44 protein-coding genes and 1 tRNA gene are annotated in these 57,671 nt (G+C 73.2%); 23 read left to right on the top strand and 22 right to left on the bottom strand.

Annotated elements, in window-relative coordinates; genetic code table 11:
• Positions 1-109 precede the first annotated feature (109 nt).
• From WMF43_RS24775 to WMF43_RS24790, 4 genes are all read left to right on the top strand, one after another.
• Entirely contained in the window at positions 110-763 is a 654-nt protein-coding gene (locus WMF43_RS24775; RefSeq protein ID WP_437683675.1) for a hypothetical protein, read from the top strand.
• On the top strand, positions 750-1,703 hold the full coding sequence (locus WMF43_RS24780; RefSeq protein ID WP_437683676.1) for a matrixin family metalloprotease: 954 nt from the start codon (positions 750-752) through the stop codon (positions 1,701-1,703). The genes WMF43_RS24775 and WMF43_RS24780 overlap by 14 nt, the downstream gene beginning before the upstream one ends.
• Positions 1,704-1,720: 17 nt before the next feature.
• Positions 1,721-2,911, top strand: coding sequence for an HRDC domain-containing protein (locus tag WMF43_RS24785; RefSeq protein WP_437684075.1), 1,191 nt, complete (start codon positions 1,721-1,723; stop codon positions 2,909-2,911).
• Between the two features lie 327 nt (positions 2,912-3,238).
• Positions 3,239-4,858 carry a mechanosensitive ion channel family protein gene (locus WMF43_RS24790; protein ID WP_437683678.1) on the top strand — a complete coding sequence of 540 codons (1,620 nt, stop codon included), beginning with the start codon at positions 3,239-3,241 and terminating at the stop codon, positions 4,856-4,858.
• A gap of 37 nt (positions 4,859-4,895) precedes the next feature.
• On the opposite strand, the gene bioB is transcribed toward WMF43_RS24790, so the two are convergent.
• From bioB to WMF43_RS24830, 8 genes are all read right to left on the bottom strand, one after another.
• The gene (gene bioB / locus WMF43_RS24795; protein WP_437683680.1) at positions 4,896-5,933 is read right to left on the bottom strand and encodes a biotin synthase BioB; all 1,038 of its coding nucleotides are present in this window, start codon (positions 5,931-5,933) and stop codon (positions 4,896-4,898) included.
• A gap of 240 nt (positions 5,934-6,173) precedes the next feature.
• Positions 6,174-7,226 (bottom strand): type IV pilus twitching motility protein PilT, encoded by a 1,053-nt coding sequence (locus WMF43_RS24800; RefSeq protein WP_437683682.1) that lies wholly within the window; start codon positions 7,224-7,226, stop codon positions 6,174-6,176.
• Between the two features lie 106 nt (positions 7,227-7,332).
• Entirely contained in the window at positions 7,333-8,049 is a 717-nt protein-coding gene (locus WMF43_RS24805; protein ID WP_437683684.1) for a thiamine biosynthesis protein, read from the bottom strand.
• Positions 8,046-9,431 (bottom strand): phosphomethylpyrimidine synthase ThiC, encoded by a 1,386-nt coding sequence (gene thiC, locus WMF43_RS24810; RefSeq protein WP_437684077.1) that lies wholly within the window; start codon positions 9,429-9,431, stop codon positions 8,046-8,048. Before thiC ends, WMF43_RS24805 begins: the two co-directional genes overlap by 4 nt.
• 138 nt (positions 9,432-9,569) lie before the next feature.
• On the bottom strand, positions 9,570-10,022 hold the full coding sequence (locus tag WMF43_RS24815; protein WP_437683686.1) for an ExbD/TolR family protein: 453 nt from the start codon (positions 10,020-10,022) through the stop codon (positions 9,570-9,572).
• A 5-nt stretch (positions 10,023-10,027) separates the two neighbouring features.
• The gene (locus WMF43_RS24820; RefSeq protein ID WP_104982412.1) at positions 10,028-10,444 is read right to left on the bottom strand and encodes an ExbD/TolR family protein; all 417 of its coding nucleotides are present in this window, start codon (positions 10,442-10,444) and stop codon (positions 10,028-10,030) included.
• A 90-nt stretch (positions 10,445-10,534) separates the two neighbouring features.
• A complete protein-coding gene (locus tag WMF43_RS24825) occupies positions 10,535-11,251 on the bottom strand; it encodes a MotA/TolQ/ExbB proton channel family protein (RefSeq protein WP_437683688.1) in 717 nt (238 codons plus the stop codon).
• Positions 11,252-11,422: 171 nt separating this feature from the next.
• On the bottom strand, positions 11,423-12,196 hold the full coding sequence (locus WMF43_RS24830; protein WP_437684079.1) for an energy transducer TonB: 774 nt from the start codon (positions 12,194-12,196) through the stop codon (positions 11,423-11,425).
• 244 nt (positions 12,197-12,440) lie between these two features.
• Between WMF43_RS24830 and WMF43_RS24835 the strand changes: the two genes are divergently transcribed.
• Together WMF43_RS24835 and WMF43_RS24840 are read left to right on the top strand one after the other, a co-directional pair.
• Positions 12,441-15,698 carry a TonB-dependent receptor gene (locus WMF43_RS24835; protein WP_437683689.1) on the top strand — a complete coding sequence of 1,086 codons (3,258 nt, stop codon included), beginning with the start codon at positions 12,441-12,443 and terminating at the stop codon, positions 15,696-15,698.
• Between the two features lie 31 nt (positions 15,699-15,729).
• Positions 15,730-16,716, top strand: a complete 987-nt coding sequence (locus WMF43_RS24840; RefSeq protein WP_437683691.1) for a hypothetical protein — start codon at positions 15,730-15,732, stop codon at positions 16,714-16,716.
• A 394-nt stretch (positions 16,717-17,110) separates the two neighbouring features.
• Here WMF43_RS24840 and WMF43_RS24845 read toward each other — a convergent pair whose 3' ends face one another.
• From WMF43_RS24845 to WMF43_RS24855, 3 genes are read right to left on the bottom strand one after another with little or no spacing between them, the layout of a single operon-like run.
• Entirely contained in the window at positions 17,111-18,412 is a 1,302-nt protein-coding gene (locus WMF43_RS24845; protein ID WP_437683693.1) for a hypothetical protein, read from the bottom strand.
• A 59-nt stretch (positions 18,413-18,471) separates the two neighbouring features.
• On the bottom strand, positions 18,472-19,137 hold the full coding sequence (locus WMF43_RS24850; protein WP_437683694.1) for a class I SAM-dependent methyltransferase: 666 nt from the start codon (positions 19,135-19,137) through the stop codon (positions 18,472-18,474).
• Between the two features lie 10 nt (positions 19,138-19,147).
• Positions 19,148-20,125: an NAD-dependent epimerase/dehydratase family protein gene (locus tag WMF43_RS24855; protein ID WP_437684081.1), complete on the bottom strand. Its 978-nt coding sequence runs from the start codon at positions 20,123-20,125 to the stop codon at positions 19,148-19,150.
• 86 nt (positions 20,126-20,211) lie between these two features.
• Between WMF43_RS24855 and WMF43_RS24860 the strand changes: the two genes are divergently transcribed.
• Positions 20,212-21,138: a lysophospholipid acyltransferase family protein gene (locus WMF43_RS24860; RefSeq protein WP_437683696.1), complete on the top strand. Its 927-nt coding sequence runs from the start codon at positions 20,212-20,214 to the stop codon at positions 21,136-21,138.
• A 28-nt stretch (positions 21,139-21,166) separates the two neighbouring features.
• Here the strand turns inward: WMF43_RS24860 and WMF43_RS24865 are convergent, their stop codons facing one another.
• The 9 genes from WMF43_RS24865 to WMF43_RS24905 all read right to left on the bottom strand — a co-directional run bounded on the left by WMF43_RS24865 (position 21,167) and on the right by WMF43_RS24905 (position 34,719).
• The gene (locus WMF43_RS24865; RefSeq protein ID WP_437683698.1) at positions 21,167-22,090 is read right to left on the bottom strand and encodes a S66 peptidase family protein; all 924 of its coding nucleotides are present in this window, start codon (positions 22,088-22,090) and stop codon (positions 21,167-21,169) included.
• Between the two features lie 207 nt (positions 22,091-22,297).
• A complete protein-coding gene (locus WMF43_RS24870) occupies positions 22,298-27,535 on the bottom strand; it encodes a hypothetical protein (RefSeq protein WP_437683700.1) in 5,238 nt (1,745 codons plus the stop codon).
• Between the two features lie 174 nt (positions 27,536-27,709).
• Positions 27,710-29,521, bottom strand: coding sequence for a serine/threonine-protein kinase (locus WMF43_RS24875; protein ID WP_437683701.1), 1,812 nt, complete (start codon positions 29,519-29,521; stop codon positions 27,710-27,712).
• A 20-nt stretch (positions 29,522-29,541) separates the two neighbouring features.
• A complete protein-coding gene (locus WMF43_RS24880; RefSeq protein ID WP_437683703.1) occupies positions 29,542-30,636 on the bottom strand; it encodes a hypothetical protein in 1,095 nt (364 codons plus the stop codon).
• Complete coding sequence (locus WMF43_RS24885; protein WP_437683705.1) at positions 30,636-31,691, bottom strand: tetratricopeptide repeat protein; 1,056 nt, start codon at positions 31,689-31,691, stop codon at positions 30,636-30,638. The genes WMF43_RS24880 and WMF43_RS24885 overlap by 1 nt, the downstream gene beginning before the upstream one ends.
• A gap of 117 nt (positions 31,692-31,808) precedes the next feature.
• Positions 31,809-32,114, bottom strand: a complete 306-nt coding sequence (locus WMF43_RS24890) for a hypothetical protein (protein WP_437683706.1) — start codon at positions 32,112-32,114, stop codon at positions 31,809-31,811.
• Positions 32,115-32,174: 60 nt separating this feature from the next.
• Entirely contained in the window at positions 32,175-33,206 is a 1,032-nt protein-coding gene (locus WMF43_RS24895; protein ID WP_437683707.1) for a DUF4190 domain-containing protein, read from the bottom strand.
• 65 nt (positions 33,207-33,271) lie between these two features.
• Entirely contained in the window at positions 33,272-34,354 is a 1,083-nt protein-coding gene (locus WMF43_RS24900) for a hypothetical protein (RefSeq protein ID WP_437683709.1), read from the bottom strand.
• A 278-nt stretch (positions 34,355-34,632) separates the two neighbouring features.
• Positions 34,633-34,719, bottom strand: a tRNA-Leu gene (locus WMF43_RS24905).
• A gap of 156 nt (positions 34,720-34,875) precedes the next feature.
• Between WMF43_RS24905 and WMF43_RS24910 the strand changes: the two genes are divergently transcribed.
• The 9 genes from WMF43_RS24910 (at position 34,876) to WMF43_RS24950 (ending at position 43,646) form a co-directional block, all read left to right on the top strand.
• The gene (locus WMF43_RS24910) at positions 34,876-36,207 is read left to right on the top strand and encodes a dihydroorotase (RefSeq protein WP_437683711.1); all 1,332 of its coding nucleotides are present in this window, start codon (positions 34,876-34,878) and stop codon (positions 36,205-36,207) included.
• Positions 36,204-37,685 carry a 30S ribosomal protein S12 methylthiotransferase RimO gene (gene rimO / locus WMF43_RS24915; RefSeq protein WP_437683713.1) on the top strand — a complete coding sequence of 494 codons (1,482 nt, stop codon included), beginning with the start codon at positions 36,204-36,206 and terminating at the stop codon, positions 37,683-37,685. Before WMF43_RS24910 ends, rimO begins: the two co-directional genes overlap by 4 nt.
• A gap of 82 nt (positions 37,686-37,767) precedes the next feature.
• Positions 37,768-38,187, top strand: a complete 420-nt coding sequence (locus WMF43_RS24920; protein ID WP_437683715.1) for a hypothetical protein — start codon at positions 37,768-37,770, stop codon at positions 38,185-38,187.
• 192 nt (positions 38,188-38,379) lie between these two features.
• Positions 38,380-39,855 carry a sigma-54-dependent transcriptional regulator gene (locus WMF43_RS24925; protein ID WP_437683717.1) on the top strand — a complete coding sequence of 492 codons (1,476 nt, stop codon included), beginning with the start codon at positions 38,380-38,382 and terminating at the stop codon, positions 39,853-39,855.
• A 161-nt stretch (positions 39,856-40,016) separates the two neighbouring features.
• Positions 40,017-40,595 (top strand): type IV pilin protein, encoded by a 579-nt coding sequence (locus WMF43_RS24930; RefSeq protein ID WP_437683719.1) that lies wholly within the window; start codon positions 40,017-40,019, stop codon positions 40,593-40,595.
• A 145-nt stretch (positions 40,596-40,740) separates the two neighbouring features.
• Positions 40,741-41,352, top strand: a complete 612-nt coding sequence (locus WMF43_RS24935; RefSeq protein ID WP_437683721.1) for a pilin — start codon at positions 40,741-40,743, stop codon at positions 41,350-41,352.
• A 78-nt stretch (positions 41,353-41,430) separates the two neighbouring features.
• Positions 41,431-42,045, top strand: coding sequence for a type IV pilin protein (locus WMF43_RS24940; protein ID WP_437683722.1), 615 nt, complete (start codon positions 41,431-41,433; stop codon positions 42,043-42,045).
• A gap of 60 nt (positions 42,046-42,105) precedes the next feature.
• Positions 42,106-42,603, top strand: coding sequence for a hypothetical protein (locus tag WMF43_RS24945; RefSeq protein ID WP_104982459.1), 498 nt, complete (start codon positions 42,106-42,108; stop codon positions 42,601-42,603).
• Positions 42,600-43,646, top strand: coding sequence for a hypothetical protein (locus tag WMF43_RS24950; protein ID WP_437683725.1), 1,047 nt, complete (start codon positions 42,600-42,602; stop codon positions 43,644-43,646). The genes WMF43_RS24945 and WMF43_RS24950 overlap by 4 nt, the downstream gene beginning before the upstream one ends.
• Before the next feature lie 163 nt (positions 43,647-43,809).
• On the opposite strand, the gene WMF43_RS24955 is transcribed toward WMF43_RS24950, so the two are convergent.
• Together WMF43_RS24955 and WMF43_RS24960 are read right to left on the bottom strand one after the other, a co-directional pair.
• A complete protein-coding gene (locus WMF43_RS24955) occupies positions 43,810-45,801 on the bottom strand; it encodes a PEGA domain-containing protein (RefSeq protein WP_437683726.1) in 1,992 nt (663 codons plus the stop codon).
• A 735-nt stretch (positions 45,802-46,536) separates the two neighbouring features.
• Positions 46,537-49,326, bottom strand: a complete 2,790-nt coding sequence (locus WMF43_RS24960; protein ID WP_437683728.1) for a hypothetical protein — start codon at positions 49,324-49,326, stop codon at positions 46,537-46,539.
• 334 nt (positions 49,327-49,660) lie between these two features.
• Here WMF43_RS24960 and gatC point away from each other — a divergent pair, with 334 nt between their 5' ends.
• The 7 genes from gatC to WMF43_RS24995 all read left to right on the top strand — a co-directional run bounded on the left by gatC (position 49,661) and on the right by WMF43_RS24995 (position 57,547).
• Entirely contained in the window at positions 49,661-49,972 is a 312-nt protein-coding gene (gene gatC, locus WMF43_RS24965) for an Asp-tRNA(Asn)/Glu-tRNA(Gln) amidotransferase subunit GatC (protein ID WP_437683729.1), read from the top strand.
• A 5-nt stretch (positions 49,973-49,977) separates the two neighbouring features.
• Positions 49,978-51,522, top strand: a complete 1,545-nt coding sequence (gene gatA, locus WMF43_RS24970) for an Asp-tRNA(Asn)/Glu-tRNA(Gln) amidotransferase subunit GatA (protein WP_437683731.1) — start codon at positions 49,978-49,980, stop codon at positions 51,520-51,522.
• A 21-nt stretch (positions 51,523-51,543) separates the two neighbouring features.
• Entirely contained in the window at positions 51,544-52,131 is a 588-nt protein-coding gene (locus WMF43_RS24975; RefSeq protein ID WP_437683733.1) for a GNAT family N-acetyltransferase, read from the top strand.
• Positions 52,132-52,202: 71 nt separating this feature from the next.
• Positions 52,203-53,408: an NAD-dependent epimerase/dehydratase family protein gene (locus WMF43_RS24980; RefSeq protein ID WP_437683735.1), complete on the top strand. Its 1,206-nt coding sequence runs from the start codon at positions 52,203-52,205 to the stop codon at positions 53,406-53,408.
• A gap of 32 nt (positions 53,409-53,440) precedes the next feature.
• A complete protein-coding gene (locus WMF43_RS24985) occupies positions 53,441-54,745 on the top strand; it encodes a lysophospholipid acyltransferase family protein (RefSeq protein WP_437683737.1) in 1,305 nt (434 codons plus the stop codon).
• Positions 54,742-56,034 carry a tRNA pseudouridine synthase B gene (locus WMF43_RS24990; RefSeq protein ID WP_437683739.1) on the top strand — a complete coding sequence of 431 codons (1,293 nt, stop codon included), beginning with the start codon at positions 54,742-54,744 and terminating at the stop codon, positions 56,032-56,034. Before WMF43_RS24985 ends, WMF43_RS24990 begins: the two co-directional genes overlap by 4 nt.
• Before the next feature lie 220 nt (positions 56,035-56,254).
• Positions 56,255-57,547 (top strand): hemolysin family protein, encoded by a 1,293-nt coding sequence (locus tag WMF43_RS24995; RefSeq protein WP_437683740.1) that lies wholly within the window; start codon positions 56,255-56,257, stop codon positions 57,545-57,547.
• Positions 57,548-57,671: the final 124 nt, after the last annotated feature.

Raw genomic sequence — 57,671 nt, forward strand, 5'->3', positions numbered from 1 at the left:
ACGTTCGCCCGTGTCGGTAATGTGCCCGCGCCGGCGCTCGCCCGTGTTGCCGGCTCGCGTCGCGCGGCAGCGTGGTATCTTTGTGGCGATGTCTCCCAGAGCTTTCGTCATGGCCCTGCTCTTGGCGCTGCCGCCCGCGCTCACCCTCACGCCTGGAGGCGCCGCTGCCCCGGCGGCCCAGGCGAGCTCCAGCGCGCTCCTGCGCGTGTCCGGGCCGCGCGAGGCGCAGGCGGCCGTGTCCGTCCAGCTCTCCCTCGATGAGCTCGTCTCGGTCGCCGCGTACGTCGTCGTCGCGACGGCGACCGAGCAGCGCAGCCAGTGGGAGGAGCTCGGCGGATCCAAGCGGATCGTCACCTATACCCGCCTGTCGATCGAGCGGACCGTCGCCGGACAGCCCGACGGCGAGGTCTGGGTGAGGACGCTCGGGGGCGTCGTCGGGGACGTCGGCCAGCACGTGTCGGGCGACGCGCACCTCAAGGTCGGCGCGCAGGCGATGCTCTTCCTGGCCAAGACGCGCTCCGCGGTGGTCGTCGCCGGCATGGCGCAGGGCCACTACCCCCTCGTGAGCGGCGAGGAGCCGCGCCGGGTGGAGGGCGCGCCGCGCGTCGCGGTGCGGCGGCTCGCCGCGAGCCCCGACGGCGGGACCGTCCTGGCCCGGCCGGGCCCGGCGGTCTCGGCGCGCGAGCTGCTCGTCGGCGCCACCCTCGACACGGCGATCGACGCGGTGAGCCGCGCCTGGAAGGCGAAGCATGCGCAAAAGTGATCTCGCGGCCGCGGCCTCCGCCGCGATCGCCGTCGCGACGGCCGTCGTCCTCCCCTCGCCCGCCCTGGCCTACTGCCGCACCAGCGTCTGTCCGGCGACGGCGACGAGGCCGGCCGAGACCGCGGCCGTCTGCACGCCGGCGCAGCTGAACGACTGCGGCATCCCCCTGGCCTGGCCCACGCCGTGCGTCGGCTACTCCATCCAGGAAGACGCGTCCTTCCAGGTCTCGCTCGCGGACACGGAGGCGATCTTCGAGCAGGCGTTCGCGGCCTGGACGCAGGCCGACTGCGGCGACGGGCGGTCCCCGCGCATCGAGGTCACCTACATGGGCCCGGTCGCGTGCGACGCGCACGAGTACAACCAGAAGAAGGGGAACGCGAACATCATCACGTTCCGGGACGACGGGTGGCCGTACGAGCGCGGCGAGAGCACCCTCGCGCTCACGACCGTCACCTACAACCTGAAGACCGGCGACATCTACGACGCCGACATGGAGGTCAACTCGTTCCACGTGGCCGACCTCTCGCTCGGCGACGACGACGTGGCGTCCGACCTGCTCAGCATCGCCACCCACGAGGCCGGCCACTTCCTCGGGCTGTCGCACTCGGCCGACCGGCACGCGACCATGTACGCGGACTACGAGCCCGGGAGCGTCGAGCTCCGCGACCTCGAGGACGACGACCGCGCCGCGATCTGCGCGGTGTACCCGCCCGGCGCGTCGCTCAAGGCGTGCGACCCGACGCCGCGCCACGGCTTCTCCGCCCTGTGCGCCGCGGACCAGCCCGACGTGGAGGCGTCGGGCGGCTGCGCCGCTTCCCCTGGCGCGGGCGGGCGCGGCGCCGGGCTCCTGCTCGCCGCGCTCGCGCTGGTGGGCGTCTCCGCGCGGGCGCGGCGCGACGCGGCCGCGCGGCGGGGGCTGGGCAGGACGAGGACCCGCTGAGCCATCCCCCGGTCGTCCTGGTCGAGCGCGACGCCGATCTCGCCCGCCTGATCGAGCGCGCCGGGCGCGCCGACGCGCTCGCGGTCGACGTGGAGGCGAACGGGCTGTTCGTCTACCGCCCGCGGCTCTGCACGGTCCAGCTCGCCTTCCGCGAGGGGGACGCCATCGCGGTCGGGATCGTCGACGCGCTCCGCGTGCGCGTCGCGCCGCTCGCGCCGCTGCTCGGGGCCGCGGGGCCGCCCAAGGTGCTGCACGACCTCACCTTCGACGCGCGCATGCTCGCCGAGGCGGGGGCGCCGCTCGGCGCCGCGCGCGACACGTCGGTCGCCGCGCGCATGCTGGGGTGCGCGGCGACCGGGCTCGCCGCGCTGCTCGCGTCGGAGCTCGGCGTGGCGATCGACAAGCAGCTCCAGCAGCACGACTGGGGGCGCAGGCCGCTCGGGAGCGCCGAGCTGCGCTACCTCGCGAGCGACGTGCTCCACCTCCTCCCGCTCGACGCGCGGCTCGCGGAGCGCAGCCGGGCGCTCGACATCGAGGACGAGATCGCCGAGGAGTGCGCCTACAAGCTCGCGACGGCGCTCGGCCCGCCGCGGGATCCGCGGCCCGCCTACGTGCGCATCAAGGGGGCGCAGGCGCTCGATCCGGCGGGGCGAGCGATCCTGCGGCGCCTCGTCGCGGCGCGCGAGGCCGCCGCCGAGGAGGGCGACCTGCCCTCCTTCAAGATCGTCGCCAGCGAGGTGCTGCTCGAGCTCGCCCAGCGCAAGCCGGCCCGGATCGAGGACGTGCGCGCGGTCCGCGGGGCCGTCGCGGGCCGGGCGGCGCCCCTCGCGGCGGCGTGGCTGCGCGCGGTGGAGCAGGGGCGCAGCGACGGCGACGTGCCGGAGGAGGAGCGCGCCCTCTTCCAGCCAGCCCGCCCGACACGCAAGGAGCTCGCCGCCCGGCGCGCGGTGGAGAGCCGGATCTCGGCGTGGCGCAAGGCCGAGGCGAAGGCGCGGAACGTCGACGAGCAGGTCGTGCTGCCGGGGCACTGCGCGCAGGAGCTGCTGGAGATCGCGCTCGCGGGCGACCACGCCGGGGACGCGGCGATCGCCGCCGCGGTCGCGCGCATCCCCGGGCTCGGCGCGCGCCGGCTCGCGCGCTACGGCGGCGCGCTCGCGGCGCTCGCGGCCGCTCCGCTCCCGAGCGAGCCGCCCGCCGCAGCGACGTAGCCGCGGCGACGGCTACGCGCTCCGCCGCCACGCGCGCCGCACCGCCACGCGCGCCGCGCACGCCGCACCGCCACACACGCCGCGCACGCCGCGCACGCCGCGCACGCCGCGCCATGCGCGCCGCGCACGTCGCGCACGCCGCACCGCCACGCGTGTTACGCGCGCCACACGGGCTACGCACGCGATGCATGTCGGGGAGGTCACGCCGTGGGCGCGCGGTCGACAGACCCACCGCGCGATGGAATAGGAGGGCCCATGCCCCGGACAGAACCTGAAGCGCCGCAACGACTCCGCTTTTTACCGAGGGCGACGTGGTGGATCCGCGCCGTGCTCGCCTTCGCGCTCGCCTTCGGATGTGTCCTGCTGGCGGCGAGCGCCGGGGAGCTGGCGCCTCCCCCTCCCCCCTCGGCGCCGCCCCCGGCGGCCGCCGTCGACGGCGTCGACCCCGAGGCGGTCCCGGTCGCACCCGACTCGCCGCGCGCCTCCGTGCGCCAGTACTTCGAGCTCTGCCGCGCGGGCGACTACGAGGAGGCCGCGCGTTTCCTCGACGTGCCGCCGAAGGCGTCCGGCGCGGAGCTCGCGCAGAAGCTGAAGGCGGTGCTCGATCGGCACCTCTGGCTCGACCCGGAGACGCTCTCGCCGAACCCGCTCGGCGACACCCAGGACAACCTCGGGGGCGGCGTCGAGCAGCTCGGCAGGATCCCGACCCGCACCGGGCTCCAGCCGGTGCGCCTCGTCCGGCGCACGACGGCGGACGGCGCGCGCTGGATCTTCTCGCGCGCCACCGTGGAGCGCGTCCCCGAGTGGTACGCGCGGCTCGAGGATCGCTGGCTCCGCGACAACCTGCCGCCCGTGCTGCTGCGCCCGGGCCCGCGCGAGCTGCTCCTGTGGCAGTGGCTCGCGCTGCCGGTCCTCTCGCTCATCGGGTGGCTCGCCGGCGCGGTGCTGAGCTTCCTGCTCCGCGCCGCGCTCCGCCGGATCGTCGTCAGGACGAACTCCACGCTCGACGACGTGCTCGTCGGGTGCACGAACGGCCCGCTCACGTTCGCGGGGGCGCTCCTCGCCATCGAGGCCGCGCTCCCGTGGCTCGGGCTCTACGTGCCGGCCGAGCAGTTCCTCGACCAGGTCCTGCGCGCCGGCCTCTTCGTCGCCGTCTTCTGGTTCGCCCTCCGCTCGATCGACGCCATCGGCGGCCGCCTGCTCAACGCCCCGGCGACGCGCGACAACCCGGCGGCGCGCTCGCTCGTGCCGCTCATGGGCCGGATCGCGAAGGTCTCGATCCTGATCATCGGCGTGATCGCCGTGCTGTCGGAGCTCGGCTACCCGGTCGCGAGCCTCATCGCCGGCCTCGGCATCGGCGGCGTCGCCCTCGCCCTCGCCGCGCAGAAGACCGTGGAGAACCTGTTCGGCTCGGTCGCGATCGGCATCGACCGGCCGCTCCAGGTCGGCGACTTCGTGAAGATCGACGCCGTCCTCGGCACCGTCGAGACCATCGGGCTCCGATCGACGCGGATCCGCACGCTCGACCGGACCGTGGTCACGATCCCGAACGGCAAGCTCGCCGATCTCCAGATCGAGTCGTACACCGCGCGCGACCGGATGCGCCTCGCCTGGGTGCTGAGCCTCGTGCTCGAGACGACGCCCGAGCAGCTCCGCGCCGTCACCGAGGGCTGCGAGCGCGCGCTGCGCGCGCACCCGCTGATCTGGCCCGACGATGTGGTCGTGCGCCTCAGCGGCCCCGGCGTGTCGTCGCTCGACCTCGAGGTGATGGCCTGGTTCCAGACGCGCGACTTCGGCGAGTTCCGGACGATCCGGCACGAGATGCTGATCGCGCTCCTGGAGGCCGTCGCGGCGGGCGGGTCGCGCCTCGCGTACCCGACCCGGACGGTGCACGTCGCGCCGCGCGGCGAGGAGCGCCCGCGGGCCGAGTCCGCCCAGCTGAGCTAGCGCCGGGACAGCGCGCGCAGGCGGCGCGCGCGGCGCGCTACCGCGCGGCCGGCGCCATCGGCTGGAGCCCCGCCTTCTCGATGAGCGCGCGATCCTCGTCCGGGCCCGGGTTCGGGGTCGTGAGCAGCTTATCCCCGTAGAAGATCGAGTTCGCCCCGGCGTACATGCAGAGCAGCTGCGCCTCGCGGGTGAGCTCGGTCCGGCCCGCGGAGAGGCGCACCATCGCGCGGGGCATCATGAGCCGGGCGACCGCGATCATCCGGACGAACTCGATCGGGTCCACCGGCGGCAGGCTCTCGAGCGGCGTGCCCGCGGCGCGCACGAGGGCGTTGATCGGCACGCTCTCCGGGTGGGGATCGAGGCGCGCGAGCTCGACGAGCATCTCGCAGCGGTCGGCGATCGACTCGCCCATGCCGATGATCCCGCCCGAGCAGACCGTGATCCCCGCCCGCCGTACGTTGCGGAGCGTGATCAGCCGCTCGTCGTACGTGCGCGTCGAGATGATGGACCGGTAGGCCTTCCGCGACGTGTCGAGGTTGTGGTTGTACGCGTCGAGGCCGGCCTCCTTGAGGCGGCGGGCCTGGTCCTCGGTGAGCATGCCGAGCGTGCAGCACGCCTCGAGGCCGAGCTCCTTCACGCCGCGCACCATGTCGAGCACGCGCTCGAAGGCGGGTCCGTCCTTCACCTCGCGCCACGCGGCGCCCATGCAGAACCTCGTCGAGCCGCCCTCGCGCGCGCGCTCCGCGGCCGCGAGGACCGCGCCGACGTCGAGCATCCGCTCCGGGCCGACCTCGGTCTCGTAGTGGCTCGACTGCGGGCAGTAGGCGCAGTCCTCGGGGCAGCCGCCGGTCTTGACGCTGAGCAGGGTGCAGAGCTGCACCTCGTGCTCGCCGTGGAACTGGCGGTGGACCGAGCGGGCGCGGTCGATCAGCTCGAAGAGCGGGAGATCGTGCAGCGCGAGCGCCTGCGCGACGGTCCAGTCGTGACGTACCGCGCCCGGCGCCGGGGCGCGCCCGCTTGGCTCACTGCGCCCACCGTTGTGCTCCACCGCTTCTCGTTCGATCCCTTCGAGCATGGGGTCGCTCTCATAGCCAGGCTTGAGGCGCCGCCGCAAGCGACCCGCGCGGGCGCCCCCACGCCGGCGCTCGAGGGAGAGGTTCGGGGAGTCGAGCCTCGTGGCGGGGTGGGAGCAGGTGTGTGCGCGCCGGGGAGACTCCGCCGCCGAGGTGCGCCGCTTTTGTTGGGCCCGCTCGTCGTCTCCCGTCTCCCCTTTTCGTGCTTCGTCCTTCGTCTTTCGGCTTTCGGCATTGATTCGCTACAGCGCCGTCACTGCCTTCGCCGTCTCCTTGGCGATGACGCCCTGCGCGACGAGCTGCCGCAGGTGGACCTCGAACGTCTGCATCCCATACGGCGTGATCCCCTTCTCCATCAGCTCGCGCAGCGACGGGCTCCCCTCCGGCCGCCGGATCGCCTCTCGCACCGCGGCCGTCGCGACGAGCACCTCCGACGCCAGCACCTCCGCCGCGCCGTCGCGGCGCGGAAGCAGGCGCTGCGCGACGACCCCTTGCAGGCTGTCGGCCAGCCGGTCGCGCGCCTCGCTCGGGCTCTTCCCGAGCGCGATCAGCCGGCCGATCGTGCGCGCGACGTCCGGCGTGTGCACCGCGGCGAGCACGAGGTGGCCGGTCTCGGCGGCGTGCAGGGCAAGCTCGAACGATTCGCTGTCGCGGAGCGAGCTGATCAGCACGACGTCGGGGTCCTGGCGCAGCGCGGCGCGCAGCGCAGTCGGAAAATCCGCGGTGTCGACGCCGATCTCGCGCTGGCTCACGCTGGAGCGGCCGTCCTCGTGCACGTGCTCCACCGGGTCCTCGAGCGTGATGATGTGCCGCGGCAGGGTCGCGTTGATCTGCCCGACGAACGCCGCGAGCGTGGTGCTCTTGCCGCTGCCCGCGGTGCCGGCGACCAGGACGAGGCCGTGGTCGTGCTCCACCATCGCCCGCACCGCGGACGGGACGCCGAGCTCGTCGAACGTCGGCACCTTGAGCGGGATGCTCCGCAGGATGATCGCGAGCGAGCCGCGCTGGCGGTAGATGTTGACCCGGAACCGGCCGAGGCCCGGGACGACGTACGACGTGTCGTACTCCTGGAGGGTCGCAAGCAGCTCGCGCGCCGGCCGGCCGGCGAGCAGCACGCGCGCCGCCGCCTCGCTGTCCTCGGGGCGGATCCGGTCGACCCGGAAATAGACCATGTCGCCGCGCACACGCGCGCCCGGTGGCTGGCCGACCTTGAGGTGGATGTCGCTCGCGTGGGCGGCAAGCGCTTTGCCGAGGAGCTGGTGGAGGAAGGCCTCCGAGGTGTACGGCGTCGTCACGGGGGGGAAGGTATCAAAATGGAACCCGGCGGGCCTAAAGCGCGGCGGCGGCCAGGCAGGCCGGGGCGCCGCGCGGCGTCTCGCGCGGCCGCCGCGGCGCGCGCCGTCAAGGCCGCGGCGTGTCGCCGCCGGCTGCGCCAGCGCTGGGCATCTCGGGATCCAGATCCGACGGGATGCCGCCCGGGTCCAGCAGCCCCTTGTCGGCCAGCGCGCGCGACGCCGAAATCGCGACGGCGCGCAGCTCGGGGGGGAGGTCGCGCCTGTTCGACAGCTCCAGGACGATCGCCGCCGCGGCGCGGGTCCCGTCCGGGTCGAGCGGCTCGCGGGGGCGCGGCGGACGCCCGGTGATCCCGAGGAGCGCGTCGAGCAGGGGCGGGAGCGACGCCGCGGGCGCGCCGCGGGCGCGCTCGGCGAGGGGCGCGAGCGCCAGGTCGGCATCGTCGGCGTACGGCAGCGCGCGCAGGGCCGCGAGCGCGATCTCGCCGCCGTCGTCCAGCGCGGCGAGCAGGCCGGAGGCGCCCTCCGCCTCGGCGAGCCGGGCGTGCTCCAGCGGGTCATCCCCGGCGGCGCGGCGCCAGCGAGGATCGGTGAGGCGTGGGCTCGGCGGGCGCGGCGCCGCGGAGAGCGCAGGGACCGCCGACGGAAGGGACGACGAGGCGCCCGTGGCGCTCTCCCGACGGCACGCGAGGGGCGCGACGAGGACGAACGACGCGACGAGGGCGAGGCGCCCCGCGAGGGCGAGGCGCCCCGCGAGGGCCGCGGCCCGCGGCGCGCCCTCGCGCCCCCGTCGCCGCGCGCCCTCGCGCGCCCGCCGCCGCCTCACGCCGGATCGACGAGCGCGAGCGAGCGCTTCGTGGGCGCGTTCTCCGTCTCCTGCCGCGCGTTGTACTCGTCGACCACGCGGTTGATGTGCATCGAGCAGAACTTCGGGCCGCACATCGAGCAGAACTCCGCCGTCTTGAAGTACTCCTGGGGGAGCGTCTCGTCGTGCATCGCCTGCGCCGTCTCCGGGTCGAGCGCGAGCGCGAACTGCTGCTTCCAGTCGAAGGCGTAGCGGGCCTTGCTCAGCGCGTCGTCGCGATCCCGCGCGCCCGGGCGCTTGCGCGCCACGTCCGCGGCGTGGGCCGCGATCTTGTAGGCGATGAGCCCCTGCTTCACGTCGTCCGCGTTCGGCAGGCCGAGGTGCTCCTTCGGCGTCACGTAGCAGAGCATCGCGGCGCCGGCGAAGCCGGCCATCGTGGCGCCGATGCAGCTCGTGATGTGGTCGTAGCCGGGCGCGAAATCGGTGACGAGCGGGCCGAGCACGTAGAACGGCGCCTCGTGGCAGAGCTCCATCTCCTTCTGGACGTTCATGGCGATCTGATCGAACGGCACGTGCCCGGGGCCCTCGATCATCACCTGCACGTCCTTCTCCCACGCGCGCTTCGTGAGCTCGCCGAGCGTCTTCAGCTCGGCGAACTGGGCCGCGTCGCTCGCGTCGTGCAGGCTGCCGGGCCGGAGGCCGTCGCCCGCCGAGATCGTGACGTCGTACTTCGCGCAGATCTCGAGCACCTTGTCCCAGTGCGTGTAGAACGGGTTCTGCTTGTGGTGCTCGATCATCCACTGCGCCATGATCGAGCCGCCGCGCGACACGATGCCGGTGAGCCGGCCCTTCACGAGCGGGAGGTGCTCGAGCAGCACGCCCGCGTGGATCGTGAAGTAATCGACCCCCTGCTTCGCCTGGTGCTCGAGCATGTCGATGAGATCGGCGGCGCTCATCTTCTCCGTGCCCTTGCAGACCTCCAGCGCCTGGTAGATCGGCACCGTCCCGATCGGCACGGGGGAGTGCTCGATGATCGCGCGGCGAATGCCGTCGATGTCGCCGCCCGTCGACAGGTCCATCACCGTGTCGGCGCCGTACTTGATCGCGTACCGCAGCTTCTCGAGCTCGCCGCTCACGTCGCTCGTCGTCTGGCTGCTGCCGATGTTCGCGTTCACCTTGCAGAGCGACGCGATGCCGATGCACATCGGCTCGAGGTTCAGGTGGTTCTTGTTGGCGGGGATGATCATCCGCCCGCGCGCGACCTCGCTGCGGACGAGCTCGGGCGCGAGCTTCTCACGGCGGGCGACGTACTCCATCTCCTCCGTGATGATGCCCTTCCTCGCGAAGTGCATCTGGGTCTGGTTCGGGCTCCCGGCGCGCTTCTCCACCCATTCGGTCCGCAACATCAACGACCTCGCTTTCGAGGTGGGCGATGTAGGTCGCGCCCGCGCGCGACGCAAGCATGTCGCGCGCGGGCTACCCGCGCCGCGGCGCCCGGAGAAGCCCGCTCACCGCGCGGCAGGCCCGGCGCAGCGCCGCGCTCACCTGGGCGCCGCGTCGGGGAGCTCGGTCATCATGCCGAGCGTGTGCGCGCCGGCCGCCCGCGCGCTGTCGAGCACCTCGACGACCGTGCCGTAGACGGCGGCGTCGTCGGCCACCACGAAGACGATCTTGTCCTGAGGCCTGCTCTGGCGATCGAGGATCGGCCGGAGCCTGGCGATGAGGTCGGCCCGCTCGACCTTCTCGTCGTTCACCTGGAGCTCGCCCTGCGCGCTCACCCGGACCACGAGCTGGTCGGGGGGCGGCGGCGTGTCCTCCTTGACTTGCTCCGTGTCGGGGATGCGCACGCCGATGTCCTTCTCGAGCAGCGGCGTGACGACCATGAAGATGATGAGGAGCACCAGCACGACGTCGACGAGCGGCGTCACGTTGATGTCGGAGTTCAGCGGCACCGCCGGCTTGACGAGGAATTTCTTGTTCGTGCGCGCGCTCATCGCCGCTACCTCCCCTTCAGCTCCTCGACCGCCAGGGACACGCTCTTCGCGCCCGACTTGCGCGCCGTCTCCATGACCTTGCGCACGTCGCCGAACGAGAGGCGCTGGTCGCCCTTGACCAGCACCTTGCGCCCCGGCTGCGCCGCGAACTCGCGCGTGAGGCGCTCGGCGAGGCCGGCGTCGTCATACTGGTCGCTCTCGACCCACACCGTCTTCTCCAGCGTGACGGAGAGGATCAGCGGGTCCACATCCTTCTTCTCCTCGTCCACCTTCGCGGCCTGCGGCAGCTTCACGTCCTTGCCGCGCTGGAGCATCGGCGTGACGACCATGAAGATGATGAGCAGGACGAGGACGACGTCGACGAGCGGCGTGACGTTGATCTCGCTCTTGGGGCCCTTCTGCGGGCCGACGGCCATTCCCATGAGGGGCGCTCGCTTCCGGCTTGGGCGCGGCGCGGCGCCCCCCCGCCGCGAGGCGCGGCCGGGGAGGCGCGGCGCGGCGCGGGCTCTCTGCTAGGCGGCCTCTTCCGAGGCCGACGAGAGGCGGCCGTCGAGCCGCCTCGCCACGATGTCGAGGAACTCGTTCGACGACTCCGAGATATCGATCGCCCGGGCGTCGATCCAGCCCTGGAGATAGTTGTAGCCCATGACCGCGGGGATCGCGACGAGCAGGCCGAAGGCGGTTGTGATGAGCGCCTCGGCGATACCCGCCGAGACGGTGCCGAGGCCGCCGGAGCCGGACGCCGCCATCTGCTGAAAGGCGGTCACGATGCCCATGACCGTCCCGAGCAGGCCGACGAACGGCGCCGTGGAGCCGACCGTGGCGAGCAGGCCGTAGCCGCGCTTCAGGCTGAGCACCTCGCGCTGCGCCTGCCGCTCCAGGGCACGGGAGACGGACTCGACCACACCGTCGCGCTCATGCCCGTTCGCGGGCAGCCGGGACGGAGCCGTCGACGCATACGCGGCGAGCCCGGCGCCGATCACGCGCCCGAGGTAGCCGATCTCGTCTTTGGGTTTGGCGGCGGTCCGGGCGCCGTCGAACTCGCCCCTGGCGAGCATCGGACCCACCTTCTGCGCGAACGCGCGGGAGGCGGCGCGGGACTTCAAGGACACGATGAGGCGCTCGCCGAAGATGATCAGGGAGGACACGGACATGAGCGCCAGCGCGAACACAATCAGTTTCGCGAAGACCCCCATGTGGCCCCAAAGCTCAGTCAAGGTGAATTGCATCGTCTCGCTCGCGCCTCCCCGGCGCTCCATGGTGTCGTGGTGGTTTTCAACTGTGCTGTTCAGCGCCTCTGGCGCTGCAGCGAACTCGACTGTGCCGCAGAGCGGACCTACCCCGTGCCCTTCTCTACTACGTGCCCCGCCCGTGCAACAACACCCCCGCGCATCCGGTGGTCACGGGAGCTTGAGGCGGATGTTGAACACGTAGTCCACCGAGACGGGCCGCCCCTGGTACATCACCGGCGTGTAGCGGCGGCCCGAGAGCGCATCGAGGATCGCGCGATCCATGTGGGGCAGCGACTTGACCATCCGGCAATTGGTCAACGAGCCGTCCACCTTGATGACGCACTTGACAATCGCGAGCCCCTCGACGCGCGCCGCGAGCGCCTCGCGCGTGTACTGCGGATCTCGCCCCGAGATCATCGTCGGCCGGTTCATCCCCGCGCCGAACGGCAGCACCACGTTCTGCGGCGGCGCCGTGCTGCCCACCTGCCCTCCCAACGTCCCACCGAGGGTCCCGCCGATCTGTCCCCCGACCTGCCCGCCCACGGTCCCGCCCACCTGGCCGCCTTCCTGTCCACCCTCCTGGCCGCCCTCCTGCGCCGGCGCCTCTTCCTTGGGCGGCTCCGGCTCAGGCGCCTTGGCCTTGGGCTTCTCCGGCATGTCGTAGATGGTGTCAGGGGTCTTGACAGGCTTCGGCTGCTCGATGCGCTCCACCTTCGGCTTCGCCGCGCCGCCCGCGGGAGGGGGCGGCGGAGGCGGAGGCGGCGGGGGCGGCGGCGCGGCGAAGAACGTGACCTCGACGTCCTTCGGCTTCTCGACCCGAGGCTGCGTGGCCTGCCAGATAAGGACAGCCGCGATCCCCGTATGGGCGACGATCGAGAGCACAGCGCCCGTCCCGAGGCGCCCCTGAGTGGCCGTGGCCCGACCTAGTACCGAGTCGAACATGAGGGGTTGCAACTCCTGAAGCTCGAGGTGTTCGGCGTGGAGGCGCCGCCGCGTGTCGGCGCGCTCCGGCTCGCCGCGCCTACCCGGAGTGTACCGGGGACCAAGTACTACAAAAAAGTCTATTGTCTCGCGCGATTCCTGTCTAGGGTGAGGCGGAACTCGAGGGCCCTACACTTCTGGAGGGAATTCCGTGAAGTTTCTCGAAAAGAGGATGAAACACGGAGCGCGCTCACTACGTGCCCCGTTGCGATTGTGGGCGGCGCTGCTGCTGCTCGCCATGACGTTGTTGACCGCCGTCCCTGCGCTCGCCCAGACGGGCAACAGCGTTCTCCTTGGACGGGTAACCGACGCCTCGAGCAAGGCGCCGGTGGCGGATGTGGTCGTAACAGCGACCTCACCGGCGCTGCAGGGGGAGCAGCTCGTCGTTACCGACGCCTCCGGCCAGTACCGTATCCCGAACCTGCCGCCGGGCGACTATACTCTGCGCCTCGAAAAAGAGGCCTTCAAGCCGTACGGGCGCGGGGGAATCACGATCCGCGCCGGCACGACCATCCGCGTCAACGTCGAGCTCCTCCCGGAGGCGCTCAAGGCGGAAGAGATCGTCGTGGTCGGCCGCGCGCCGACGGTCGACGTCGGGTCGAGCTCGGTGGGGCAGAACATTACAGGCGACTTCACGCGCCGCATCGCCGTTGCGCCCCCCGGGGGGAAAGGCACGGCGGTCCGCTCGTTCGAGTCGGTCGCCGCCGTCACCCCCGGGGCGAAGAGCGACGAGTTCGGCACGTCGATCGCCGGTACGTCGTCGCCTGAAAACCAGTACGTCATTGACGGGCTCTCGGTCAACGATCCGGCGTACGGCATCATCGGCACGCCCCTGACGATGGAGTTCATCAAAGAGGTCAACGTGGTGGCCGGCGGGTACATGCCCGAGTACGGCCGCTCGACCGGCGGCGTGCTCGACGTCGTCACGAAGGGCGGCAGCAACGAGTTCCACGGCTCGTTCTTCTTCAACATCGTCCCTGGGATCCTCGAGGCCGAGAGCACGAAGGTCCGGCGCCAGGGCGAGACCATCTCGACCGACGATCGCGTCGCGGCCATCCGCGACTATGGCTTCGAGGTCGGCGGCCCCATCCTCAAGGACAAGCTCTGGTTCTTCGCGGGCGCGGACCTCGCGCTGTCGAGCCTGACGCGCGAGCGCAGCCTCTACGCCACGCGGTACGAGGGCGACAGCCTGACGCCCGTCCGGGACCCCGACACCGGGTTCAACCTCGTCGACTACCTCCCGGGCTCGACGACCTACCACCGCGCCGAGGAGCGGACGTTCCAGTACCTCGGCAAGCTGACGTACCAGATCAACCCGGATCACAGCGTCGCGCTGTCGGTGTACGGCTCGCCTTCCACCACCGGCGGCAACGGCGCCTGGTCGTACGACCCGCAGATCGGCGCGATGGACGTCGCCAACATCGTCGGCACCTACGACGCGCTCGCGCTCAAGTTCGTGTCGTCCTCGACCGACGTCGCGCTGAAATGGTCGTCGGCGTTCAACAACAAGACCCTGCTGTTCGACGCGACGCTCGGCTGGCACCACCAGCGCAACGCGCGGCTGCCCTCCGACGAGTCCGAGATCGGATCGAGCAACGGCCTCGCCGGCATGCCCCTCGCGATCTGGCGGAGGACGGGGCCGCGGTACTCGATCGACCGGTTCGAGACCCTCTCGCCCGAGGCGCAGGAGCTGTGCCGCCAGACCCAGGTCGACACCGGCGAGACCGACGCCGAGGGGAACCCCATCCTGGCCACCCGCGTCCCGTGCGCGGTGCGCCAGTACTGGGTGGGCGGCCCCAACTTCACCGAGGACGAGTCGCAGGATCGCTTCCAGCTCAAGGCGATGGTGACGAGCATCTTCGAGGGCCTCGGCCACCACGTCGTCAAGGGCGGGATCGACGGCGAGATCATGACGTACGACCACCTGAAGGCGTACCCGGGCCGCGTGACCTACTCCGAGAGCCTGAACGGCCTCTATTGGGAGGACAGCCGGCAGCTCGGCTTCCTGACCGGCCCCGGGCCCAACGAGTACGTCATCCAGCCCGAGACCTCGGTGTCGTCGCTGTCCACCACGATCGGCGGCTTCGTCCAGGACAGCTGGAGCATCCTGGACAAGGTCACCGTCAACGTGGGCATTCGTTACGACGCGCAGTACCTGTTCGACAACGACGGGGACGCCGGGATGGCGCTGCCGAACCAGTGGTCGCCGCGCATCGGCGTCGTCTACGACGTCACGCAGGAGGGCAAGTCGAAGCTCTTCGCGAACTACGCGCGCTACTACGAGAGCGTTCCCCTCTCCCTCGTGGATCGCGCCTTCGGCGACGAGCGGCAGGTCCGCGGGTTCCACCGGGCGGCGGAGAACTACGACGATCCGAGCGATCCGGGGTGCAACCCGAACGACCTCAAGGACGCGATGGGCAGCGGCCCCGGCCAGTGCCAGAGCGACGAGAACCGGATCGAGGGCGTCGAGCTGGCGGAGCAGGACGGGATCGCGCCGGCGGCGTACGACCCGAACCGGGTCTGGACCCCGACGGGCAGCGGCAAGACGCCGGTGGATCCGGACGTCAGCCCGCAGTCGTCGGACGAGCTCGTGCTCGGCGGCGAGTACGAGGTCATCCCGGACGGGCGCGTCGGCGCGACGTACACGAAGCGCTGGATGCACAACGTCATCGAGGACATGAGCCGCGACGAGGGGAGCACCTACTTCATCGGCAACCCCGGCAAGGGCATCGCGCGGGACTTCCCCGAGGCGACGCGCAACTACGACGCGCTCACCCTCTACTTCCAGAAGTCGTTCGCCGACCTCTGGCTCGCCCAGGTGAGCTACACGCTCTCCTACCTGCGGGGCAATTACGCGGGCCTCTTCCGCCCGGAGACCGACCAGCTCAATCCGAACATCACCTCCGAGTTCGACCTGACCTCGCTGCTCGAGAACCGCGAGGGTGATCTGCCGGGCGATCGCCGGCACGAGATCAAGGTCTACGGGGCGAAGTCGTTCGAGATCCCGGGCGGCTCGCTCGTCGACCTCGGCCTCACCCTGAGGTCCCGCTCCGGCGGCCCCACGGACTTCTGGGGCGCGCACCCCCTCTACGGCTCCGACGAGTCCTTCATCCTGCCCCGCGGCTCCGGGGAGCGGCTGCCGTGGGTCCACAACATCGACGGCCGCATCGGCTACTCGATGCGGCTCGCGAAGGACAGCTATCTGACCGTCACCATGGACGTCTTCAACATCTTCAACTTCCAGGCGGTCACCGCGAGGGACCAGCGCTACACGACGGCCTATGTGGTCCCGTGCGCCGGGGGGACGATCGAGGACCTCGAGCCGGCGAGCGGCGACAGCTGCCTGACCACGCTCGACGGCCAGCCGTTCAACGCGGAGAGGGACAAGAACCCGAACTTCGGAAAGCCGACACAGTACCAGCAGCCGCGGCAGTTCCGGTTCGGCGCGCGGGTGACGTTCTAGGCGCGGGCGCGCTCGTGAAAGGAAGCAAGCGATGAAGATCCGATTGCTTGGTTGGCTGGCGGGGCTCTCGGCGCTCGCGGCGGCCGTGTCCCCGGGCTGCTCGCAGCCGAAGCCCGAATGCACCGTCGGCAGCGCGACCGTCTACCCGTTCGCGGCGAGGTTCATCCTGGTCGAGGGAGAGGCCGACACCCCCTGCGGAGGGCTGACGGTCGCGACGATCGGCATGCAGACGTACAACGCCGACGCCGGGGGGTATCCCGACAGGAACAAGAAGCTCGTCGCGCTGCAGACGCTGAAGTTCGGCCGATGGACCCGCGGCGGCACAACCGTCGAGGAGAACCCCGACCTGAAGCCGTACGCGATCGGCGCCTTCACGTCGATCGAGCCGGACGACAACGACATCTGCACGGTGCCGACCCTCTCTCCCGCCGAGGTGGTGGTTCTGCCCGGTAGCGGAGGCGAGGGCGGCGCTGGCGAGGGCGGCGCTGGCGGCGCTGGTGACGGCGGAGCCGGCGGCGCTGGCGACGGCGGAGCCGGCGGCGCGGGTGACGGCGGCGCTGGTGGCGCGGGTGACGGCGGCGCTGGCGGCGCGGATGAAGGTGGCGCCGGCGGCGCTGGCGGCGCTGGCGACGGCGGAGCCGGCGGCGCGGGTGAAGGTGGCGCCGGCGGCGCTGGCGACGTCGCCGAGCCGCTGGAGCCGGGATCGCGCAAGTTCGAATGGAGCAACCTGCGCGTGTTCGTGACCGCCGCCAACCTCGGGAATCAGTTCGACGCTGATCTCGCGTACTCGGAAGGCGGCTGCACGGCGAGGTACAAGGTCGTCGGGCTGTGGCCGCAGGTCGACTGCTCGACTGACGACGAACCCGACAACACGATCTGCGAGGATCCCCACTCGGGCATCTCCCCGGACCTCAAGGTGACGTGCGTGCCCAACCCGGAGGCTGACCCGGACCCCGAGGTCGGGGACCCCAGGAACGTCTGCGTGCTCGATTCGGAGACGATCCCCGCCTTCAAGTAGGCCCTTGCGCGGGCGTCACGCCGCGCGTTGCGCCCGCGCCCCTCCCCTCCTCCCCTCCTCACATCCAAGCGCCGTCGCCGAGCGCGCCCTCGGCTCACCCGCGCAGCGCCACGCGCGGCCCCTCCTGCCCGCGCTCGGGACGCGCTCCTCGTCCGCGTTGAGCTCCGGTAAAGACCGCCGCCTGCGGGCGCAGCACGGCTGACACCGCAGGCGCGCGGGCCAGCTAGGTCCGCCTGTCAGAGGTCTTGGCAGGGATCACGGCGAGCGAAGAGAGATTTCAACGCAAAGGCGCAAAGGCGCAAAAAGACAGAGAAAATTCTGGTTTGCGCCTTTGCGCCTTTGCGTTGAAATCTCTCGGGATCCCTGGCCGAGACGTGTGACGCTCGGAACTGGCTCACGGCGCCTGCTTCGCGATCAGCTTCGCCAGCGCCGCGCACGCGGGGCCGCCCGCGATCTGAAGCGCGGCGGAGAGCGCGCACAGGCGCGACGCCCGCCCGAGCGCGGCCGGATCCCCCGACACGATCGCCCGCTTGGACTCGTTCACGGTGCGCACCGCGATCATCGTCCGCGCGCGGGGGGGCAGCTCCGCGCGGCGCGGCGCGAGCACCTCGCCGAGCTTCGGGCCGGGATCGGCGCTCGGCACCCACGTCCAGACGGAGGCGACGATCGCGTCCGCGAACGCGTCGCGCAGCGCGTCGCCGCCGCGCGCGCCGTCGCACGGGATCACCGGGCCGCTCGGGCCGACGTCGGCGGCCGTGAGCCGCCGCTGCGCGATGCGCCGGAGCAGGTCGTCGCTCACGCCGGCGAGCGCGCCGTCGCCCTCCGAGAACGCGCCCGCCTTGAACCGCACCGCGAGCGACGCGCACTTCACGTCGCGCTCCTCGCGGCGCCGCTGCTCCGCGCGGGCCCGCTCCTCCGCGACCAGCCGCGCCTCGCGCTCGCGCGCCTCGCGCGCCTCCTCCGCGGCGCACGCCTCGAGGCGCGCGGCCACGCGCCGCTGCTGCTCGCTCGAGGCCCGGCCGAGGTCGGCCTCCGAGACGTCGCGGATGGCGCAGACCTCCGGGCGCGCGAGCAGCGCGTCGACCCGCGCGCGGGCGGCCTGGACGCGCACGATCACCGCGAGCGCCGCGACCATGACGAGGCCCGAGACCACGATCGTCGCCGCCCGGCGGAGCCGCCGGCGGCGGTACGCCTTCGCCAGCGCGCCGCCGCCGCTCTCGTCGAGCAGCTTGCGGCAGCGGGCGATCGTCGCCTGCCAGTGCTTGACGTCCTCGGCGAGCAGCTGGAGCGGCTCGGAGAACGGGCGATCGCGCCGGACCTTGTTCGCGAGCCGCTCGAGGCACAGGCTCGCGTCCGGCGCGCGCCCGTGGTTCGTCACCTCGGCGACCCCCTCGAGCAGCCCGCCGATGCGCCCCGCGTGCAGCTCCCACGCGAGCAGCGCCTCGACCTGGCTGGCCCCGAGCCGCTCCATCGCCTCGCGCACCTCCTCCATGGGGAGCAGGCGCTCGACGTCCTCGACCCGGACGCCCGCGAGCTTCGCCGCCTGCAGGACGCCGCGCTGGAAACCGCCGAGCAGCCCATCGGGCGCGAGCTCGCGGATCCCCTCGGGCACCCGGCTGCCCTGAATGCACGCGCCGGCGTGGTTCAGCGGCCCCATCGCGCAGGTCAGGAAGGTGCCCCCGAGCTTCACCGCCATCGCACCGGGATTCCTTTACCGCGGACGAAGCGGCGCGGAAAGACTGGCTGCGGCGCCTCTCACCGGCGGCCGCGCGGCGCCTCGAGATCCCAGAGCGCGTAGAGCACGTCGACGTCGTACTCGGTGTGCCGCCAGCCCGGGTGGTGCCGGTAGCTGCGCGGGAGCAGGCCCGCGCGCTGGATGGCCTCGGCCTGCTCGGCGAAGGTGTAAAGATACATGCTCACGCCGGACAGCTCGACCTCCGAGAGCGGGCGCGCGGCGCGATCGTGCAGCCGCACGTCGGGCCGACGCTCGACGATGCTCACCAGCATGCGGCCGGAGGGCCGCATCGCGCGGGCGAGGTTCTCGAGGACGAGCCCGAGGTCGTCGCAGAACTCCAGCGTGCCGAGCGCGAGCACGGCGTCGAACCGCCCCCACGAGCGCGGGATCGCGAGGTGGTAGTCGTGCCGGTGATAGGCCCCGTGGGGCCGCCTCTTGCGGGCGATCTCGAGCATGCCGTCGGCGATGTCGAAGCCCACCACGTCGACGGACGCCGGGAGATCGCGGGTGAGGTGGCCCGGGCCGCAGCCCGCGTCGAGCACGCGCGTCCCGTCGACGACCACCTCGCGCAGGAACGCGCGGACCTGCTTCTCGTAATGCTGGATCTCCTTCCACGTGGACACGTAGTCGGGCGCGAAATCCTCGTAGTAGCCCGCGAGCCGCTCGATCCGGGTCGATCGTTTCATGGCGCGCCCGTCAGACGATGCCGTCGACCGCATGAACGGTCTCCTGGATGTCGTGCTCGGGCGTGTAGCCGAGGATGTCGCGCGCCCGCCGGTCGTCGACCATGCACACGTAGCGGATGTGATCGAGCTCGGGCGCCGGGAACGAGGTCGCCCGGAAGCGCCAGAGCCGCGGGACGATGGTCTGCATGACGAAGTGCGGGATCGCCGCGCGCGTCCGCCCCGTCATGTCGATGAGGCGCGAGAGCGGCAGCGGGGCCGGCCCCGCGAGGTTGAAGATGCCGCGCACCCCGGGCCGAAGCGCCGCGACGATCGCGGAGACCACGTCGTCCTGGTGGATGACCTGCACCATCGGGTCGAACCCGAGCAGCGTCGGGATCACGTTGAGCCGGAGGTAGTTCGACGGCGCGTTCCGCACCGAGCCGAGGATGTGGACGGGCCGGAGGATGACCGTCTCGGTCTGCGGGTGCTTCCAGAAGAACGACTGCGCCACCATGTCGACCTCGATGAGGTCGCGGATCTCGCTGAACGAGGCGCCGCCGAGCAGCGGCGCGTCCTCGGTGAGGAACTGCGGGTTGTCGGGGCGCGGCCCGTAGGCGTTCGCGCTCGAGAGCACGATGAGCTTCGGCACGTCGTACTGCGCGACGAACTCGAGCAGCCGCTGGAAGCCCGCGAGGTTCCAGCTGTGGTGCTCCATCTGGCTGACCCGCGGATCGTGCATGACCCCGAGGTGGACGACGGCCGCGAGCTGCTCCTGGCGGAAGATGTCCTGCGTCTTCTTGCGGCGGAGATCGATCTGGTGATGCTCGATGTCCTTCGGGCGACCGTCGAAGCTGCGGCGGTCGACGCCGATCACGCGCCGCTCGCGGTGGAGACGCCGCGCCAGCCGCCGTCCGAGGCGGCCGCAGATGCCGGTGATCAGGATGGGCCGGAGGGACGGATCGCTGTCGGCGGCGGGGCGGCGGCTTCGACCGGGGGTTCGCTCGCTCATCGGCTCGACGGTCGCTTCCGGGAGGCCGACGGTCAAGACCTTCCTGCGGTGCAGGCCCACGCGAGTTTTGCTATGGTCGTGCGCCCATGGCCAGCACAAGGACGCTCGCCAGGCTCGGCCACTTCGCCACGCACACGGCGCTGCCGCTCGCGCGTCTCGGGGTCGACGGTCTGCGCAAGACGCTCGACGACACGACGATCCGGCTGCTCGGCCAGGACTTCGAGGACCGGCTGCGGCGGGTCGCTCTGCCGCACGCGTCGGAGGGCGTCGACCCGTTCGGGCTGGATCCGGAGTGGGCTCGGTACGCGGTCGGCGTCGCCGCGTTCTTTCATCGCTTCTATTTCCGGACCGAGGTGTCGGGCATCGAGAACGTCCCGCCCGGCCGGGTGCTGCTCGTCGCCAACCACTCCGGCCAGCTCCCGTTCGACGGGATGCTCATCGCGGCCTCGCTGTTCCTCGACGCGGAGCCGCCGCGCGTGATGCGGAGCATGGTCGAGAAGTGGACGCAGACCCTGCCGTTCGTGGCGACCTTCTTCTCGCGCGTGGGCCAGGTGGTGGGCGTGCCCGAGAACGCGCGGCGGCTGCTCGACATGGGCGCCGCGATCCTGGTCTTCCCGGAGGGGACGCGCGGCATCTCGAAGGGGTTCTCCAGCCGCTACCAGCTGCTCGATTTCGGCCTCGGCTTCATGCGGCTGGCGCTCGAGACCGACACGCCGATCTTGCCCATCGCGGTGATCGGGGGCGAGGAGCAGTACATCTCGCTCGGAAACCTCGAGTCGGTCTCGAAGGCGCTCGGGATGCCGACATTCCCCATCATCCCTCAGCTGCTCGTCCCCGGGGGCCAGCTGCCGCTCCCGACCAAATACCGGATCTACTTCGGCGAGCCGATGACGTTCCGGGGCGACCCCGACGACGACGACGCGGTGATCCAGGAGAAGGTGGGCCTCGTGAAGGGCAGGATCCAGTCGATGCTGAACCTCGGCCTGAAGGAGCGAAAGAGCATCTTCTGGTGACGGCGCGCGGCGGCGCGGCCGCGGTCGCTCAGGCGCCCGCGAGCGTGACCGCGGCGTCCGGGCCGAGCGCCAGCACCCGGGCGGCGCCGCCGAGGAGGGCGGGCTCGTTGCGCCGCCCGTGGCCGATCGGCAGCCCGGCGACGACGGGGACGCCCAGCGGGAGCAGCCGGTCGCGGAGCACGTCGTCCACCGTGATGCCGTCCGGGCCGGGGTTGCACTCGTCGAAGCCGCCGAGGATCACGGCGGCGGCCGGGGCGAGGTGGCCGCCGACCTCCAGCGTGGCGAGCATGCGATCGATGCGGTAAGGGCGCTCGGTGACGTCCTCGAGCAGGAGGACGCACCCCTCCGGCACCTGGAGGCGCCCGGCCGCGGCGCAGGCGTGGAGCAGGCTCAGGTTGCCGCCGAACAGCGGCCCTTCGGCGGCGCCGGCGCGCAGCGTGGTCAGGCCGCCGAAGCGGCGCTCGCCGAGCGGGTCCTCCAGGGTGCGGAGCAGCGCGGCGCGCGCGTGGGCGTCGGCTCGCCCGAGCGCGGCGACGTGGGCACCGTGCAGCGAGGCGACGCCCATGCGCGCGGCCTCGACGTGGAGGGCGGTGACGTCCGAGAAGCCGACGATCCAGCGAGGGCGCTCGACGAGGGCGCGCCAGTCGATCCGGTGCACGAAGCGGTTCGCGCCGTAGCCGCCCCGGGCCGCGAAGACGGCGCGCACGTCGGGGTGCTCGAGCGCGCGGGCGAGCTCGTCCCGGCGTCGCGCGTCGCTGCCGGCGAGGTAGCCGGCCCGCGCGAACAGCCCGCGGCTCGACGCGGCGGCGAGCGGAAGATCGCCGCGCCGACCGGTGTCGCCGGCGAGCGGCGGGCCGCCGCCGGTGTCGAAGAGCACGCGGTAATGCTGGGCGAGCCAGCCGATGCCGACCCACACGAGGGTAGGCTCGAACGGGCTGGAGGGGGCGATCACGGCGACCGTGTCGCCAGGTCGGAGCGCAGGGGGGAAGATCAGAGGGACCGGCTCTCCAGGCGCCAGAGCGACAAGTGGTTTGGGTCCGCCTGGAACGAGCCGCGTTGCGAACCGCCAAGGCGCCAAGACATCATCTTCTTCTTGGCGTCCTTGGCGTTCTTGGCGCCTTGGCGGTTCATTTCTCGCTCGATCAACGCGATCGGTGTCCTAGGGAGCCCCCGGCTCGTCGTCGACGAACTCCACCTCTGCCACGTCGTCGTCGACGTCGACGTCGTCGGAAGCAGGCGGGGCCGACGCCGCAGGCAGGGGCGGGGGCACGGAAGAGGCAACCAGAGGCGGGGGCACGGGTGCCGCAGCCGGATATGCTGGCGACTCAGCCGGATATGCCGGGGCGTCCGCAGCGTATGCCGGCGCCTCCGCAGCGTATGCCGGGGCGTCCGCAGCGTACGCCGGCGGTTCCGCAGCATACGCCGGCGGTTCCGCAGCGTATGCCGGCGCCTCCGCAGCGTATGCCGGCGCCTCCGCAGCGTATGCCGGCGCCTCCGCAGCGTATGCCGGCGCCTCCGTAGCGTATGCCGGCGCCTCCGCCGGGGGCACGCTGGAGAACGCGGCCGGCGCAGCGAGATCGGCCATCCCCGGGTGGCTCGCCTGCCAGTCCGGCGGCGCCACGTCGGCGGCACCACGGCTCGGCTCGGCCTCGGCGACCGGCGCGCCCTCGGGCGCGTCGGCCGGCAGCTCCGGCTCGACCTGCGGCGCCGGCGCTCCGGCCAGCTCGGCGAGCTCCGGCAGCGCCTGGGCGCCCGCGAACACCGCGGCGCCGGCGTGACCGTTGCTCAGCGCGGCGGCCGCGGGCGCCTTCGGCGCGCCGGGCTCAGCGGAAGGCGGCCGCGGCACCGGCGGCGGCTCCGTCATCGGACGGCTCGGCGGCCGGCTCGACATCACGGGCGGCGGCGGGGCTCGCCGGAGGTTCCCGGTCTTCGCCCGCTCCAGCCCCGCGGTCGCATCGGGGTCTCCCGCCTTCATGCGCAGGACCCGGCGCCAGGCGTCGGCCGCCTCCCGCGCGTCACCGATCTCCTCCTCGAGGAGGCGCGCCACCTTGCGGGCGAGCTCCGCCCGCTGCGCCGGATCGCGGCCGCGCAGGATCTGATCCTCGTACAGCTGGATCATGCCGCGGTGATCGCCGAGCTCCTGGAGGAGACCCGACAGGTCGTTCATCACGTCCTGATCCGAGGGCGAGAGGTCGTGCAGCTTCTTCAGGTCCGCCGCGGCGCCCTGCCGGTCGCCGAGCACGTCGCGCCGCAGCCTGGCCCGCCGCTGGAGGAGCTTGCGCACGAGCGGGCCGTCGAACACCTCGTCGAGCGCGCGGCTCAGCGCCGCGGCCACGCGCGGCACGTCGCCCACCTCGCGCCCCAGGGCCTCGAGCGCGTCGAGCGACGCGTCGTCGACCTGCGCGCGCAGGGCGTCGTCGAGCCAGCCGAACGCGCGATCCACGTCGTGAAGATCCTGGTGGGCGATCGCGGCGGCCCGGCGCAGCAGCGTCGCCCGGGTGCGGCCGCCGTCGCGGGAGCCCTGGCCGCCGGCCGCGAGCGCCTCGGCGAGGCTGGTGCGGAGCGCGCTCGACCCGGATCGCTCGTCCCCGTCCATCGCCACCCGCTCCAGGACGGCGATCGTCTCCTCCTGGACGCCGCCGCCGAGGGCCAGCTCGAAGAAGCTGCGCGCCCGATCGATGGAGCCTCGCTCGCAGGCCATCTGGGCGGCGCGGGCGAGCGCCGCGAGGCGATCCGCCGGCGTGCGGCACCGGCTCACCTGGCGCTCGTACAGATCGATGATCTGATCCGGGGACGACGAGAGCGCCGCGAGCCTCAGGAGCAGCGGCTCGACCTCGGCCGGCGGCACGCTGCCGAGCGCGCTCTCCCCGTGCAGGATGGCCTCCTTCGGATCGACGCCCAGCGCGACCCGCACCTCGGCCTGCCGCACGAGCTCGGCCGCGCGGGCCGGGCCCGACAGCTCCCGCGCGAGCAGCTCGTGCGCGACGGGGAGGGCGTCGAGATCCCTGAGCTCCACCGCGATCGCCTCGAGCTTCTCCGCGAGGCCGGCGTCGGCGGTGCGCGAGCGCGCGAGCTCCATCGCCACGCGCAAGGCGTCGCGGCTGCGCCCGACCTCCACGAAGCGCTCGAGGGCGCCGCGCAGGGCGACGTCGCGCCCGGCGCGCGCGATCGACTCGTTCCAGGCGACCAGCTTGGTCGCGACGATCCCCTTCCACCCGGACCGGTCGCCGAGCGCGACATACGCCTCGCGGCAGGGCTCGTCGCCCTGATCGGCGAGCCGCTCGAGCAGCGCCAGCGCCTCGTCGCTCTTGCCCAGCTCCCGCTCCAGGATCTCGGCGAGGCGGCGGGTCATCTTCGACGCCTCGTCGTCGTCGCCCTCGACCTCGATCAGGATCGCCATGAGGCGCGCGACCCGCGGCCAGTCGGAGAGCCGCTCGGCGAGCTGCAGCAGCCGGGCGACGGCGTCGAGGTCGTCCGGCTCGGCGGCGTGCACGATCTCGAGCACGCGGACGGCGGCGTGCGGATCGTCGAGCGGCCCCTCGTAGAGGGCCGCGAGCCGCTGCGCGATCTCGATCTGATCGGGGCCCGTGGAGATCGAGAGCTCGCGCTCGAGCGCGCCGGCGGCCCTGCGCAGATCGCCGCGCCGCTCCTCGAGCTCGGCGATCGCGCGGAGCGCGATCCGGTTCTGCGGATCGATGTCCGCCACGACGGCCTCGTAGCGCGCGATCGCCCCCTCGAGATCGCCGGAGCCCTCCGCCAGGAGCCGCGCCTCACGCAGGGCGATCGCGATCTTGCCGGGCTCGCTGTCGGTCACCGCGCCGAGCCGGCGGAGGAGCTCCGCGCTGGCTTGGTGATCGCCGCGCTCGCCCGCGTCCTCGGCGAGCCACGCGAGCGCCTCGGCGTCGTCGCCGTCGGAGATCAGCAGCGTCAGGGCCTCGCGGATGCCGTCGCGGTCGCCGAGGTCGCGCAGCTCCCTCGCCGCGGCGCGCCGCGCCGCGACGCGCTGCTCCCTGTCGCCGAGCTTCTCGGCGCGGACCAGGAGGAAGCGCACGAGCTCCCGCGGCCGGCCGGCGCGCCGGTAGAGCTCCTCGATCGCGGGGGCTGTGGCGTCGCTCGCGGGGTCGATCTCGATCGCGCGCTCGAGCGCGTCGAGCGCGCCGTCCTCGTCGCCCGCGTCGAGGAGCAGCCCCGCGGCGTCGACGAAGAGCGCCGGGCGCGCCTTGCGCTCGGCGAGCAGCGCCCGCTCGCGGAGCGCCCGCGCCGCCTCGGCGAGCCGCCCCGCCGCGACGTAGGCCTTCTCGGCGAGCTCCCACAGCTTGGGCTGGCGCAGGAGCTCGGCCGCCTGGGTATAGGCGTCGCCCGCGGCCCCCGGCTCCTCGAGGCGCATCCGGAGCTCGCCGAGCTTCTGGAGGAGCGGCCCGCGGGTGAGCTTCTCCTGGACGCGGGAGACCGCGTCGCCGATGACCCGCGCCGCGAGATCGAACCGCTCGCCCCGCTCGAAGAGCTTGACGGCGGACTGGATCGCCGCGCCGTCCTCGGGCGACAGGCCCGCGACGCGCACCCACGCCTCCGCGGCCGCGATCGGATCGCGCCGCTTCTGCTCGTGAAGCGAGGCGAGCTGCCGCTCGATCTCGATCTTCCGCGCGGCGTCGGGCGCCGCCGCCGCGTCCTGCTCGAGCAGCGCGGCGAGATCGTCCCACCGGGAGCCCCGCTCGAGCAGCCGCCGCAGCGCGGCGCGGGCCTGCTCATCGCCCGGGTCGAGCTCGCAGAGCTGCCTCACGGCCTGGACGGCCGTGTCGACGTCGCGCAGCTGCGACTCGCAGAGATCGGCGACCTCGCGCAGCTGCGCCTTCCTGGTCTCGACCGGCGCCGCGGGGACACGCGCGGCCGCGAGCAGGACGTCGCGCAGCTCGGCGAACATCCTCTTCTGCCGGAGGTGCTCGCCGAGCTGCGCGAGCGCGTCCGGGTTGGCGGGGTCGGCCTTGAGCACGTCGCGCAGCTGGGCGAGCGGCTGCGGCCTGCGGCCCCGCGGGAGCTCGGCCTGGGCCTCCTGGGGGGGCTGCGACGCCTCGGGCGGGGCCGAGCCGCCGGGGGCCTCGCGCGCCGGCGAGGAGCCGGGCGCGCCCTGCGCCGGGCCGGCGCTCGGCGCGGAGGCCAGCGCCGCCGCGGGCGCGAACGCGGCCACCGCGGGCTCGCCGAGCTGCGCCGCCGCGATCGCGGCGACCGGAGCGGCCGGCGGCGCGCCCGCGGGAGGCGCCGAGGGCGTCCGCGCCGACGCGACGCCCGCGGCCGGCGGCGCCGAGGGCGTCCGCGCCGACGCGACGCCCGCGGCCGGCGGCGGCGGCGGCACGGAAGGCGAAAGCGGCGGCGGCGGCACCGACGCCCTCCGGCGCGCCTCGGCGGCCATGAACCCGTTCGGGTTCGCCTGGAGGTAAGCGAGGTAGCGCGGCCGGAGCTCGGCCGTGCGGCCGAGCTGCTTGCCGTAGTGATCGGCGAGCTGCATCGCGCGATCGTGCCCCGGCGCCGCGCGCAGCGCGTGCACCGAGTACGAGTAGCCGTACTCCTCGTCGTACATCTCCGCGAGCGCGACGAAGAGCTCCGCGGCCTCCCCGCGCTCCGCCTGCGGCACCGGCTCGCCGGCCTCGATGCGATCGACGATCGCGACGCCGAGCGCCTGGATCAGCCCCACGTCGTGCGGCACGAACGCGCGCGCCGTCCGCAGCGTCGCCGTGGCGCCCGCGAGATCGCCGGCGCGGCGGCGGATGTCGGCCTCGTCCCGCAGGAGGGCGAGCCTGCGCTCCGGGTCGTCGATGAGCGCTTGCTCCATGGCGAAGTACGGGATCGCCTCGGCGTACTGCTGCTGGGCCTTGAGCATCTCGCGCGCCGCGTAGATGGCGTACACGTTGTGCGGGTCGAGCTCCGCCAGGCGACGCCAGTTCTCGAGGGCGCGCTCCGGCCGCGACAGGGGCGGCTCGCTCCACAGCCTGCCGAGCTCCTCGTGCAGCGTCGAGAGCTGCGCGCGCACCTCGGGCTTCTCGAAGAGCAGCGGCGTGAGCGCCTTGACGAGCCGCTCCAGGAGCGCGACGAGCGCCTTCTGATCACCCTTGTCCCGGTAGAGCTGGGCGAGCCGCTCCGCCGCCGTGCGCTGCGTCGGATCCTTCTCGATGGCGATCATGAGCGTGCGCGCGGCGTGGTGCGCGTCGCCGATCGTGGTCGACCACACGTTCGCCGCCTCGCTGAGCCAGTGGGCGGCGTACGACGGATCCGCGGTGGAGCTGCCGACCCGCTCGAGCAGCATCGCGTACGATCGCGGGTCCTGCTCCCCGGCGCGGTGCGCGTACGCTAACGCCTCTCCGTCATGCGGATTGATGACGAGGCGCTGGATGAGCGTTTCCATCTCCCGGGGATCCATCGGTGCGCGGCGAAGTTACACGTTAGCTTCCGCGTCGTACAGCGGACTCTCGGCGCGGTTCGCGATCGCCGTCGCCGACTTTCGCGCGGCGCACCTCGCTGAAGAGCGGCCTCCTGGCGGCCGCGCCCCGCGCGCAGCGGGGCTGCGCGCGTGCCGCCGTCAGTCGAATTTCACGTACGGCTTGCGCGCCGGCTTGCGCTTCGGCGGCGGCGCAGAGGGAACGCCGGCGTGCTCGGGAGCAATGCTGGCCGCGGCCGTCGGGACCGGCGCGGAGGCCGGCGGCGCGGCGAGCGGCGGCGCCGTCACGGCGAGCCGCGGCGCCGGCGCGGCGAGCGGCGCCGCGGCGGGCAGCGACGCCGTTGCGGCGGGCGGCGCGGGCGGCGCGGCGGGCGGCGCCGCCTCGGCCGAGGGCGTCTCGTCGGACGGCGCCGGCATCGCAGCGGGCGGCGCCGGCGGCGCGGCGCGCGTGACGTTGCCGGCGAGCGCCCTCGCTTTGCGCGCGACCCCCTCGTCCGCCTCGTGCGAGAGGCGGATCGCGGGGCGGCGGAGCTCGCTCACGGCGAACGCCGTCCCGATCAGGGACAGGGCGATCGTCCCGGCGGCCAGCAGCGAGGTGCGCCGCGGCCGCGCGGGGCGCAGCGTGGTCGGCGAGCGCGAGGCGTCCACGCCGTCGCCCACGACCGCGAGCAGCTCGCCGGTGGCCCCCACCTCGGCAGGCTGGGGCGGGCCGAGGCGCTCGCGGTTGAGGCTCGGCCTGGCCTCGTCCATGGCGCGATCGAGCTCCGCGATGAACTCCTGCGCGCTCCGCGGTCGCTCCTCGGGCCGCTTGGCCAGCGCGCGGGCGAGCAGCTGCGAGAGCGACGCCGGGATGCCCGCGTCGGGCGCGGCCTCGGTCGCCGGCGCGGGCGACGACTTGATGTGCCTCGCCATCACGACGACGGCGTCGTCGTCGACGAACGGCGGCCGCCCGACGAGCATCTGATAGAGCAGCACGCCGAGCGAGTAGAGATCGCTCCGCGCGTCGAGCGGCCTGCCCTGCGCCTGCTCCGGCGACATGTACCGCGGCGTCCCGAAGACGGTCCCCGCCTGCGTCTCGAGGGCGTCGACGGGCCTCTCGCTGTCGGTCATCACCTTCGCGATGCCGAAGTCGAGCACCTTGCAGATCTCCTCGTGCTCCCCGGCGGGCGGCTTCGCCAGGAACAGGTTGTCCGGCTTGAGGTCCCGGTGGATGATCCCCTTGTCGTGCGCCTCGGCCAGCGACAAGAGCGCGTGCCTCGCGAAGCGCACGGCGTCGCCGACCCGCAGCCGCCGCGCCCGCTTGAGCCGCTGCCCGAGCGACTCGCCCTCCAGGAGCTCCATCGCGAGGTAGAGCGATCCGCTGCTCCACCCCGCGCCGTCGGGTGAGCTTTGCTCCGAGCGGTTCCGTCCGAAGGCCACGTCCGTCGTGTCGTTCACGATCTCGCCGAAGTCGAAGACCGTGACCGTGTGCGGCGATCGCAGCAGGCTCATCGCGCGCGCCTCGCGGGTGAAACGCGCCTTGGCGTGCGCGTCGAAGGCCCGGTCCGACCGCAGGATCTTGATCGCCACGTCGCGGCCCATGGCCTCCTGGCGCGCCCGGTACACGGTGCCCATCGAGCCGGCGCCGAGCTTGCCCACGATCACGAACCGCTCGGCGATCGTGATCCCCAGGAATGGATCCCCCTCGGCCTCGGCGAGCACCTCGGGGCTCACGAGGGCCAGCCCGTCGCCGGGGCAGCGCGGCAGCCTCGCCCCACCCGTCGTGGTCGGGCCGGGCCGGCCGCTGCCCTGGCTGACCGGGGGCGGCGGGATGCTGGGCGAGCTCCTCGATTCCCGCGCGATCGTCGCGACGTGGCGGCAGCGCGGGCAAATCAGCGATATCGCCCGGCTGGGCTCGCCCGGGGAGCCGGGTGCGCTGGTCAGGAGGTTATCGTCAGCTGTAGGAGCTACCACCGCGATGGGGGGATCGTCCGTTACTTGGGCTCACATCGCAAGGCCCACGACGACCCCGCCGCAGCTGGGCGACACCCGAAGCGCGACATGTCGCCGCAAGACGCGTCGCCACAGCAGACGTCGCTGCAGAATTTCATGACGCCCCTCCCCTTCTGGACGCACATGCCGCTCCGGCACTCGTCGTCGTCGGAGCACTGAACGCCGACGGGGCGGACGCTGTCCTCGGGCAGCAGCTTCGCGCATGCGCGGACGCTCGCGCGATCGCTCGCCTCAATCTCGGTGCAGCCGACCTGGTAGACCCCTTCCTCAAGCAACGCGACCGGGCACATGTCCGACCCGCAGCACGGGACCGTGCACCGGCGGATCCCTTCGATTTTCGCGCACATCCCGGAGAGGCAGTCGCTGTCCAGCGCGCACTCCGCGAAGTAGTCGCGCTGGCCTGAGGTGTCAGGCAGGCACGCCCAGGCTGGACCGTCCGAGACGAGATCGCTCGTCAGCCGGCAGACCTGCCCGGTCATCGCGCAGTTCGTGTCGGAGCAGCAGGAATCGAGGCAGGCACCGCCGCTGCACCTGCCAGAGCGGCAATCGCCGTCGGAGGAGCAGTCCGCGCCGGACAGGAGGGTTCCCACCTCCGGCCGACCGACGTCGCGGCCGAGGCGACAGAGGCCGATCCCCCCCTGGGGAGGGATCCAGCAGACCGCATCCAGGCCAGGATCGCAGTCGCTGGAGCTGCAGCACGGACGCGCGCAGACGCCCGACGTGATGCCGCCGGCTCCCCCCGCGCCGCCGGCTCCCCCCGCGCCGCCGGCTCCCCCCGCGCCGCCGGCTCCCCCCGCGCCGTCGAGCAAATCGGAATCCAGGCAAAAGTCGAGCGCACCGCAGTCCTCGTGCGCGGTGCAGGGCGCCCCGAGCGCGCGGTCGGCAAGCTCCATCTCAATGCAGGCGCCATTCCTGCAAAGGGCGCCGTCGGGGCAGGACGGCGGCCCGACGGCGCCCTCTTCCGTGCACAGCACCTGACCCAGCTTGCCGTCGACGAGGACCTCGCACCCGACGCCGAGGAACACGAGCGCGGGCAGCCCGCGGAGCAGCCTCCGGCCGGCAGCGCGAAGGTCCATCAGAACTGCACCCGCAGCCGGGCCCCCGAGGCGCCCAGCGACATGGTGATCGTCGGCTCGCCGGGACGGGCGCCATGCGCTGGCGACGCCCCGCCGTGCCCCGGGATCGGGGCGCGCCACGCCGCCGAGAGCAAACGAGAGGTCGTCGCGCTCGCCGCCGGAGCCCGCGGCGACAGGTACAAGTAGAGCGCCGCTGCCCCGGAGAGCCCGGCGACCAGCAAGGCGACGTCCGCGGCCACGGCGTACCGGTGCGCGGCGCTCGCGTCCGCCTGCAGATCGACCACGGAGACGCCTCCGCCCGTCGCCGCGTCGGCGCCGGGGTTCCGCGCGAGGGCGACCCCGGCGAACACGCCGCCGAGCACGAGCGACCCCGCGGCGACCACCCCGCTGACGAAGAACGAGGGAGGGAGCGGCCTCGCGTTGCCCGCCGCCACCGGAGGACGGCGGGGCGGCGGCCGCCCCGCGGCGCGCGGGGCGGCCGGCGACGGCGGCGGCGGCGGCTTCGCGCCGGCGAGCTCCCGCTTCGCCCCCTGGAGCCGCTTGAGCACCGCCGTGACCTCCGCGCGCTCCTTCGGCAGCGTCTCCATCTCGAGGTAGCGCTCGTAATAGCGCTCCGCCTCGTCGATCTCACCCAGCCGCTCATGAATGACGGCCAGGTTGTAGATGAGCTCCTTTCCCTCGGGGTCGAGCTCCACCGCCGCCTCCAGCTTCGCGATGGCCGCGCGGTACTCGCCGCGCTGGTAGAGCGCCCGCGCCTCGTCGTGCAGCGCGGTCGCCCGCTCGATGCGGCGCTGCTTCGCCGCCGCCTCCGCGGACAGCGGCGGCGACGCGGGAGGACCCAGCTCCTTGCCCGCCGACGCGGGCGCGGGCGACCCGGGCGCGATCGACGCAGGCGCGGCGCTCGACGCGCCGACCTGCGCCGGCGGCGCGGCCTGCGCGGTATGCGCCGGCGACACCCAGAGCGCGGCCGCCGCGACCCCGCAGGCGAAGCGCGCGACGACACCCCGGGCGTCGGGACCGCGCGAGGGAGGCAGGCGCGCTGCGGGGTTCGTCACGGCCGCTCACCATACCGTAACTCCCGCGAGGTTTACCGCTTCTTGCGTCTCGCCCGCGCGCGCGGGCGCGGCGCCGGGCGGCCCGAGTGGCGCCGCGCCCGCGCGCGCCCGCCGCGATCACCGGAGCTTGCAGCCGTACTCGCCGGCCAGCACGAACGCCCGCTCGCACCGGACGTCGACGGTGCGCTTCGCCGTGGTGAACTCGAACGTCTGACCGAACGGCGTCCGCTCCAGCCGGGTCATCCGCGCCTTGCATTCCTCGCTCGCGCGAAGGGCCGGGGCCCGCGCGCCGCCGTCCTCGCCGCACGCGACGAGCGCGGCCATCCGCTCCACATCGGCGTTGTCGGAGAGGACGTTGTAGACCGCCGAGACGCTGAACGCGACGCAGAGACCGAAGACGGCGAGCTGGACGAAGCGCTTCACCGGCCCAGCTTACCCTGTCCTGCGCCGGCGCCGCCGGGATCCTGCGCGGCGCGGCGCCGATCAGAGCCGCATGCCCGAGCCGGGCAGCGGGTGCCACGGCTGGCGGCGGGTCGTGTACTGGCCCCGCACGAACGCCCCGAGCACGGGCGCGATGTTGCGCGCGATGTCGTCGTCCCACTCGCCGCCGTTGATCCCGTCCTGCGGCGTCAGATCCGGGGAGAGCAGGAAGAAGCCCGGGTAGAGCCGGCGCGGCATCTTGATCTGATCGAGATCCTCCTTGAAGAGATCGATGTCCACGCGCACGAGCCGCACGCTCCGGAGCGCGGTCTGCATCAGCGGATCGCCGAGCGACCGGTCGACCCCGCGGCACGGATCGCACGGGTCGCTCGTGGTCATCACGAGGACCTTCTCGCCGTGCGCGTAGGCCTCCGCCCGCTGCTTCGCGAGCTCCTCGCTGAGCGCGGAGACGTCGGCGCCGATATCGACGATCGAGAGCCCGCCGATGCGCTGGTGGGTCGTGTGCGGCGGGACGCTGCCGCCGGGCTGCGCCAGCGGAGGAAGCGAGTCCGGCAGCGGCGCCGCCGGCGACCCGGTGCTCGCCGGCTCCGGCGAGGCCTCCCCCTCCCCGAGGCCGGACGCGACCTCGCCTCCATGGTGCATCCTCCACATCCACGCGCCGGCGCCGATCGCGGCGCTCCAGCCCAGGGTGAGGAGGACGCCGAGCGCGAGCCCCACGGTGGCGAGCGCGCGGCCCCGGCGACGCGCGGGGTCCTGCTCGATCTCGCGGCGAGCGGTCCAGCCGAAGACGATCGCGGTGACGGCCCCGAGCGGGCCGAGGAGCAGCGCCGCCACGACCGAGCTCACGGCGAGCGTCGAGAGCTGCCGCCGCTCGGACGGCAGCGGCGGGGCCTGGGAGGGCAAGGGCGCCGCGCTCGACGAGCGCTGCGCGCCCTCGCTGGGCTGAACGGTCTCGCGCGCGGCGGCGACGATCTCGCGCGCGGCATGGGCGTGGACGACGACGAGAGGCGCCTCCACGGGCTCGTTTGCATCGCGGTTCGGCGGTGACTGACTCGGGCCGAATGCGTGGCTCACGCCCTTATCCTAGCGCCGGAGCCAGCGCCATGCCCGCCGTACGCGCCCGCCGAGCGCGCCCGGGCTCAGGGGATACAGGCGCGGTCGATGACCCGCAAGACTGCGCGCTTCGTGCTCACACCCGGGCTCATCGTCTCCGTCCATGCGACGCCGACGCGCTCCCCGGCGAGCGCCAGGCTGGGAGCATCCTTTACGGGATTCACCCCATCCGACATCCGGAGACCTCTGGCCGAGGGCGCTCCGTCGGCGCCGAGCTTCGCGAGCAGGACCTGCCCGTCTGCCTTGCCATCGTGACCGACCCACGCGACGAGCGCACCGTCCCCGCTCGGCGAGACCGTGCGCCACTTGCCCTTGCCGACGACCCAGGGCGCCGCGCGCGGCCGCGCCTCGGCGTCCAGCGCCCGCACGAGCAAGGTGTCGCCCTCGTTCCAGAGCACCAGCGCGCCGGCGCTGCCGGCGCTGCCGGCGGCCACGAGCCCGAGCCGCTCCCGCTCCGGAGTTTCCTGAGCCGAGCCCGCCGGACGGTCGCTCCCCTGGGGCTTCGCGACGAGGTGGGCGTCCCCTTCCTTGCCGGCGGCGTCGAACCGCGAGGCCCGGATGCTCCCCTCCTCCTCCTCGTACCACGCGACGAGGTAGCCGCCGGACGCGTCGGCGGCGACCGCGGGCCAGCGCGGCTTCCCGGCGCGGCGCGTGACCCCGACCGCCCTGAGCTGCGGCTGCGCCGGATCGGCCGGCGCGAACTGGAAGACGCCGAGCCGGTTGCGCTCGGCCCCGAACGGCGCCGCGGCGACCAGGGCGCCGCCCGGCGCGGGTGCGAGGGCGACGTGGGCGCTCACGTCCTGCCCGATGGCGCCGATGCGCTGAATCTCGGCCGGCGGGTTCGTCTCCCAGCGAGGCCGGGCGTACGCGAGGCCCTCCGCGTCGAACCAGGTGACCGCCCAGACCTCCCCCGACGAGAAGATCCGGAGCCCTGCCTCCCGCGTGATCGAGATCGCCCTCGCCCTGGCGATCTGCCGGGCGTCGCTGTCGAAGCCGGCGAACGCGATCTGCGCGTCCCCTCCCTTGAGGTCGACGAGCCACACGGCGGCGAACGAGCCGTCGGTCCGCCCGGCCACGCCCATCCCCGGGCGCTGGATGTAGGTCGCCATGTCGCCCGACTTCACCTTGCAGCCGGCGAGGCCGGACAGCGGGGCGAACTCCTGGACACCGGCCCCGCGCGGCGGCTCGACGCTGGCCGCCGCCGCGGCCGTCGGCCCGGCGGAGGCGCTCGACGCCGAAGCGGCCGAGCCGGTCTCCGCGGCCCCCGCATCACCTGCGCCTGGCGCCGCGCCCCCCGAAGGAGAGGCGCGGCGATTACAGGAGACAGCAAAAGAAACGAACAAAGAAAGAGCCACTACAGTGGCTGAAGAAGAACAAGGCGATCGCTTGGTGCGAAGCAGAGGACTTGAACCTCCACGGGAGTTACCCCACTGGAACCTGAATCCAGCGCGTCTGCCAATTCCGCCAGCTTCGCGAGCGGGACGGCATCACTACCTCGTACCCTCCTGGTTCGTCAAGACCGCTGTTGCGTGTCCCAGGCGGTTTTTTTTCTCGCCGCGCCCACCCCCCCTGCCCTGAGTTGCCGCTGCCTGCACGACGTGAGGCGCATGTGCTAGGGGAGCGCGCTCCCATGGCGGCCATCGGCTCACCCCCCCCTCTCCTTCTCTTTGTCGGCGTGCGCGCCGTCGACCCGGCTCAGCAGCTCGACGAAGTCGTCGACGTCGTCGTGGAGGACGGCGTCATCAGCCGGGTGGGGCGCGGCGCGGCGACCGACGACCTGCGCCGCTCCGGCCGGGCCGAGATCGTGAACGGCGAGGGGCTGCTGCTCCTCCCCGCGTTCGTCGACCTCCACGCCCACCTCCGGGAGCCCGGGCACGAGTACAAGGAAGACATCGCCTCCGGGCTGGCCGCCGCGGCCGCCGGCGGGTTCGCGCACGTCTGCGCGATGCCGAACACGAAGCCCGTCAACGACACCCGCTCCATCACCGAGGCCATGATCGCCAAGGCCCGCGCGCTCTCCGGGCCCGCGCTCCACCCCATCGGCGCCATCACCCTCGGCCAGAAGGGGGCGGAGCTCACCGAGATGGCCGACCTCAAGGACGCCGGCGCCGTCGCGGTCTCGGACGACGGGCGCTGCGTGACGTCGAGCGCCGTCATGCGCCGCGCGCTCGAGTACGCGAAGACCTTCGACCTCCCCGTCATCCAGCACGCCGAGGATCACGCGCTCACCGAGGGGGCGCAGATGCACGAGGGCGCCGTCTCGACGCGGCTCGGCCTGCGGGGCTGGCCGCGCGTGGCGGAGGACATCATCGTGGCCCGCGACGTGCTGCTCGCCGAGGCCACCGGGGCGCGGTACCACGTGGCGCACGTCTCGTCGCTCGGTGCGGTCCGCATCCTCCGCGAGGCGAAGGCCCGCGGCATCGCCGTGACCGCCGAGGTGACGCCGCACCACCTGACGCTCACCGACGCGGCGGTGCTCGGCTACGACACGGCGTGCAAGGTCAACCCGCCGCTGCGCGAGCAGGCGGACGTCGACGCGCTCCGCGAGGCGCTCGCGGACGGCACGATCGACGCGGTCGCGACCGACCACGCGCCCCACTCGACGCTCGAGAAGGACTGCGAGTTCGCCGAGGCCTCGCCCGGCCTCATCGGCCTCGAGCTCGTCGTCCCCGTCCTGCTCGATCTCGTCCGCCAGGGCGCCCTCCCCCTCGGGCGGCTCGTCGACGCGCTCACCCGCGCGCCCGCGCGCGTCGCGCGGATCGAGTCGCCCGCGATCAAGGCCGGCGCCCGCGCCGAGCTCTGCCTCATCGATCCGAACCTGAGCTTCGTGCTCGACCCGGCGCGCCTCCGCTCGAAGAGCAAGAACACGCCGCTGCTCGGCAAGAAGCTCACCGGCCGCGTCACGATGACCCTGGCCGCCGGCCGAGTCGTCTTCGCCGATCGCGAGGGAGCCGCCACATGAGCGCGCGCAAGGTCCACTTCGTCAGCCTCGGGTGCCCCAAGAACCGCGTCGACTCCGAGGTGATGCTCGGCGTCGCCCGGGCGGCCGGGTACGCGCACGTCGACGACGCGGCCGACGCCGAGGTGATCGTCGTCAACACCTGCGGCTTCATCGGCGAGGCGAAGAAGGAGTCGATCGACGCCATCTTCGAGATGGCGCAGCACAAGGAGAGCGGCAGCTGCAAGCGCCTCGTCGTCGCCGGCTGCCTCTCGCAGCGCCACCCCGAGGAGCTCGCCCGCGAGATGCCCGAGGTGGATCACTTCCTCGGATCGAGCGACATGCTCAAGCTCGGCCAGGTGCTCGCGGGCGACGCGGAGCGCATGCTCGTCGGCAACCCCGCCGAGTGGCTGATCCAGGCCGCCGATCCGCGGACCCTGTCGACGCCGGGCGGCAGCGCCTACGTCAAGATCGCCGAGGGCTGCAACCGCACCTGCTCGTTCTGCGTGATCCCGGAGCTGCGCGGCGCGCAGCGCTCGCGGCCCGTCGCGGACGTGGTGCGCGAGGTGGAGCAGCTCGCGGCGGCGGGCGTCCGCGAGATCAACCTCATCTCGCAGGACACGATCGCCTACGGCCGCGACGCCGCGGGCGGCGGGCAGGGCGGCGGGCGCGCGACGCTCGCGGAGCTCGTCCGGAAGGTCGCCGACGTGCCGGGCGTGCGCTGGGTGCGGCTCTTCTACCTGTACCCCGAGACGATGACCGACGACCTCGTCGAGCTGCTCGCGGGCCACCCGCGGGTCGTGCCGTACGTGGACATGCCGCTCCAGCACGCCGCCGACGCGATGCTGCGGCGGATGCGGCGCGGCCACGGCGGCGATCGCCTCCGCCGGGTCGTGTCCACGCTGCGCGAGCGGGTCCCCGACCTCACCTTCCGCACCGCGTTCATCGTCGGCCACCCGGGAGAGACCGACGCCGAGTTCGAGGAGCTCTGCGAGTTCGTCCGCTGGGCCGAGTTCGAGCGGGTCGGCGTGTTCCGCTACTCCGACGAGGAGACGAGCCGCAGCCACGCGCTCGAGGGCAAGGTCCCCGCGCGCACCGCGGCGGCCCGTTACCGCCGCCTCATGGCGCTCCAGCGCCGCATCGCGCACAAGAAGAGCGCCGCCATGATCGGCCGCGAGCTCGAGGTGCTCGTCGAGGGGACGAGCGACGAGCACGAGTACGTGCTCATGGGCCGCCACGCCGGGCAGGCGCCGGACATCGACGGCCAAGTCTACCTCTCCGGCGGCGAGGTTCGTCCGGGGGAGATGTGCCGCGTCCGGATCACGCAGGCGAGCGACTACGATCTCGTCGGCGAGGTGCTCGGCGAAGATGAAGGGGACCACGAGCGCGCCGCCGCGCCGCCCGCGGCCCCGGAGCTCGGCGCCGTCGCCCCGGCCGCGGCGAAGCGGCGCGTCGCCCTGCGCGTGCTGCAAACCGACGGGCGCGAGCGCCAACAGAATTGACGGTCCGGCCGGCGGGCCCCCGTCAGATCGCTGGTACTACGCGCCGCCGCGGCGCTCTCCGGCGGCGGGAACGCGGCACACGGTGTGCTATCAAGCCTCGCCGATGCTCCGCCGCGCCGCGCTCCACCTCGCCTTCGTCCTCGCGCTCTCGCTGCTCGCCGGTGCAGCGTGCCTGAGCCCAACCCTGCCGCTCCCCCCGCCCGAGCCGGCCGACACGATGCGGCCGTCCGCGGAGGCGGAGGGGGTGTGGCAGATCTCGGGCAACTGCATGCCTGGCGCGCGCGTCAGCGTCTTCAACCAGCGGACCCAGCGCGGCGTCATCGAGGACGACACCGACGGGAACGGCCGCTACCACGTGGAGATCGAGGCGGATCTCTGCGACGTGCTCGTCGTCTGGCAGGAGCTCGTCAACGAAGGCAACGGGGAAGAGCAGAGCGAGCCGCAGGCCTTTGTCGTCGAGGAGCGCACCCCGCTCGGCGTCGTGAACGACGCTTGCCCCTGAGCGCGCGCCGCCGCCCGCGGCGTTGATCGCGCCGGGCGCGAGCACGCCGGCGACGGAGCGCACCGGCGACGGAGCGCGTCGGCACGCCGGCGCACCCGTGACGGAGCGCGTCGGCAAGCCGGCGCACCGGCGACGGAGCGCGCCGCGTCGGCTTGCCGGGCGCGCGGCGCGTCGTGGTACTGTGCTGGCGTGATGGCGTCGATCCCGCCGAGCATCCCGCCGAACGCCACCCGGGTGCTGGTCGTCGATGACGAGCCGGGCCTGCGTCAGGTGCTCACCATCACCTTCCGCCGCCAGGGGTACGAGGTGGTGGCCGCGCCGGGGGCGCGCGCCGCGCTCGAGGCCATCCACCAGAACCCGCAGCCGTTCCCGCTGATCCTCACCGATCTGGTGATGCCCGACGGCTCGGGCATCGAGGTGCTGACGGCCGCGAAGGCGCGCAGCGGCGCGACCGAGGTGATCGTGATGACGGCGCACTCCACGGTGGAGAGCGCGCTCGACGCGATGCGCCGCGGCGCGTACGACTTCGTGACCAAGCCGTTCTCGCCGGCGGAGCTCGCGGCGCTCGCCGCGAAGGCGATCGAGAAGAGCTCGATCGTCGTCGAGAACCAGCGGCTGCGCGCGCAGATCGAGCGGCTCGACACGGCCGCGCGCGAGCCGCTCGGGACGAGCCCCGCGATGCAGCGGATCTCGGAGCTCATCGCCAAGATCGCGCCGACGCGCACGACCGTGCTGCTCACCGGCGAGAGCGGGACCGGCAAGGAGCGCGTCGCCCGCGCGATCCACGAGCGCAGCGATCGCGCCGCGAAGCCGTTCCTGGTCGTCAACTGCGGCGCGCTGCCGGAGGCGCTCATGGAGAGCGAGCTGTTCGGCCACGAGAAGGGCGCCTTCACCGGTGCGAACGCGCGGTCGCTCGGGCTGTTCCGGGAGGCCGACGGCGGCACGGTGCTGCTCGACGAGGTGGGGGAGCTCCCGGCGTCGCTGCAGGTGAAGCTGCTCCGCGTCCTTCAGGAGCGGAAGGTGCGCCCGGTCGGCGGCGCCGTGGAGGTCCCGGTCGACGTCCGGCTGCTCGCCGCGACGAACCGGGACGTCGAGGCCGAGGTCCGCGAGGGCCGGTTCCGGCAGGATCTCTATTACCGGCTCAACGTCATCCGCATCGAGCTGCCGCCCCTGCGGGAGCGCCCCGGCGACATCTCGCGGCTCGCCGATCGCTTCGTGCGCCGCTTCGCGGCCGAGCTCGGGAAGGACGTCCGCGGCCTGACGACGGACGCCGTGCGCGCGCTCGACGCCTACACCTTCCCCGGCAACGTGCGCGAGCTGGAGAACATGATGGAGCGCGCGGTCGCGCTCGCCAGCGGCCCCTCGATCGGCCTCGGCGACCTGCCGAACGCCGTCGCCGGGCTCAGCGCGAGCCCGGCCCCGCGGCTGGCCGAGCTGCCCGCCGGCGGGTGCATGCTCGACGAGGTGCTCGGCGAGGTCGAGCGCCGGCTCATCCTCCAGGCGCTCGAGCGCACGGGCGGCGTCCGCAAGGCGGCCGCGAAGCTGCTCGGCGTCTCGTTCCGCTCGCTCCGTTACCGCCTCGCCAAACACGCCCTCGCCGCCGACGTGGAGAGCGACGACGAGGAAGGCGTCCGGCGAGATTCGTCACCGCCGGGCGCCCCGCAGTGACGGTTTTCGTCACCGCCGGGGACGACCACCGCCCCGTCGCGCCGTCGGCCCAGGCCCATCACCCTGAAAAGATGAACGAAGTCATGAGCTTCTCGTGCAAACCACCGGCGGCGCCAGGCCGCGTTCTGGCTGGCATACGCCCTGCAGAAAGGAGCCAACGAATGCGGGTCACGCAGCGACAGCGAAACGCAGCGCGGCGAGGGTTCACGCTCGTCGAGTTGCTCGTGGTCGTGGCGATGGTCGGTGTCCTCGCGGCGCTCGGCCTCGTCGGTTACCGCAAGTACATGAACGCAGCCGGCATGGGCGAGCCGAAGGCCGTCATGCAGTCGATCCGCGGTGCGGAGGAGTCCTACAAGGCGGAGATGCTCGTCTACCTGGACTGCTCAGGCACGCTCGATGACTGGTATCCGTCGGCGGATCTCGGCGATAGCAAACATGCCTGGAACGCGGTCCATGACGACGCCGACGAATGGCGGATGCTCAACGTCTCGACGGACGGCGCGGTCAAGTTCGGGTACGCGGTGGTGGCGGGCGTGAGCAACGCGTTCCCGACCAACACCGGCACGACGTACACATGGCACGGTCTCCCGGGATCGCCGCTGACCGACCCGCAGTTTGCGCCGAACGGCCCCTGGTACGTCATCCAGGCGGCCGGTGATCGCGATGGGGATGGAACATTGGCCTTGCTCCTGACGACATCCACGATGTCCGGGATCTACTGGGAGAACGAAACGGAATAGAGGGGTTTCGCCGCGGCGCGGGCGCCCAGCGCGCCTGCGCCAGCGGGGGAAGGTTTGTCGCGCTGCGGGTCGGCCGGGCCCCGCACCAGGCGTCTTGTTCAGTCAGGTCTCTCGGCAACAGAGTTTCTACGGAGGATCGACACCCATGCGTGCTTACAAGCGATACAACAACAGGGGCTTCACGCTCGTCGAGCTCATGATCGTCGTCGCCATCATCGGCGTCCTCGCCGCGCTGGCGATCTACGGCGTGACCAGGTACCTCGCGAGCGCGAAGACCTCGGAGGCGAAGAACACCGTGGGCGCGATCTCCCGCGCCGCCGCCGGCGCGTACGAGCGGGAGAGCGCTCCCCCCCAGATCCTGGCGAACGGCGCGTCGGCGCAGTCGAGCCAGGCCCTCTGCGAATCGGCGGACGCGGTCCCGGCCGCCCTGACCGACGTCGCCAACAGGAAGTACCAGCCGAACACGGCGCCGAACACGGACTTCGATACGGGCACGGATCAAGAGGGGTGGCGCTGCCTGAAGTTCTCGATGTCGCAGCCGGTCTACTACCAGTACAACTACACGCGGGGCGCCAACACCCCCAACATGCCGGGCACGCCGCCGCCCGTCGGCGCCACCGACACGGGCTTCGAGGCGGGCGCCATCGGCGATCTCGACGGTGACGGCGTTTACAGCGGCTTCGCGCGCGGCGGGACCATCTTCCAGGGCCAGCTGGCGCTGGCCACGCAGGTCTACATCGCGAACGAGTTCGAGTGATCTCTCCGGCTGCCCGGCTCGCGTGAGCCGGGCAGCCCCCGGTCCACGGGCATCGTCTACGATCGGAGGGAGCGTGTTATGTCGAGCACGACGGCGGTCCGTGGACGAGGCTTCACGCTCATCGAGATCATGATCGTCGTCGCGATCCTCGGCGTGCTCGCCGCCCTCGCGATCGTCGGCGTGCGCAACTACCTCGCCACGGCCAAGACGGCGGAAGCCAAACAAACCGTGGGCGCCATCGCCCGCGCCGCCGTGACCCAGTACGAGCGGGAGCGCAACATCTCGCAGCTCTTGCCCAACAACAGCGTCCCCGTGGCGGGCACCCGCATCCTCTGCGCGTCGGCGACGCCGGTCCCGTTCAGCTTCGCGTCGGTCCAGGGGACCAAGTACCAGCCGAGCCCGGCGCTCGGCGACGACTTCATGACGGGCACGTCGATCGCGGGCTGGCAGTGCCTCGGCTTCTCGATTTCCCAGCCCATCTACTTCCAGTACTCGTACCAGGTCGGCGACAACTACGTCAGCGACGGCATGCCCGGCGCGCCCCTCCCGAGCGTCGACGAGGGGTTCGAGGCGGCGGCGCGCGGGGACCTGGACGGCGACGGCGTGGCGAGCACGATGGTCCGCACCGGGGAGGTGCGCGGCGGCGAGATCGTCACGAGCACCCAGATCTACACGAACAACGACATGGAGTGACGCGGCTCGCCCGCGTCGCCCGCGCTTGTTCGCGCGTGGAGGGGGAGGTAGAGAGAGGCCATGAACTGGCGCTCCTGGAGCGCGCTCGAGCTCAGCGCGGCCTTCGCGGTCGGCGGCAGCGTCCTCGCCGTCGCCGTCCCGGCGTTCTTCCGAAACCTCAGCGCGTCCAAGCTGAGCGAGCCGATCGAGGGGCTCGACCGGCTGGTCACCAGCGCGATCGCCTACGCGGAGGCGCGGCCGCAGGAGATCAGCTTCCCTCCCTCGGCCCCGCTGACGCCGGCGCAGGTGCCGCGCGGCGTGCGCGCCGTCGACCCGCCGGAGTCGTGGGAGCACCTCACGTGGCGGTCGCTCGACTTCCGCTTCGAGGAGCCGCACGCGTTCGCCTTCCAGTTCACCAGCGAGCTCGACGCGTCGAAGACGATGCGCTTCGTCGCGACGGCGCACGGCGACCTCGACGGTGACGGGGCGCTGTCCACGTTCGAGGTGCGGGGCGAGCGGGTCCCGGGCGAGCCGGCCCGCGTGCTGCCAGGCATGTTCGTGGACCGCGAGGTGGAATGATGGGCGCCCGTCCGGCGCCCGGGACCGCGGCCCCGCCGGAGGCGCGCGCGCCGCGCTCGCCGCGGTCGCTGAGCGAGCGCGGCGCGCGCGCCCGCGACGCGCTCGTCACGGCCGCGCTGACGGCCGTCGCCGCGGTCGCGATCGGGAGCGTGCGGGCGCCGGCCGCCGACACCGAGCAGCGGGTCAAGGAGACGTCCGACATCTACGTCCTGCCGCCGCCCGACGAGGTGGTCACCCTCTCGCTCGGGTACCGTTCCGCGCTGGCCGATCTGCTCTGGTCGCACGTGCTCGTGTCGCAGGGGCTGCACACCATCGAGCGCCGCCGGTTCGAGAACCTCACGCTGCTGCTCGACGCGATCAACGCGCTCGATCCGACCTTTCGCGAGCCGTACCTGTTCGCGGACGCGCTCATCACCTTCCAGGCGAACACGACCCCGCGCGACGAGGTCGTCAAGGCGCGCGAGATCATGGAGCGCGGGGTGCGGAGCCGCCCGCTCGACGCCGAGCTGTGGCTCGTGCTCGGCCAGTTCGTCGCCTTCATCGCGCCTGCCGGCTACCTCACCGATCCCGCGGAGAAGGCGCAGTGGCGCCTCGACGGGGCCCGGATGCTCCAGCGCGCCGCGGAGCTCGGCGGCGGCGACGCGAGCATCAGCTGGCAGGCGCTCGGCGGCGCGGGCATCCTCGGGCGCGCCGGGGAGCGCGAGGCGCAGATCCGGTTCCTCCAGCGCACGCTGGCCGTCACGGACGACGAGGAGCTGCAGAAGAACCTCCGCGAGCAGCTCGACCACCTGCTCGGCGATCGCGCCGCCGAGGCGTACCGCCGGCGCCTCGACGGCTTCGGCGAGATCTGGCGGCGCGATCTGCCGTTCGTCAGCAAGACGGCGATGCTCGTGCTGGGCCCGCCGCGCGACGTGGCGTACTGCGCCGGCGGCGCGCACGCGGACGAGCCGCGCTGCGCGGCCACCTGGCGCGCGTGGGCGGAGCGCATGGAGCGCGCCGAGCAGCCCCCCTCCGGCGCTGGCGCCGCCGGCGCTGAGCCCTGAAGGCGCCGGAGCGGGCCTCACCGCACCGCGTCGACGCGAGGGGCGTCGGGCAAGAGAAGGCGCCGGAACGGGCCTCACCGGGCGGCGTCGGCGCGAGGAGCGGTGAGCGCGAGGGACCCGCCGCGCGACGTGGCGTACTGCGCCGGCGGCGGTCCTGCGTGTGTCAGTCGAACTTGACGGCCGCGGTCTTGGTCTCCCCGGCCTTCACGGAGACGGTGACGGACTTCTTGCCCAGGTCCGGATGGATGAAGACCACCGTGTGCGAGCCCGCCGGGACGCTGACGCCGACCTTGGGCGTGCTCCCCAGCGGCCGGCCGTCGAGGACCACCTTCGAGACCGGGATCGAGTTGATGTTCAGCGTCGCGCTGCCCGCGGCCGCCTGCGCCGGCGGCGCCTCCGGCTTCGGCGCCTCCGCCTTGGGTGCCGCTTCCGGCTTCGGCGCTTCCGCCTTCGGCGCGGCGGGCGCCGGCGCCGGCGCCGGCGCCGGCTCGGGCGCCGCCGCGGCGGCGACCGGCTCGGGCTTGCTCACCTCGGCGAGCGCGATCTGGATCGTCTTCTCCGCCTGCCCGTCCTCGAACGAGAGCGCCTGGCTGAAGTCCTCGTACCCCTTCTTCGTCGCGACGACCTTCCAGCCCTCCGACGGGTCGACCTCCACCTTCACAGGCGGCTTCTTCCAGGCCGAATCCGGCAGCTTCTTCTCGGTGCCCTTGGCGTTCACCAGCTTGACCGAGGCGCCCGAGGTGGCGAGATCCAGCGTGGCCTGCCCCTTCTTCACCTTCAGCGCGACGGCGCCGAGGTCCTTCATCTGGCCCTGCCCGACCTCCACGGTCTGCTCGAGCGGCTCGTAGCGATCGCCGCCGTCGAAGCGGACCTTGTGCTCCCCGGGCGACACGCTGACCTCGACGGGCAACGTGCCTTTGTCCACGCCGTCGACGAGGACCTTCACGCCGGGCTGCCTGCCCGACGCCTTCAGGCTGGTCGAGGTCGCCACGGTGGGAGGCCGCGCGCCGCTCGCGGCGTCGAGCGTGATCACGACGACCTTCTCCTTGCCGCCCTCGACGATCTCGATCGCGTCGCGCGGCGGGAACTCGGGGGCGAGGATCTTGACCGCCTTCGATCCGGGCTCGAGGTCGCGGACCACGCAGGGCACGGTGTCGCAGCGCTTCTGGCCGTCGATGAAGATCTCGGCCCGGGCGACGGAGGTGCCGCCCGGGGTCTTCAGGTCGATGGTGAGCGCGCCCTTCTTCGGCACGAGCAGGATCACGGCCAGCACGAGCACCGCGAGCAGCGCGAGCCCGCCGAGGACCACGCCCGCCTTGCCGGCGCCCTGCTGCGCCGCAGGGCGCGCGCGGATCGCCGTGGGCTCGTCGTTGCGCGACAGCGGCCGGTGCGCGAGATCCGGCATCGGCGGCGCGGGCGGGGCGCCCGGGATCGCCGGCGGGGTCGGGATGGGGGTGCGCGCCCGCGTGGCCGGCGCCGCGGCGCCGCCCGAGCTCGCGAGCAGCGCCGCCGCCGCCTTCGGGATCGACGAAGAGCTCACGGTCGGGGGCGGGCTGGCCCGCCCGGGCATGCTGTCGTTCCCTTGCTTGTCGTAGATGTGGGTCGACTCCTCCTCGTCGTCCCAGTCCATGTCGACCGCGGCGCCCTTGGCGGAGCGGGGCTTGGCGTCGTCCACGGGCTTCTGCGGCGGCCTGACCGACGCCGGGCGCATGGGAGGAGGCACCACCGGCGGGAGCGAGCTGGGCGCCACGCTGTTCGGCGGCGGCGGCGCGCTCACGGGCGGCAGCGGCGGGGCGGAGATCGCCGGCAGCGACGGCTGGCGCGAGGGGGGCGGGACCACCGGCGGCAGCGAGCTCGTCCTGGCCGACGGGGGCATCGGCGGCGGCAGCGAGCCGGGGTTGGTCCCCTTCGTCACGGTCGGCGGCGGCAGCGAGCCGGGGTTGGTCCCCTTCGTCACGGTCGGCGGCGGCAGCGGGGTGGCCATGCCTGAGGGGAGCGTCACCGCGTGCGGCGGCGGCGGCAGCGAGCCGACTCCCGGAGGGCGCTGCCGCGACTGCGTCGAGGGGGGCGCGAGGGCGGGGCTCGTGGCGCGCGACGATTTCTTCGCGAGCCCCTCAAAGACATCTAGATCGCTGCCGCCCTTGTTATCGGCCATGTTCGGAAACTCCTCAGGACATGCGGCCCGTTCGCCGCGGCTTCCGGGGAACGATCGCGCATGCACCGCGCGAAGCGCGCACCATTGACGGATGATGAGCAGGCCCCTCTAGCGGGCGAGCTCGGCGTAGCCCTGCGTGAACCTGATCCTCTGTAGCGTACCGCTGGTCCGGTGATTTCGCGAGCGCCTTCAGGAGAACCCTGGCTCGCTCCTGCGGCACATACGCCGCGATCTCCCGCGGATCCCGCGCGTCGCTCCCGGCCGCGCGCCGCGCGGCGACCGCGCCGCAGGCGCCCTCGGACATGCGCCTGCCCGTGCTCCGCGCCGGGCGACGGACGCGCGGCGCGCCAGGGTCGGATCGCGCCGCGAGGATGCCAATCCAGCGGCGGTCGCCCGCGCCCTCGGCGCCGCAGCCGAGAGGCAACGCGAGCCTCGGTGCGACGGTGCACCCGCGCGTCCGGCGGGCAGCGCGGAAGACCTCACCCAGCGAGCCCACGCCGATCCGTCCTGAAACGTCGTAAGCTCCGAGGAACTGCAAACGGTGCACCGGCGACCTTGTTTTAGTCCCTCGGACGGCCTGCGTACAAGCCACACCTTGCACCCTATGGGAGGATTCCTGGCTCCGTCCGTGGACTCGGACCGCGACCGGGCCGCGACTCCGCTCCCGCTCCGCAGCACCCCGGCTGCCGGGCTGCATTCCCCGTCTGCATTCCCGGTTTCCGTCCCCCTCCGCGCTCACTGGCTGCTGTCCGTCGTTTCCTCTTTTTTCGGCTTCTTGAAGTAACGGACTCGCTTCTGCTGCAGGGGATACCAGACGCTGTGCGGGACGACCGGCGTGGATTCGAACATCCGGCCTGCGCCGGGGGCCTCGGCGCGCGTGAGCCGGACAGCGCGCGCGCCCGACGGCGGGTGGACGGCGGCGCCGGATAGGTCGGTATCGCCGCCGAGGGCCAGCGAGAGCGGGCGGTGGAGATAGATCCGCGAGGAGCAGCCGAGCCCCGCCAGGAAATCGTGGAGCAGCTTCGCGTCGCGGGGATCGGCGGGCGGCGCGGCAGGGGCCGACGCGTCCGGCGACGCCGCGGCCGGCGCGCTGGACGGCGCGGCCGGCTCCCGCTCGACGTAGATCAACATCCCGTCCTCGTCGTGGACGCCGAGGCCGGCCACGGCGCCCACGCTGCCGCCGTACCCGGCCGCTACCCGGACCGCGCCGCGCACCGGAGCGGTCGGCGAGATCGAGAACGCCCCCGCCGAGTGCCAGACGCTCGACACCTCGGACTGACCTGCTCCCGCGGCGGCGGCGTCGGCGGCGAGCACCGCCACGACGGCCCCGACCGAGCCCGCCCCGGCCGGCGGGGGCGCCCAGGGCTCGCTCGCCGGCGCGGCCGCGACGGTCCGCGGGTCCACCTTGAGCACCCGCAGCCGCACGTCCGGCCGCGACGGGTCGGGGCGGATCTCGGTGAGGGCGAGCGCATACGGGAAGCCGTGCTGCGGGAGGCCCTCGGTGCGCCAGGCGCCCTCCCCGGCCGCGGCCGGCGCGGCGCGCGTCGCGAGGGCCGGGCCCGGGAGCAGGTGCCGCAGCGTCATGTAGAAGTAGTCGCGCGCTTCCCGCCGGATGTAGCGGGGGAAGTTCATGAGGCCCATGCCCCGGATGAGGCGCCGGCCGCGGAACCGATAACCCGAGAGCCCCGAGACCTCGCCCTCGGCCTCCCACTCGCCCTGGATCGGGCGGCCCAGCGCCGGCAGCTCGCCGCTCGGCGCCACGTAATAGAACTCGAGCCCGCTGTGGCCCGCGTTCATGTCGAGCGCGATCCCGTACGCGCAGCGGGCCTGGATCATCGACTGCGACAGGGCCTCGGGGCTGACGTCGGCCCCGTAGAAATAGGCGACGAAGCGCTCCTTCGTCAGGCAGATGCCGGTCCGGACCGTGTGCGTCTTGTCCGCCCAGCCGGGCGGCGTGCCTCCCCACCACGTCCGCCCGAAGGGGTTCCACTTCTCGTCCTGGACCATGACGGTCATGTTCTGGCGGAACGAGAGCATCCAGTCGGGGATGGTCTCGTCCTCCGACCAGGTCCCGAAGAGGGTGCTGCCGTCGCGCCGGACGGCCACCGTGGCGGCGTAGGGCTTCGGCGGCAGGTACACGACCCCGTCGGCCATCATGCCGAACTCGCCGTGCATGGCCTGGAAGCCCGCGTTCGACGCGGCGACCACGCGCTTCATGACCTCGGGCGTGCGCGGGATGAGCCCCGGCCCCGCCTCGCCCGTCGCCCCCTTCGGCTCCACCGTGCCCGCCATCATGTGGAGCTCGACCTGGCGCGGATCCCAGAGGGCGATGTAGACGCGCGTCGCCTTGCGCGAGCGGTCCGCCCGGATGAACGTGGTCATGAACGCTGGCGGGAGCCCGTCCAGCTTGCGCACGAAGGCGTCGCCGCCCTGCGGGTTCCACTGCCCCTCCCCGGGCAGCGCCGGCGTCACCCACGGCTCGAGCGGCGACGGCGGCCAGCCGATCTCGGGATCGATCGGGATCTGGCGGACCGGCGGATCCAGCGCGCTCTTGCCGAGATCCGCGGCGATGTCCTCGGCGCCCGTGTCGCCCGTCACCGCCTCCTTGTTGCGGAGGACGAAATCGAGCGCCGTGAACGCCACGGCCTTGACCGTCTGCATCGCGGCGTCGCCGATCACGAACCGCACGCGGTCGACCGCCCACGTGACGAGGTTCCCCGGCCGCGCGACCTCGCCCGACTCGGCGCGGATCCACGCCGGCAGCGGCGCGGCCGCGCCGTGGTACGGGAGGCGCACCTCGCGGCCGCTGGAGCGGACGACGAGGCCGCCCTCCTCGAGGGCGATCGCGATGTCGCCCGCGCTCAGGGCGGGCCGGCCCTCCCGGCCGGGCTCTTCGCCGCTCGGCTCCGCGCCGCCGGGCTCGTCGCCGCCGGGCGCCGGATCCCCGGTGAGATCGATGGCGAACGTGCGCCGCCCGATCCCGCGGATCCGCCCCGTGGCTTGCCAGTTCGTGACCGCGTGCTGCAGCCGCTCGGTCCAGGACCAGTCGGCGCTGCCCGGCAGGGGCTGACCGTCGAGCGCGAGCACGTGCACCGTGGGCGACGCGGCGTCGATCAGCGGGCGCGAGACGTACGCGAGCGTCTCGCCGCGGAGCGCGGGCCTCGACTCCTCGGCGCCGCTCGTCTCCGTGAGGTTGTGGACCCCCGAGACGTCGAGCAGCACCCCTTCCGGCGAGAGCTCCGTGTCGACGAGGTAGAGGTCGGTGGGCTCGCCCCGGACGGCGCCGCGCGCGACCGCGCGCGCGCTGGCGCGGAGCGGGCTGAACGCGCCGCGCGGCGGGTCCACCCAGAACACGTCGCTCGGGGCCGCCGTGATGCCCCGCTCCGCGAGCGCCGCGGCGAGCGCCGTCGATCGGTCGCCGGCGCCTCCGCCCACGCCGGGCGACATGGCCACGGCCGCGGACGCGCAGAGGACCAGGATGCCGATGCGCTCGCGGCGCAGGGAGGGCGTGTTCGTGGACTGCATTCGCCAGCAACGCGCAGGAGGTCGGGCCCCTGCCCGCGCGGACGACATCGTCGGGCGCGCGCGGGGCTCCGGCGATATCACCGTTTCTGCACCGCGACCAGATTCGGGGGGAGCGCCGGCGAGACGCCGCGCGATCTCCGCTCGCCCTGCGCGGCCTCCGCTCGCCCGCGCGGTCTCCGCTCGCCCTGCGCGGCCTCCGCTCGCCCCGCGCCCGCCCGGCGGCCGCCGCGCTCCGCGCGACCGGCGCTTTCGTCCGCGGAACCGGCGGCCGCCGCGCTCCGTGCGACCAGCGCTGGCGTCCGCGGAACCGGCGGTGCTACATCGGGCGCTCGCCATGTCGAACGCTGATTCGCCCCCGATCCGCCGCGACGAGGCGCTGACGATCGCGCGCCTCGCCCACCTCGACCTCTCCGCTGAGGAAATGGAGCGCCTCACCGGTGATCTCGGCAACATCCTGAGCTACGTCCGGCAGCTCGAGGAGCTCGACGTCTCGGCCGTGCCGCCGACGGCGCACGTGCAGATCGAGCGGCTGCCGCTCCGCGCCGACGAGGAGGCGCCGAGCCTGCCGCGCGAGGTGGCCCTGCGCGAGGCGCCGCGCGTTGAGGACGACGGGTTCGCCGTGCCGGCGTTCGTGGACGAGGGGTGAGGCCGATGGAGACAGCGATCCTCGATCGGTCGATCCCGGAGCTCGCGGCGCTCGTGCAGCGCGGCGAGGTGAGCGCGGAGGAGGTGGCGCGGGCCGCGCTCGCGCGCATCGAGCAGCGCGACGGCGCGCTCGGCGCGTTCCTCACGGTGCAGGGGGAGCAGGCGCTCGAGGCCGCGCGCGCGCTCGACGCGCGGCGCGCCCGCGGCGACGCGCTCGGCCCGCTCGCCGGCGTGCCCGTCGGCCTCAAGGACGCGCTCTGCACCGAGGGCGCCCCGACGACCGCGGGCTCGAAGATCCTCACGCGGGCTGCGCCGGGCGGCGGGTCGTCGAAGGGGCCCGATCCGGCGCGCGGGTACCGCCCGCAGTACGACGCGACGGTCGTCGCCCGCCTGCGCGCCGCCGGCGCGATCCTGCCGGGCAAGTGCAACATGGACGAGTTCGCGATGGGCTCGTCGAACGAGAACAGCGCCTTCGGTCCGGTGAAGAACCCGTGGGACCGGACGCGCATCCCGGGCGGCTCCTCCGGCGGCAGCGCGGTCGCGGTGGCGGCGGGCATGACGCCGGGCGCGCTCGGCTCGGACACGGGGGGCTCGATCCGCCAGCCGGCGAGCCTCACCGGCGTGGTCGGCCTCAAGCCCACGTACGGCCGGGTCTCTCGCTACGGCCTCATCGCGTTCGCCTCGAGCCTCGACCAGATCGGCCCGTTCGCGCAGGACGTGAGGGGCGCGGCGCGCCTGCTCGAGGTCATCGCGGGCCGCGACCCGCGCGACGCGACGAGCCTCGACGCGCCCGTGGGCGAGATCGAGGCCGCGTGCGGCCGCGACGTCGCCGGCCTGCGCATCGGCGTGCCCGAGGAGTACTTCGCGAAGGGCATCGATAAGCAGGTCGAGGTGAAGGTGCGGGAGGCCATCGAGGGCCTGCGCGGGCTCGGCTGCGAGATCAAGCCGGTGCACCTGCCGCACACGCGGTACGCCGTGGCGGCCTACTACATCGTCGCGACCGCGGAGGCGTCGTCCAACCTGGCGCGCTTCGACGGGGTGCGCTTCGGGCTGCGCGTCGAGGGCGAGCGCGGGGGGAAGCCCGACCTCCAGGCCCTCTACGGCGCGACGCGCGGCGAGGGGTTCGGCCGCGAGGTGAAGCGGCGCATCCTGCTCGGCACCTACGTGCTCTCCGCGGGCTACTACGACGCGTACTACCTGCGCGCGCAGAAGGTCCGGACCCTCATCCGGCGCGATTTCGACGAGGCCTTCCGCGAGGTCGACCTCATCGCCGCGCCCGTCTCGCCGACGGTCGCGTTCCGGCTGGGAGAGCGGGTGGACGACCCGCTGTCCATGTACCTCGCCGACGTCTACACGCTGCCCGCCAGCATGGCCGGGCTGCCCGCGATCAGCGTCCCGTGCGCGACCACGCCGGCCCGGGACGGCGGCCCGCCGCTGCCCGTCGGCCTGCAGCTCATCGGCCCCGCGCTCGAGGAGGCCCGGCTCTGCCAGGCGGCCTACGCATGGGAGCAGATCTCCCCGGTGCGAGGGCTGCGCGCGCCGGGCGCGTGAGGTGAGAGGAGGAGCGCGGCGATGAGCGCACCCATCGCGACCGCGGCCGCCGGCCCGGAGCACCTGGCCGGCCTCGACGCGCTCTTCGAGGCGGCCGGCTCGCCCTGTTATTGCCGTTACTACCACTTCGGGGGCACGAACAACGAGTGGCTCGCGCGGTGCTCGGACGGCCAGGGCGAGAACCGCCGGGAGTTCGCCGAGGCGCTCGCCGCGGGCAGCGACGAGGCGCGGGGCGTCGTGGCGCTCGCGCCGGAGGTCGTCGGCTGGCTGAAGGTCGCGCCCGCCGCCGCCGTGGCGAAGGCGTACGAGCGCCGGCTCTACAAGGGGCTGCCGTGCTTCGCCGGCGACCGCGAGGGCGTGTTCCTCATCGGCTGCGCCGTCGTGCACCCGGCTCACCGCCGTCGCGGCGTCGCGACGGCGCTCGTCGCCGGCGCGGTGGCGCTCGCGCCCGCCTGGGGCGCGCGCGCCCTCGAGGCCCTGCCGCGCCGCTCGAGGGAGCCGGTGCGCGACGACGAGCTGTGGACCGGTCCCGTCTCCGCGTTCACGCAGAACGGATTCGTCGAGGTGCACGCCTTCGAGCCGTATCCGGTGCTGCGCCGGACGCTCTGAACGCGCGGCCGTCTGCGTGGCGCGCCCGCGCTTGCGTGCGCCAGCCGACCGGGTAGTGTCGCGCCCGTCGCATGGCTCCCCTCCCCGAGCACCCCGACGATCCGGCCTTCGACGCTGTCGACCAGGGCTCCTCCGCCGCCCCGGAGGCCCCTGCGCCCACCCGCCAGGCCTCCCGCCAGGCTGGCGCGGCGAGCGGCGGCTCGATCGCGCCGACGGCGCCCGAGCCCACGGAGGCCTCGCCCCCGAGCGAGCCCGCGGCGTCGAGCTCGCAGCGCGCGGCGCCGCGCCCCCGGGGTCGGGTCATCGCGCTGACCGGCGCCGCCTCGTTCCTCGGGCGCAACCTCATCGGCATCCTCGAGGAGGATCCCCGCATCGCCCGCGTCGTCGCGATCGACGTCAAGCCGCCGGACACGGGCGGGTCGAAGCTGCGGTTGCACGCGGTCGACCTGACGGCGCCCTCGTCCGAGGAGCGCGTCGCCGACGTGCTCGCGACCGAGCAGGTGGACACGCTCGTCCACCTTTGTTTCCTCTCCTCGCCGACCCCGGCGACCGCCTGGGCGCACGAGCTCGAGTCGGTGGGCACGATGCACCTGCTCCACGGCGCGCGCCAGGTCGGCGTGCGCAAGCTCATCCTCTGGAGCCAGACGATCCTCTACGGCGCGCACCCAACCAACCCGAATTTCCTGACGGAGCGGCACCCGCTCCGCGCCGATCCGGAGGAGCGCTTTTTCGCGGACAAGATGGCCGCCGAGCGGGAGTTCAACGCCTTCGGCGCGAGGGCCAAGGGCACGACCGTCACGATCCTCCGCACCGCGCCGATCCTCGGTCCGACGGTCCAGAACTACCTCACGAGGTTCCTCTCGCAGCGGCTGGTCATGACGATGCTCGGCTTCGACCCGCTGTGGCAGTTCGTCCACGAGGTCGACGCGATCGCCGCCTTCAAGCTCGCCATCGACGGCGATTTCCAGGGGACGTTCAACATCGTGGGCGACGGCGTGCTGCCGCTCTCCACGGTGGTGCGCCTCGCCGGCCGCACGCCGGTCCCGGTGCTGCACAGCGCCGCCGGCCCGCTCGTCGCCGCCCTGTGGGCCGCGCACACGGCGGTCACGCCCCCCGCCTTCCTCCGCTACCTGCGCTATCTCTGCGTGGCGGACGGCGAGAAGGCAGCGCGCGTCATGGGATTCCGGCCGATGTACACCACGCGCGAAGCGCTGCTCGACTACGTGAACGCCCAGCGGTTGCGGGACGTGCGGCTGCTTCAGGAGACGCCCGCGTGAGGCCCCCGCGCGAGGTGGTTGGGGGTAGAGGCATGGCCACGGAAGACGATCAACAGCGCACGGGAGCAGGAAACGGTGCGGCGGCGAGCGCGTCGGCGGGTGCGACGGCGAGCGCGTCGGCGAGCGCGCCGGCTGGTGCGTCGACCGGCGCGCAGGCGCAGCCCGATCTCCCGGGCTCCAGGCCCCTCGTGCCGAGCATCGACGTCGATGACGAGGAGACGCGGTACCTGGCGCCGATCGGCCCGACCGAGCCGTCGGAGGCCCGGAGGGCGCAGTCCTCCGCGGCGCAGGCGCCGGCCATGCCGGAGACCGCCGAGGAGCTGGAGCGCCAGATCCGGGAGCTCGAGGCGCGGCTCAAGGGCATGCTCGCGGGCGCCGGGGATCGCGCGCTCGACGCCGGCGGCGCCGCGGCCGGCGAGCCGTCGACCGAGCGGAGCCCCCGCGGGGGCGGCGCCGCCAGCGAGCTCCCCCTGCCCGAGCCGGGTGCGGCGCGGGACGTCCTGTCGACCGACTTCTACCTGCGGCAATGGGGCCGCGCCGGCATGCGGAGCCGCGTGGAGGAGGTCGACGAGTTCGGCTTCGATCCCAAGTACGAGGCCCGGTACAGGCCGCTCTTCGACTTCCTGCACAAGCACTACTTCCGGATCGATCTCGAGGGGATCGAGCACATCCCGGGCGAGGGGCGGTGCCTCGTGGTGTCGAACCACTCGGGTGGACCCATCCCGTACGACGGGCTCATGCTCCGGACGGCGGTGCGGCGCGAGCACCCGGGGCAGCGCGAGCTCCGCTGGCTGGCGGAGGACTTCGTGTACTACCTGCCGTTCGCCGGCACGATCATGAACCGGCTCGGCGCCGTGCGGGCCTGCCCGGAGAACGCCGAGCGGTTGCTCGCGGGCGAGCGGCTCGTCGCGGTGTTCCCGGAGGGGGTTCAGGGCATCGGCAAGCTCTACAAGGACCGGTACCGGCTCCAGCGGTTCGGCCGCGGCGGGTTCATCCGGCTCTGCCTGCGCACGCGCACGCCGCTCGTCCCCTGCGCCATCGTGGGCGCCGAGGAGACGAACCCGCTCCTCTACCGGATCGAGCACGTCACCCGCGCGCTCGGCATCCCGTACTTGCCTGTCACGGCGACCTTCCCGGCGCTCGGGCCGCTCGGCCTGGTGCCCGCGCCGACCAAGTGGAAGATCCGCCTTGCGGAGCCGATGCGCTTCGACGCCTACGGCCCCGAGGCGGCGGACGACCAGATCCTGGTGCGGCGCCTCGCCGAGCGGGTGCGCACCACGATCCAGGGCCTCATCGACGACACCCTGGCGACGCGGAAGTCGATCTGGTTCGGATGAAGCGGACCGCGCCGGAGGATCCCGCGTTCACCCCCGAGCAGCCCGCGCCCGCGGCCCCGCTGCCCGCGTCCGCACCCGCGGCCCCGCTGCCCGCGTCCGCGCCCGCGTCCGCGTCCGCGGCCCCGCTGCCCGCGTCCGCGCCCGCGCCCGCGTCCGCGTCCGCATCCGCCCCCGCGGCCCGACTGCCCGCGCCCGCGCGGGCGGCCGGCGCGGACGCGCGCCCGCGCGGCGGGCGCATGGACGGCGTGCTGGTGATCGACAAGCCGAGCGGCCCGACGAGCCACGATGTCGTCGCCCGGCTGCGCCGCCTGCTCGGCGTGAAGCGCATCGGCCACGCTGGCACGCTCGATCCCATGGCCTCCGGCGTCCTCGTGGTGCTCGTCGGCGAGGCCACGAAGCTCGCCCCGTACCTGACCGCGCAGGACAAGCGCTACACGGCCCGGGTCGTCCTCGGCGTCGGGACCGACACCCTCGACGCGGAGGGCGACATCACCGCGACCCAGGCCTTACCGCCGTGGCTCGAGGAGGAGCTCGACGCGCTCGCCGGGCGCGGTGTGCCCCCGATCGGCGAGGCGCTCGCGCGCGCCGCGCCGCGCATCGCGGCGGCGCTCGACGCGGAGCGGGCGCGGCGGGAGCAGACGCCGCCGGCGTACTCGGCCATCAAGGTCGCGGGGCAGCGCAGCTACGCGCTCGCGCGCGCCGGACAGGCGGTGGATCTCACGCCGCGGCCCGTCGAGGTCCGCTCGCTCACGCTCGCCGGCGTGTCGCGCGGCGAGCCCGGAGCCCTCGCCGGCGCGGCGGCCGCGCCCGCCGCGCTCGAGGTCGAGCTCGACGTGAGCAAGGGCTACTATGTCCGGTCGCTGGCGCGCGACCTCGGCGCACACCTCGGCCTGCCCGCCCATCTGTCCGCGCTCCGTCGCACCGCGAGCGGCAGCTTCGCCGTGGCCGAGGCGGTGCCGCTCGACGCCGGCGCCGACGTGCTGCGCGCGGCGCTCCGCCCGCTCGCCGCGGCGGCGTCCGCCAGCCTCCCCGTCGCCCGGTTGACCGAGCACGGCGCGCGCCGCGCGCGCCTCGGCCAGCCGCTCTCCGGGTCCGACTTCTCCTCCCCTCCTGCACACCCCGGCGCCACGGTCTGGCTGGATCCGGACGGCCACGTGGTCGCGCTCGGCGCCGCGGAGCCCGGCGCCGACACGCTCCCCGACAGCCCTCCCCCTCCGTCTGCGACTCGGTTTTCCGTCCTCCGCGGCTTTTCGGGCGCGGTTGATGTCCAGAAACCTGCCGAGGAGTAGGTAAAAAACCGCAAGAAAACGGCAAATCCCTGGACTTCTGCACACCCAAGGATCATGTCATCTGGCGGCGCGCTATCGTTCCGGTCGAGCCTGGGAGTCTGCAACCTGAGAGAAGTCCAGCAAGAACGCGCAAATCCATCTTTTCGTGAGATTTCGCGCCGCGGCCCGGTTGCGCTCCCCTCGACTGTTCCGTTACGATTCGCCAGGTAGGAGCCTCGGTTTGAGTCCCGATTTCGTTCCATTGCCAGCGCTCGGCGCTGCAGTTCTATCCGCCGCACTTGGTGCGCTGTTCGTCGGCGCCGACACCGCACTGACCACGCTGAGCGCAACAAGGCTCGGCGCGCTGATTGAGCAGTCCACAGGCCCCACGAAGGCCGCCTATGAGCGGATCCGTCGAGAGGACGCGAAGATCCGCTCCCGCTACTTGCTGGGCTGGGTGGCCTCGACCAGCTTGACCGCCGCGTTCTTCGACCTCTTTTTCCGGCGCACCTTCCCGGGCGCTGCCCTCTACCTCGGGCTGGCGACCACGATCGTCCTCAGCGGGGCGCTCTACGAGGTGAGCTCCACGCTGGGCCGAAAACACGCGGATCGCGCCTCCCTGGCCGCGGTCCGGTTCTTGCGCCCACTGGAGATCCTGATGTTGCCGCTCGCTGTCCCGCTCGGCTGGATCGGCTCCAGGCTGGGGTCGAAGGACGGTGAGCAGCCGTCGGACCCGCGGGTGGCGGAGGCCGAGGTCGAGATCCTGGTGGATGAGGTCGAGCGCTCTGGCCTGTTCGGGCGAGAGCCGGCCGAGATGATCCGCAATGTGCTGGAGTTCGCCGACCTCACGGCGCGCGACGTCATGGTGCCGCGCTCCAAGGTGGAGGCCATCGAGGTCTCGACGCCGCTGGAGAAGGTGCTGGAGATCGTCACGGAGAGCGGGCACTCCAGGTATCCGGTCTACAAGGATCAGATCGACAACATCGCCGGTCTCCTCTACGCGAAGGACCTGTTCAAGGTGCTCGAGGAGCGCCGGCTCAAGAACACGACGCTCCGGGAGATCACGCGGAGCCCCGCCAATTTCGTCGCCGAGTCGCAGCCGCTCTCCTCTCTGCTCAAGGAGATGAAGAGCCGGAGACAACACCTCGCCATCGTGGTCGACGAGTTTGGTGGGATGTCGGGGATTGTCACGCTGGAGGACGTGCTCGAGGAGATCGTCGGCGACATCCGCGACGAGCACGACGAGACGGACGACGGGGCCGCCATCCAGGACCTCGGCGACGGGCGGCTGGTCGCCGACGCCGCCGTGTCCATGAGCGATCTCTCGGCCTACCTCGGCGCGGAGCTCGACCGCGAGGGGAAGTACGACTCGCTCGGCGGCATGCTCACGCAGCACGTGGGCAAGGTGCCCGAGGTGGGCACGGCGGTGAGCAAGTTCGGGCTGCGCTTCATCGTGCGGGACAGCGACGAGCGGCACATCGGCAAGGTGGAGATCGTCCGGCCCCGCGCCATGGGCGCCGGCGGCGCCGCCTGATCCAGGACCGGGGGCGCCGCGCCAGCGCGCCCAGGTGCGCCGGCGCGGCGGGACCTCCTGGGCTTTCCCGGGAAGCCCGGCCGCGTGCGGCCGCGTCAGCGTTCAGTCTGGGATGGGGAGGACG

This window comes from Sorangium sp. So ce131 (assembly GCF_051519095.1).
Lineage (GTDB): Bacteria > Myxococcota_A > Polyangia > Polyangiales > Polyangiaceae > Sorangium.

What these genes read in the sequence shown, in the direction of transcription:
- WMF43_RS24775 (WP_437683675.1), top strand. Translation starts at nt 110, where the DNA reads ATGGCCCTGCTCTTGGCGCTGCCGCCCGCGCTCACCCTCACGCCTGGA.
- WMF43_RS24780 (WP_437683676.1), top strand. Translation starts at nt 750, where the DNA reads ATGCGCAAAAGTGATCTCGCGGCCGCGGCCTCCGCCGCGATCGCCGTC.
- bioB (WP_437683680.1), bottom strand. Translation starts at nt 5,933, where the DNA reads ATGCTCGAAGGGATCGAACGAGAAGCGGTGGAGCACAACGGTGGGCGC.
- WMF43_RS24815 (WP_437683686.1), bottom strand. Translation starts at nt 10,022, where the DNA reads ATGAGCGCGCGCACGAACAAGAAATTCCTCGTCAAGCCGGCGGTGCCG.
- WMF43_RS24820 (WP_104982412.1), bottom strand. Translation starts at nt 10,444, where the DNA reads ATGGGAATGGCCGTCGGCCCGCAGAAGGGCCCCAAGAGCGAGATCAAC.
- WMF43_RS24825 (WP_437683688.1), bottom strand. Translation starts at nt 11,251, where the DNA reads ATGCAATTCACCTTGACTGAGCTTTGGGGCCACATGGGGGTCTTCGCG.
- WMF43_RS24830 (WP_437684079.1), bottom strand. Translation starts at nt 12,196, where the DNA reads ATGTTCGACTCGGTACTAGGTCGGGCCACGGCCACTCAGGGGCGCCTC.
- WMF43_RS24840 (WP_437683691.1), top strand. Translation starts at nt 15,730, where the DNA reads ATGAAGATCCGATTGCTTGGTTGGCTGGCGGGGCTCTCGGCGCTCGCG.
- WMF43_RS24845 (WP_437683693.1), bottom strand. Translation starts at nt 18,412, where the DNA reads ATGGCGGTGAAGCTCGGGGGCACCTTCCTGACCTGCGCGATGGGGCCG.
- WMF43_RS24850 (WP_437683694.1), bottom strand. Translation starts at nt 19,137, where the DNA reads ATGAAACGATCGACCCGGATCGAGCGGCTCGCGGGCTACTACGAGGAT.
- WMF43_RS24855 (WP_437684081.1), bottom strand. Translation starts at nt 20,125, where the DNA reads ATGAGCGAGCGAACCCCCGGTCGAAGCCGCCGCCCCGCCGCCGACAGC.
- WMF43_RS24860 (WP_437683696.1), top strand. Translation starts at nt 20,212, where the DNA reads ATGGCCAGCACAAGGACGCTCGCCAGGCTCGGCCACTTCGCCACGCAC.
- WMF43_RS24870 (WP_437683700.1), bottom strand. Translation starts at nt 27,535, where the DNA reads ATGGAAACGCTCATCCAGCGCCTCGTCATCAATCCGCATGACGGAGAG.
- WMF43_RS24880 (WP_437683703.1), bottom strand. Translation starts at nt 30,636, where the DNA reads ATGGACCTTCGCGCTGCCGGCCGGAGGCTGCTCCGCGGGCTGCCCGCG.
- WMF43_RS24900 (WP_437683709.1), bottom strand. Translation starts at nt 34,354, where the DNA reads ATGGCGACCTACATCCAGCGCCCGGGGATGGGCGTGGCCGGGCGGACC.
- WMF43_RS24910 (WP_437683711.1), top strand. Translation starts at nt 34,876, where the DNA reads ATGGCGGCCATCGGCTCACCCCCCCCTCTCCTTCTCTTTGTCGGCGTG.
- rimO (WP_437683713.1), top strand. Translation starts at nt 36,204, where the DNA reads ATGAGCGCGCGCAAGGTCCACTTCGTCAGCCTCGGGTGCCCCAAGAAC.
- WMF43_RS24925 (WP_437683717.1), top strand. Translation starts at nt 38,380, where the DNA reads ATGGCGTCGATCCCGCCGAGCATCCCGCCGAACGCCACCCGGGTGCTG.
- WMF43_RS24930 (WP_437683719.1), top strand. Translation starts at nt 40,017, where the DNA reads ATGCGGGTCACGCAGCGACAGCGAAACGCAGCGCGGCGAGGGTTCACG.
- WMF43_RS24935 (WP_437683721.1), top strand. Translation starts at nt 40,741, where the DNA reads ATGCGTGCTTACAAGCGATACAACAACAGGGGCTTCACGCTCGTCGAG.
- WMF43_RS24940 (WP_437683722.1), top strand. Translation starts at nt 41,431, where the DNA reads ATGTCGAGCACGACGGCGGTCCGTGGACGAGGCTTCACGCTCATCGAG.
- WMF43_RS24945 (WP_104982459.1), top strand. Translation starts at nt 42,106, where the DNA reads ATGAACTGGCGCTCCTGGAGCGCGCTCGAGCTCAGCGCGGCCTTCGCG.
- WMF43_RS24950 (WP_437683725.1), top strand. Translation starts at nt 42,600, where the DNA reads ATGATGGGCGCCCGTCCGGCGCCCGGGACCGCGGCCCCGCCGGAGGCG.
- WMF43_RS24955 (WP_437683726.1), bottom strand. Translation starts at nt 45,801, where the DNA reads ATGGCCGATAACAAGGGCGGCAGCGATCTAGATGTCTTTGAGGGGCTC.
- WMF43_RS24960 (WP_437683728.1), bottom strand. Translation starts at nt 49,326, where the DNA reads ATGCAGTCCACGAACACGCCCTCCCTGCGCCGCGAGCGCATCGGCATC.
- gatC (WP_437683729.1), top strand. Translation starts at nt 49,661, where the DNA reads ATGTCGAACGCTGATTCGCCCCCGATCCGCCGCGACGAGGCGCTGACG.
- gatA (WP_437683731.1), top strand. Translation starts at nt 49,978, where the DNA reads ATGGAGACAGCGATCCTCGATCGGTCGATCCCGGAGCTCGCGGCGCTC.
- WMF43_RS24975 (WP_437683733.1), top strand. Translation starts at nt 51,544, where the DNA reads ATGAGCGCACCCATCGCGACCGCGGCCGCCGGCCCGGAGCACCTGGCC.
- WMF43_RS24980 (WP_437683735.1), top strand. Translation starts at nt 52,203, where the DNA reads ATGGCTCCCCTCCCCGAGCACCCCGACGATCCGGCCTTCGACGCTGTC.
- WMF43_RS24985 (WP_437683737.1), top strand. Translation starts at nt 53,441, where the DNA reads ATGGCCACGGAAGACGATCAACAGCGCACGGGAGCAGGAAACGGTGCG.
- WMF43_RS24990 (WP_437683739.1), top strand. Translation starts at nt 54,742, where the DNA reads ATGAAGCGGACCGCGCCGGAGGATCCCGCGTTCACCCCCGAGCAGCCC.